Below are 55,461 nucleotides of genomic sequence, written 5' to 3'. Positions count from 1 at the left end.
AGCAACAACTGGGAGCTGACCGTCGGACCTGGCAATGGGGCAAGCTGCACAACTATCAATGGAGCAACAGCCGCGGCCAGACGATTCGCGGCCCATTGCAGGCCGGTGGCGACCACAACACCATCAACAGCGCCGCATACCGCTGGGGTCAGGACTTTGCCATCACCCACACGCCCACCCTGCGCTTTATCGTCGACTTCGCGCTGAGCGAACCCTTGATGGGCCTCAACAGCAGCGGCCAGTCCAGCAATCCGGTCAGCCCGAACTACGCCAACGGCATCAATGGCTGGCTCAGGGCCCAATACCTGAGTTTCCCGATACAGCCGCAGAACTTCGAGCGCAGCTACGGCCGGACCCGCCTGACCCTGACTCCCGGCAAGTAACGCACCACCGCAACCCCGCTTGTGCACCCTGTGCAAGCGGGCCGGCCGCACAACCTGAGCCTCGGGCCTCACGCCGCGGCCCTGCGCGCCAGGCAACACCCGCCCTGCACCGCCTTCTCATGCATTGCCACGCCGCACGCACGCTATTGATGCGCGATCAGAATCGCGCGCCATTTCAGCGCGCGAAGAGCATTGCGCGCGTATTGCCGAGCGCTTTTAAAACGCTTGTTCGGGAGTGTGGTTCGGAAATTGCTACTTTCATTAGGTCTTATGCGTTCCAGTAACAGTACTCATGCGCCACAAGCGCTCATATTGGTTTTTAGGGATTGAATAATGAAAAAAGCATTGCTGACCCTTTCTGCACTGGCTCTCTGCATGGCCGCCGGCTCCGCTCTGGCCAAGGAATACAAGGAATTGCGCTTTGGCGTCGATCCGTCCTACGCCCCATTTGAATCCAAAGCCGCCGACGGCAGCCTGGTGGGCTTCGACATCGACCTGGGCAACGCCATCTGCGCCGAGCTGAAGGTCAAGTGCAAATGGGTCGAAAGTGACTTCGACGGCATGATTCCCGGCCTGAAAGCCAACAAGTTCGACGGTGTGATCTCCTCCATGACCGTCACCCCGGCCCGCGAAAAAGTCATCGACTTTTCCAGCGAACTGTTCTCCGGCCCCACTTCCTTCGTGTTCAAAAAAGGCTCCGGCCTGAGCGCCGACACCGCCTCGCTCAAGGGCAAGACCGTCGGCTACGAGCAAGGCACCATTCAAGAGGCCTACGCCAAGGCGGTGCTGGACAAGGCGGGCGTGAAGACTCAGGCCTATCAAAACCAGGACCAGGTCTATGCCGACCTGACCTCCGGGCGCCTCGATGCTTCGATCCAGGACATGCTGCAAGCCGAATTGGGCTTCCTCAAATCGCCGCAAGGCGCTGACTACGAGGTCAGCCAGCCAGTGGACGATCCCCTGCTGCCATCCAAGAATGCAATAGGTATCTCAAAAGGTAACAAAGCGCTGAAAGCACTCTTGGATAAAGGTATCAAAGCGTTACACGATGATGGCACCTACGCCACCATCCAGAAAAAGCACTTCGGTGAGCTGAACCTCTACAGCGGTAAATAACCTGCCGGCGCCCATCCTTGATGGGCGCTTTTTTTATCGCCACAGGTCACTGATCAATGCTTGAAGAACTTCTAACAAACCTAGGACTTTCCGCTTTCAGCCTGAAGGGTTTCGGCCCGCTGCTGCTGGAAGGTACCTGGATGACCATCAAGTTATCGGTGTTGTCGCTCTTGGTCAGCGTTTTGCTCGGTCTGCTCGGCGCCAGCGCCAAACTCTCCAGCCTGGCCCTGCTGCGGGTGCCGGCCCAGCTCTACACCACCCTGATCCGCGGGGTGCCGGACCTGGTATTGATGCTGCTGATTTTCTACAGCCTGCAAACCTGGCTGACTTCCTTCACCGACTTCATGGAGTGGGACTACATCGAGATCAACCCCTTTAGCGCCGGGGTGATCACCCTAGGCTTCATTTATGGCGCCTATTTCACCGAAACCTTCCGGGGCGCGATCCTCGCCGTGCCCCGAGGCCAGGTCGAAGCTGCCACCGCCTACGGCCTCAAACGCGGCCAACGCTTTCGCTTCGTAGTCTTCCCACAGATGATGCGCTTCGCCCTGCCAGGCATCGGCAACAACTGGATGGTGATGCTCAAGGCCACGGCACTGGTGTCGATCATCGGCCTGGCCGACTTGGTCAAGGCGGCCCAGGACGCCGGTAAAAGCACCTACCAACTGTTCTACTTCCTGGTGCTGGCGGCGCTGATCTACCTGCTGATCACCAGCGCTTCCAACCTTGTCCTGCGCAAGCTGGAACGGCGTTACGCCGCAGGCGCCCGGGAGGCCGTGCGATGATCGAACTCCTACAGGAATACTGGCGTCCCTTCCTCTACAGCGACGGCTACCACATGACCGGGCTGGCCATGACGATGTGGTTGCTCAGCGCCTCGATCTGCATTGGCTTTCTGGTGTCGATCCCGCTGTCCATCGCCCGGGTATCGCCCAAGTGCTACATCCGCTGGCCGGTGCAGTTCTACACCTACCTGTTCCGCGGCACCCCGCTCTATATCCAACTGCTGATCTGCTACACCGGGATCTACAGCATCGCTGCGGTTCGTGAGCAACCGCTGCTGAACGCGTTCTTCCGTGACGCGATGAACTGCACCATCCTCACCTTCGCCCTCAATACCTGCGCCTACACCACGGAGATTTTCGCCGGGGCGATCCGCAGCATGGCCCACGGTGAAGTGGAAGCAGCCAAGGCGTACGGTTTGAGCGGCTGGAAACTCTATGCCTACGTGATCATGCCCTCGGCCCTGCGGCGCTCATTACCCTATTACAGCAATGAAGTGATCTTGATGCTGCACTCCACCACCGTGGCCTTCACGGCGACCGTCCCCGACATCCTGAAAATTGCCCGGGACGCCAATTCGGCGACGTTCCTGACCTTTCAGTCGTTCGGCATCGCCGCCGTCATCTACTTGTGCGTGACGTTCACCCTGGTGGGCCTGTTCCGCCTCGCTGAACGCCGCTGGCTGGCTTTCCTCGGGCCAACCCATTAGGACTTGTTGCAGGAAAATCGTCCATGCGCCATGAGATTCACGACCTGCTCGCCCCGTTACCGGGCACCGCGCGGCAGGTCCACAGCTTTCACTTCGGCCCCGCCGAGGCCGCCGGCAAGATTTACATCCAATCCTCCCTGCATGCCGATGAAATGCCCGGCATGCTGGTGGCCTGGCACCTCAAGCAACGTCTGGCGGAGCTGGAAGCCGCCGGACGCTTGCGCTACCAAATTGTCCTGGTGCCGGTGGCCAATCCGGTGGGCCTTGAACAGGTTCTGATGGACGTGCCCCTGGGCCGCTATCAATTGGAAAGTGCTCAGAACTTCAATCGCGGCTTCGTCGACCTCAGCGACGAAGTCGGCAACGCCATCGATGGCTTGCTGACCGACGATGCCCAGCACAACCTGGAACTGGTCCGCCGCCACTTGGCCGACGCCCTCACCCGCCAGCAGCCGGATACGCAATTGCAGTCTTTGCGCCTGACCCTGCAACGGCTGGCCTGTGACGCCGACATGGTGCTGGATCTGCACTGCGACTTCGAAGCCGTGGCCCACCTGTACACCACGCCCGAAGCATGGCCCCAAGTGGAGCCGCTGGCCCGCTACATCGGCGCCCAAGCCTGCCTGCTGGCCACCGATTCTGCAGCCTGGTCGTTCGACGAGTGCTTCAGCCTGCTGTGGTGGCAACTGCAACAACGCTTCGGCGAACACTTCAGCATTCCCACGGGCAGCTTTGCAGCTACCGTCGAGCTGCGAGGCCAGGGCGACGTCAATCACCGTCTGGCACGCCTCGATTGCCAGGCCATGCTGGACTACCTGACCCGTTTCGGTGCCATCGCCGCAGAGGCGCCGCCCTTGCCTGAACTACCCTTCCCGGCCACGCCGCTGGCGGGGGTCGAACCGGTAGCAACGCCGGTGGGCGGGCTGCTGGTGTTCTGCGTGCAGCCAGGGAACTACCTCGAAGCCGGACAATTGGTGGCTGAAATCATCGACCCGATCCACGACCGGGTCACCCCTATCCATTGCAACAACGCCGGGCTCCTGTATGCCCGCTCGCTGCGACGCATGGCCACCGCCGGCATGGTGATCGCCCATATCGCCGGCCGCGAAGCCTATCGCAGCGGTTATCTACTTTCGCCTTGAGGATGCATGTCCCATGTACAAACTGACCGTTGAAGGCCTGCACAAATGCTATGGCGACAATCAAGTGCTCAAAGGTGTGTCCCTCAAGGCCAAGACCGGCGACGTCATCAGCCTGATCGGCGCCAGTGGTTCAGGTAAAAGCACGTTCCTGCGCTGCATCAACTTTCTCGAAATCCCCGATGACGTCAGCATGACCCTGGATGGCCAGCCAATCCGCATGGTCAGCGACCGCCACGGCATGCATGTGGCCGATCCTGCCGAGCTGCAGCGGATTCGTACTCGCCTGGCAATGGTGTTCCAGCATTTCAACCTATGGAGCCACATGACGGTGCTGGAGAACATCACCATGGCCCCGCGCCGGGTATTGGGCGTTAGTGCCAAGGAAGCCGAAGAGCGGGCCCGACGTTACCTGGACAAGGTCGGACTGCCAGCCCGGGTGGCCGATCAGTACCCGGCGTTCTTGTCCGGCGGCCAGCAGCAACGGGTGGCCATCGCCCGGGCATTGGCCATGGAACCGGAAGTCATGCTGTTCGACGAACCCACCTCAGCCCTGGACCCGGAACTGGTGGGCGAGGTGCTCAAAGTGATTCAAGGCCTGGCAGAAGAAGGTCGGACCATGCTCATGGTGACCCACGAGATGAGTTTTGCGCGCAACGTATCAAGCCAGGTGCTTTTTCTGCACAAGGGCCTGGTGGAAGAACAAGGGGCTCCGGAAGAGGTGCTGGGCAACCCAAAAAGCGAGCGCCTGCAACAGTTCCTCAGCGGCAACCTGAAGTAGACGCGAATCATCCCGCCCGCTTGGCTTGGTCATGGCTCAGCGGGCGGCACCGTCCAATGGGTTGACGAACCTCAGGCAACAGGCGCGGGCGGCGGCTCGTCCGGCAGGGTCGGTTCGCCAGGTTCGCTGGGTTCAAGGGGTTGAGGGGAATCAGGGTCAGGCTGACCGGGAATGCCACCTGCCATGCTGATGGGAGGATGCGCCAACAGGCTCCAGGCCAGTACGCCAACCTGATTGGGTTCCAGCCTTGCCAACGTGGCGCTGATTCGCGGATCTATCTTCATGGGGGCGCTCCTGAGCGGTGCCCGGCACACCTTGCGCGTACCGGAAGGACACTCAATAGAGTGCCCGTCGGCTCAGGAATTCCCGCTGTTCGTCAGACAGACGAACTCAGGTACGTGGCAGGGTCACGCCGCGCTGGCCCTGATATTTACCACCGCGATCCTTGTAGGACACTTCGCATTCCTCGTCCGACTCCAGAAACAGCATCTGGGCCACGCCTTCGTTGGCGTAAATCTTCGCCGGCAAGGTGGTGGTGTTGGAGAACTCCAGAGTCACGTGGCCTTCCCACTCGGGTTCCAGCGGGGTCACGTTGACGATGATGCCGCAACGGGCATAGGTGCTCTTGCCCAGACAAATGGTCAGAACGTTACGCGGAATGCGGAAGTACTCGACGGTGCGGGCCAGTGCGAAAGAGTTCGGCGGAATGATGCAAACGTCGCTCTTGATGTCGACGAAACTCTTTTCATCGAAGTTCTTCGGATCGACGGTGGCCGAATTGATGTTGGTGAACACCTTGAACTCATCAGCGCAACGCACGTCGTAGCCGTAGCTCGACACACCGAAGGAGATCAGCCGATCCGGGCCTTCGCCACGCATCTGGCGCTCTACGAAGGGCTCGATCATGCCGTGCTCTTGCGCCATGCGGCGAATCCACTTGTCCGATTTGATGCTCATGGCGGGTGTCCTGAAATAACGAGGTGAAATAAAACGGTCCGGCATCTTACCGGGGCGCGGGGTCGGGTTCAAAGTCTGGGGTGTTTTTCTCGTGCCATCCCACGATTTTCAAGGCCTGGACGACGGATAACCCGCCGCCAGTCACGAAAACCGAGAAACCTTTGCACTGGCCATTGGCACGTTCAGTAAAAAGGGTTAAGGTGGCGCCACTGTGTTGCTTGTGTCACTGAGAATCTCTACACGATGTTGAATTTCGATCCAACCATCTCCAAGAATTTTTCCTGCTCTTTGCACTCAGTCTCGGCCAGGGCTTTTCCTGAGTCGCAGTTAACTTTGTCCAAGGAGATACACCATGTCTAATCGCCAAACCGGTACCGTTAAGTGGTTCAACGATGAAAAAGGCTTCGGCTTCATCACTCCACAATCCGGTGACGACCTGTTCGTACACTTCAAAGCTATCCAATCCGACGGCTTCAAAAGCCTGAAAGAAGGCCAACAGGTTTCTTTCATCGCTACCCGCGGTCAGAAAGGCATGCAAGCTGAGGAAGTTCAAGTTATCTAACTTGTACTGATCCAGTAAAAAACCCCGCCTTCAACAGCGGGGTTTTTTTGTGCCTGTCGTTTTTACGACCTGCCGCCAAGACGCATCCTCGCGAATGCGCTCGGCTCGCCCGTGGCTACCAGGTCACACCGAAGCCCACGGTATAACGGGTCTTGTCCAGATCGCTGTCCTCGGTACCGCGAATCAGATCTTTCTCCGCCTTGAGGTTGAGTGACGCCCAGTCCGTGACCTTGTAGCGCAGCCCCATCTCGGCATCTAACGCGTAATCGGCAACCCCGGAAAGCGGCCTGCCCACTTCGCCGTTGGTGAAGAACTCGACCCGCTTGCCAATCAGGTAGCGGTTGTAATCCCACTTCATGGCCAAGGAATAGAAGTTGTCCTTGCCGCCATCGGCGTACTCGTAATCCGTGCGGTTAAGCAGCGACCCCAAGGAGAACGCGCCCAGCTCATCGTCCCAGAGCTGGTAGCCGGGGCCCGTACCCACCACCCGTTGCCGCGCCAGTTCCTCGACCTTGTCGCGCTTGTAGGTCAGGCGCCCCTCCCAAAACCACTGTTCAGTGATAAAGCGGTCCAGGGCGTACTCGGCACTCCAGTTATCAGTGGTCACCACGTCATTTTGAAACTCGCGGTTGTACTCACCCTGAGCGTTATGGCGCCAGGCACCATGACGGGCCGAGGTCTTGAAGTCGATGTCATAGTCATCGGTGTCCTTCTCGGCGCGCTTGTAGTCCATGGCCACGTCGACACTCCCCTTCCAGATCATGTCCTCCACCAGCGGTTTGGGCTTCATGATCTGCTGGATGCTCGCCAGCTCCACCGTCTTGGGCGCGTCCCCATTGGCCAGGATCACCTTGCCATCCTCAGCCGGCTGCAGAGACTTGGCTTTCTCCCCCGCGTAAGCATCCTGCTTGACCAGCAGTTCCTGATCGCTTTCCAGGGTCTTGACCTGCTTCCAGTCAATGGCGATGGCACCACCATACTCGGTCTGGATCAGCAACTTGCCGCCATCGAATACTTTGATTTTGCCACTCAGGCGATCACCATTCTTCAGCCAGACGGTATCGGCCAAGATGGGCATGGAGGCGCCAAGCAGCGCAAAGCACAACAACGTTCTAGGCAACATAGGTATATAGAGGGCTCTAACCTGCGAAAAAAAGGCATTATTCCCGGGGAACATGCCTGAGTCAGCACTGACCGGGGCATTAAGAGTGAGTTCAATCTCCAAACGGCTTTCATGATCACAACCGACCAATGCCACCTCTTTATATGGACGCGCGAATGTGAACGAGCACAGCGACACGCTCCAAGACCCGGCGCAACTGCGACGTACGGCACTCTACCTGACCTTGGCCCAAGTGCCCGAAGGCAAGGTTGTCAGTTATGGCCAACTGGCAGAAATGGCCGGCCTGGGCCGGGCCGCTCGCTGGGTTGGACGCACCCTCAGCCAATTGCCCGCCGAAACCAGCCTGCCCTGGCACCGAGTGCTCGGTGCCGGCGGGCGTATCAGCCTGCCGGCCGGGAGCCCATCGGGAGACACGCAACGGGCAAGGCTGCGAGACGAAGGTGTTCTTATCCTGAACAATCGCGTGGATATTCAACGCCATGGCTGGCGCCCGGTAGAGCACAGCGGTTAGAGTGCGCGCTTTGTTTCCGTAATCTGAGGCAGACTTCAGCCCATGCCCCGTAAAACCTGGCGCGCCGCACTTGCCGCCTATGCCAGCCCCTCGACGCTCGTGCTGTTGCTGCTTGGTTTCGCCGCAGGCATGCCTTACATGCTGGTGTTCTCGACGCTTTCGGTGTGGTTGCGCGAAGCCGGTGTGGCCCGCGAAACCATCGGCTATGCCAGCCTGATTGGCCTGGCCTATGCCTTCAAATGGGTCTGGTCGCCCCTGCTCGACCAATGGCGCCTGCCACTGCTGGGCAAGCTCGGCCGCCGTCGCTCCTGGCTGGTGCTGGCGCAGACTCTGGTGATTCTCGGCCTGATCGGCATGGGCTTTTGCGACCCACAAAAGCACCTGTCCTGGCTGATCGCAATTGCCGTGATCGTGGCCTTCGCCTCCGCTACCCAAGACATCGCCATCGATGCCTATCGACTGGAAATCGCTGATGACAGCCGCCAGGCCGCCCTCGCGGCCAGCTATATGTCCGGTTATCGGATTGCGGTGCTGCTGGCCACTGCCGGAGCGCTGTTCTTCGCCGAAGGCTTTGGCTCGACCGGCTTCAGCTATAAACACTCAGCCTGGACCGGTACCTATGTACTGTTCGGGGTGCTGATGATCCCAGCCCTGATTACCACCTTGCTGATGCGCGAGCCGCCGGTACCGCTGCGCACCCAGCTGTCTGCCGGACGCTACAGCTTCGCGCATCAGTTGATTTCGGTATTTGTGCTGATCGTGCTGCTGGTGTCGGTTCCCGCCACCTTTACCCAGCTGTACAACACTGACTTCGCCAGCGTGATTTTCAACGGCGTGAGCCTGTTGGACCTGCTGCTGGAAGACCGGGCCTTCCTGCGGGCCATTCTCTACATCACCCTCAGCGCCTTGTGCCTGTCGGCCATGGGTCGCCGAGGCCTAGCGCCGGTGCTGACCCCGGTCAACGACTTCATTGTGCGCTATCGCTGGCAGGCTTTCCTGCTGCTCGGCCTGATTGCCACCTACCGCATGTCAGACACGGTCATGGGCGTAATGGCCAACGTGTTCTATATCGACCAGGGGTTCACCAAGGACCAGATAGCCGGGGTCAGCAAGATTTTCGGCCTGATCATGACGCTCCTCGGCGCTGGCATGGGCGGCCTGCTGATCGTCCGCTTTGGCATTTTGCCGATCCTGCTCATCGGTGGCGCCGCGTCCGCCGGGACCAACCTGCTGTTTCTCATGCTCGCCGACATGGGCCCGAACCTGAAAATGCTGATCGTCACCATTTCTCTGGACAACTTCAGCTCGGGAATGGCCACCTCAGCCTTCGTCGCCTACCTGTCAAGCCTGACCAATCTCAAATTCTCGGCCACCCAATACGCCCTGCTCAGTTCCATCATGCTGCTGCTGCCGCGCCTGATCGGCGGCTACTCCGGGGTCATGGTGGAAAAGTTCGGGTATCACAACTTCTTCCTCATCACCGCGATACTCGGGGTGCCGACGCTGCTCCTGATCGCCCTGCACTGGTTCCAGGAAAGCCGCCGCAACGACTCCAAAGGCGAGCCGCAAACCGCACCCAGCGGCTCCCCCCCTGACGAAGAACCCTAGAAAATCCGGGGGGTTGCACGCTTTGCCGCCCCCCCCGGCGCGCCCTCCAAGGGCAATCCTGTACGCCAGCGGAACTCGCCCGTACAATGCTCCGTCACTTCCAGTCTTCAGCAACCGACAACGGCCTACCATGCGTACCAGTCAATATTTGCTCGCCACACAGAAAGAAACGCCTTCCGACGCGGTCGTGATCAGCCATCAGCTGATGCTGCGCGCCGGCATGATCCGTAAACTGGCTTCCGGCCTGTACACCTGGCTGCCGATGGGCTTGCGGGTGATGCGCAAGGTTGAAGCCATCGTTCGCGAAGAAATGAACGCCGCGGGCGCGCTTGAAGTGTTGATGCCGAGCACTCAACCGGCTGAGCTGTGGCAGGAATCCGGCCGCTGGGAAGAATACGGCCCTGAGCTGCTGCGTTTCAAAGACCGTCACGGTCGCGACTTCTGCGCCGGCCCGACCCACGAAGAAGTGATCACCGATCTGGCGCGCAACGAGCTGAGCAGCTACAAGCAGTTGCCGTTGAACCTGTACCAGATCCAGACTAAATTCCGCGATGAAATCCGCCCTCGCTTCGGCCTGATGCGCGGCCGCGAGTTCATCATGAAGGACGCCTACTCCTTCCACGCCGACCTGGCATCCTTGCAAGTCACCTACGAGCGCATGCACCAGGCCTACTGCAACATCTTCACCCGCCTGGGCCTGAAGTTCCGCCCAGTCGAAGCAGATAACGGCTCCATCGGCGGTGCCGGCTCCCACGAATTCCATGTACTGGCCGAATCCGGCGAAGACGACATCGTCTTCAGCAACGGCTCCGAGTACGCGGCAAACATCGAGAAGGCCGAAGCGGTGCCGCGCGAAACCTCGCGCCCGGCCCCCGCCGAAGAAATGCGCCTAGTGGACACCCCCAACGCGAAAACCATCGCTCAGTTGGTGGAAGGCTACAACCTGCCGATCGAGAAGACCGTCAAGACCCTGGTGGTGCATGCCGAAGAAGCCGGCAAGCTGATCGCCCTGATCATTCGCGGCGACCACGAGCTCAACGAAATCAAGGCCGCCAACCAGCCTGGCGTCGCCAACCCGCTGGTCATGGCTTCCGAAACCGAGCTGCGCGACGCCATTGGCGCCGGTGCCGGCTCCCTGGGCCCGGTCAACCTGCCACTGCCGATCATCATCGACCGCTCGGTGGAGCTGATGAGCGACTTCGGTGTGGGCGCCAACATCGACGACAAGCACTACTTCGGCGTCAACTGGGAGCGCGACCTGCCGGTCCCAACCGTCGCCGACCTGCGCAACGTGGTGGCCGGCGATCCAAGCCCGGATGGCCAAGGCACCCTGGAGATCAAGCGCGGCATCGAAGTCGGGCACATCTTCCAGCTGGGCAACAAGTACAGCAAGGCGATGAAGTGCGAAGTGCTGGGCGAGAACGGCAAGCCGGTGACCCTGGAAATGGGCTGCTACGGCATTGGCGTGTCCCGCGTGGTGGCGGCGGCCATCGAGCAGAACAACGATGAAAACGGCATCATCTGGAGCGATACCCTGGCGCCGTTCCAGATCGCCCTGGTACCGCTGCGCTACGAAACCGAGCAGGTTCGCGAAGCCACCGACAAACTCTACGCAGAACTGACTGCCGCCGGTTTCGAAGTGCTGCTGGACGACCGCGACAAGAAAACCAGCCCAGGCATCAAGTTCGCGGACATGGAGCTGATCGGCATTCCTCACCGGATCGTGGTCAGTGACCGCGGCCTCGCCGAAGGCAACCTGGAATACAAGAGCCGCACCGAAGCCGAGGCGCAAGCACTGCCCGTGGCCGACGTGATCTCCTTCCTCCAAGCCCGTATCCGTCGCTGAAACCAGATAGAGAAGTCATGTTCAAGCGAAACACCTTAAGCCTCGGGGGCGCCGCCTTGTGCGGCGCCCTGCTGGTCAGCGGCTGCGCCAATCACATGTCACAACGCAGCGAGCATGAGGAACGGGTCGAGCGCAAACTGCTCGACCACAGCCTGCAGATTGATGTCGGTGAGCCTAAGGTGCTTGAGCTACCGCAACGCCGGGTACGCATCCACGAGCAGAAAACCTTCGAAGTCACCGAATTCGAGGTAACCCGCCACTACGACCGCTATACGCCTTACCAACCCTGGCGGGAGGTCTACGAGATCCCGCTGGGTGCGGTAGCGCTGGTAGCGGGCGTGGGCGCCAACGTGGTCAACGTGTTCGCCCTGGGCACCCTGCCGGACAGTGTCACCAAGGACTGGGTCAGCTATGGCGTGTCCGGGCTCAATCCGTTCATGAACATGCCGTCTCACGGCCGCGCCCAGCAAAACCTGGCGGCGATCGATGAGGTTCAGCACGACAAGCGCCTGGAGTACTTGAGCCTGCCCTGGAGCGAACGCCCGGTGCAGGTCAAGGCGGGCAAGCAAACCTACGAGCTGAGCACCGACCGCACCGGCGTGCTGCGACTCAATCTGCTGGATAACCCGTTCTCCGAACAGGATCTGAACCACATCGGCAAACTGCAGATCAGTGTCGAGGACGCTCAAGACGAAGTGCACTCCGATTCGTCCCTGAGCCTCAGCAGCAGCTTGCGCGACAAGCTCCTGGAAGCCCATGCCCTGATTTACGATGACCTTGAAGACGACGAAGTGAGCCAGTGGGTATACCGGGTCAAACGCCTGTCGGAACTGGGGCTGGAAGAAGAGGCCAGCGAACTGGAACAAAGCCTGATCGAGCTGACCCGCAATGATCCGGAACTGCAGAACGAGTTTCTCAAGTCCCTGACCAAGAACGCCGGCCGCCTGGTGGCCGACCCAGGCAGTAACTGACAGCCCGGGTAACGGGTTGAAGGATGATCGCCGCGATCCACACAGATCGCGGCACCCGGGCGCCTCAAAGACCTGCGGCTACAACCCTTTGAACAGCTCCAACTGTTCATGACCGCCACGCAAATCCTGCAGGCGCACACCGATCCCCAATAAGCGCACCGGCTTGCTACCACGCTTGAACGCCTGGGTCAGCAACTGTCGATAACTCTCCAGATCCCGCCCTGCCCCAGCCTGTTCCAAGGTAGTCTGAGTAAAGTCATGAAACTTCACTTTGACGAACGGTTTGCCCGGTCGGTAGCTGCTGTCGATACGCGCAATGCGCCCAGCCAGCGTCTCCATCAACTCCGGCAACTTCTCCAGGCAACTGTCGAGATCTGGAAGATCCACGTCGTAGGTGTTTTCCACGCTGATCGATTGTCGGCGACTGTCATTCTGCACAGGGCGCTCATCAATCCCCCGAGCCAACCCCCACAAGCGCTCACCAAAGCTACCGAACTCACGCACCAGCGCCAGCTTGCTCCAGTCCCGCAACTGCAGACAGTTGATAATCCCCAGGCGCCCCAGCTTGTCCGCCGTGACCTTGCCCACACCATGCAGCTTGCTCACCGGCAACTCGGAAACAAAGTCCTCCACCAGATCAGGGGTGATCACGAATAAGCCATTGGGCTTTTTCCAATCACTGGCGATCTTCGCCAGGAATTTGTTCGGAGCCACCCCCGCCGACACGGTGATGTGCAACTGATTGGATACTCGACGGCGAATGTCCTGGGCGATACGCGTGGCACTGCCGGCAAAACTCGGGCTGTCGGAGACATCCAGATAGGCCTCATCCAAGGACAGCGGCTCGATCAGGTCGGTGTAATCACGAAAGATCGTGTGAATCTCTTTAGACGCCTCGCGATAAGCCTCCATGCGCGGCTTGACGATGACCAGGTCGGGGCACAGGGTCTGCGCATGCCGTGACGACATCGCCGAGCGCACACCATAAGCGCGCGCCTCATAGTTGCAGGTGGCAATCACCCCCCGCCGATCCGCCGATCCACCCACCGCCAGCGGCTTGCCGGCCAGTTGCGGGTCATCACGCATTTCGATGGCTGCGTAGAAGCAATCACAGTCAATGTGGATGATTTTGCGCTGCATCATATAAAGGCAGAGATCATAGAAGGCAGAAGTCGAAATAAGAGCAGGCGGCAAGTATCCACCGACACCTGTATATAGCACCAGTACCCTGTGACGCGGAGTGGAAACAAACCTGGCTTGCGTACATGCACTGGCTCAATGAGCTGTGCCCCCGCAATAGCGCTGCACGCCACGTTCTACCTGGGCTCAAGCCTGATAAAAAGCCCCCCTCAAGACGCTAAGCGATTGAACCGGAAGCAATTTTTAAAATTTAGTCATTGACAGGATCAGCTGACGCTGTAGAATCCGCCCACACAGACGCGGGATGGAGCAGTCTGGTAGCTCGTCGGGCTCATAACCCGAAGGTCGTCGGTTCAAATCCGGCTCCCGCAACCAAACATCAAAAAAGGCTACTCGAAAGAGTGGCCTTTTTTGTGCGCGTCGATTTTATCCTGACAGGCCACGCCCACGGCGCAAGCAAAACGCCTTATCTGTCCATGACTTAACAGTCGAGCATGGCCATTCGACGTTTATTTGACCTGATTGTGCATTAACGGTTGACACTCAGTCGTCCGCCTGTAGAATGCCGCCACACAGACGCGGGATGGAGCAGTCTGGTAGCTCGTCGGGCTCATAACCCGAAGGTCGTCGGTTCAAATCCGGCTCCCGCAACCAAACATCAAAAAAGGCTACTCGAAAGAGTGGCCTTTTTTGTATCCGCTGAAAAACTGTCATAACAACGACCTACACAAGTATCGCGAACCGCTTGCAGCGCTTCGCCCCGTCAAGATGAGCGCTATGCTCTGTCTTAAGCCCTGTCTCTGCGCTGATCGCGCAGGCTCGTCGGGCAACGCTGAGACGCGTTAATATTTGAAACTATTTTTTTCCACAGGGATTGGTAACTTGGCTGGATACCCCCATCCTGTCGCGCACAATCCACGAGGTGATTGATGCGCGCCAACACGTCCGATTCACAAGACACTCCTACCGCTACAGCAACCCAACCCATTCCAGTCACTCGCTTGCGCTGGCTGGATCTGTTGAGCAAATACCGCCAGCCTATCGGCCTGGCTGTCACCCTACTGCTGTTTGCCATTGCCCTGATCGCTTGTCGACATTTGCTCAGCGAGCTGGACTTCTACGCACTGCACGATTCGATCCTTGCCGTGCCTCAGCCCGCCCTGCTTGGCGCCCTGGGCGCCACCATCGTCGGTTTCATCATTTTGCTGGGTTACGAGTGGTCCGCCAGTCGTTATGCCGGGGTCCAACTGCCCGGGCGAACCCTGGTCCTGGGCGGGTTCAGCGCCTTCGCCATCGGCAATGCCATCGGCCTGTCACTGTTGTCCGGCGGCTCAGTGCGCTACCGCTTATATGCACGCCACGGACTGGGGGCCGCCGATGTCGCCCACATGACCCTATTTGCCAGCCTCTCGCTGGGCTGCGCATTACCGCCCCTGGCCGCCCTCGCGACCCTGAGCAACCTGCCCGCCGCGTCGGCAGCCCTGCATCTGCCGCAAAGCCTGCTGGCGGGCATTGCCCTGGCGGTGCTGCTGCTGGGCGCGGTGCTGGCCGCCGGCATCTACCGCCGACGCCTGCCGGAACAGCCCCTGCGTGACAATCTACTGGTCCGGATCGGGCGCCGCACCCTGCGCCTGCCAGGTCGCCGCCTGACGTTCTTGCAACTGATCATCACCGCGCTGGACGTTGCCGCCGCCGCCACCGTGCTCTACCTGTTGCTGCCCGAGACCCCGCCGTTCGGCGCTTTCCTGCTGGTGTACCTGCTGGCCCTGGCGGCCGGCGTGCTCAGTCACGTGCCCGGTGGCGTCGGGGTGTTCGAGGCCATCCTACTGGCCGCCTTTGCCGACAAACTCGGTGCCGCGCCCCTGGCGGCGGCCCTGTTGCTGTATCGGCTGATCTACGTCGTGCTGCCGATGCTGGTGGCCTGCGTCCTGCTGCTGATCAACGAAGCCCAACGCCTGTTCCAGACCCGACAATCACTGCGGGCGGCCTCTGGGCTGGCAGCCCCGATTCTTGCCGTCCTGGTGTTTCTCTCCGGAGTGGTGCTGCTGTTCTCCGGTGCCACCCCGGAAATCGATACCCGTCTGCAACACCTGGGATTCCTGATCCCCCATCGCCTGGTGGACGCCTCGCACTTCGGTGCCAGCCTGATCGGCGTGCTGTGCCTGCTCCTGGCCCAAGGCCTGCGTCGGCGCCTGTCGGCAGCCTGGATGCTCACCACCGTGCTGTTGCTGGTGGGCGCGCTGCTGTCACTGCTCAAGGGCTTCGACTGGGAAGAAGCCTGCCTGATGACCTTGACCGCCAGCCTGCTGGCAGTCTTCCGGCGCGCCTTCTATCGCCCCAGCCGCCTGACCGAACTGCCGTTCTCGCCGCTGTACCTGGTGGCCAGCGTCTGCGTGCTCGGTGCGTCCGCTTGGCTGCTGTTGTTTGCCTACCAAGACGTTCCCTACAGTCACCAGCTGTGGTGGCAGTTCACCCTGGATGCCGATGCGCCAAGGGGGCTGCGCTCGCTGCTGGGGGCTGCGGTGTTGCTGCTGGTGGTGTCCCTGACCTGGTTGCTGCGCACCGCGCGCCCGGTGATCCTCCTGCCCACCCCTGAAGAGCTGGACAACGCCGCGAAGATCCTCATGGCCTCGTCCCAGCCCGATGGCGGCCTTGCGCTGACCGGTGACAAAGCGCTGCTGTTCCACCCCAACGCCGACGCCTTCCTCATGTACGCCCGCCGGGGCCGCAGCCTGGTGGCACTGTACGACCCCATCGGCCCGCCCCAGCAGCGCGCGGAAATGATCTGGCAATTCCGCGACCTGTGCGACGTGCACCACGCGCGCCCGGTGTTCTACCAGGTTCGCGCGGAAAACCTGCCCTACTACATGGACATTGGCCTGACCGCAATCAAGCTCGGCGAAGAAGCCCGAGTCGACCTCAAGCGCTTTGATCTGGAAGCCAAAGGCAAAGAGATGAAAGACCTGCGCTACACCTGGAACCGAGGCACCCGCGACGGCCTGTCGCTGGAGATCCACGAACCCGGCCAAGCGCCGATGGATGAGCTGAAGGTCATCTCCGATGCCTGGCTGAGCGGCAAGAACGTCCGCGAGAAAGGCTTCTCCCTGGGCCGCTTCAGCGACGAATACCTGAAGTACTTCCGCATCGCCATCATCCGTTTTGAAGGGCGCCCGGTGGCCTTCGCCAACCTGCTTGAGACCTACAGCCACGACCTGGCCAGCCTCGACCTGATGCGCGCGCACCCGGACGCGCCGAAACTGACCATGGAGTTCATGATGGTCGGCCTGATCCAGCATTATAAAAATCATGGATACGCCCGCTTCAGCCTGGGCATGGTGCCACTGTCCGGCCTGCAACCCCGGCGTGGCGCGCCGCTGACCCAACGCCTGGGCTCGATGGTGTTCCGCCGTGGCGAGCAACTGTATAACTTCCAAGGCTTGCGCCGCTTCAAAGACAAGTTCCAGCCGGACTGGGAACCCCGTTACATGGCCGTGCCGGCCGGGTTGGACCCGCTGGTGGCACTGGCCGACACCGCCGCCCTGATCGCAGGCGGCCTGACTGGATTGGTGAAACGCTGATGATTCAACGCTCTTGGCGGTATCTGCTGGCCACACTGATAGTGCTGGCTCTGATGGTGGGTGGCGGTTACTGGTGGTGGAATCGCCCCGCTCCCGAACCCACCCTGGAACAACTGACCCAGGCCGACGGCTCGATCCTGACCCGGGTCACCCCGGGTACCCAGGCCAAGGCCCGGGTGGTGGTGGCGGTGCCGCCCGACGCGATCCTGAGCGACAAACAACTGTTGGCCCTCAGCCGCAGTGGCGCGGCGCAGATCGTTCAGGTGGTCCTGCCCAAGGACGACTGCAAGCGGCAGGAACAAGCCCTGCAAAACGCCCTGCCCCAACTCGCTGGCCCCGCCACCCTGGTCAGCGGCATTGGTCCGGGCGCGGCCCTGGCCTGGCGCTGGATCGCCGGCCAGAACAACGACCAGGCCCAGGCCGTGTCGGTGGGCTTCACCCTCAACCCGGCCCCCGGCTGCACCGATCCACTGCCCAAGACCCTAACCCACGGCCACTGGCTGGTGGCCTGGAACGACAACCCGGATGACCAAAGCGCCGGTTTCGTGCGTGACACCCCCAACGCCACCACCAGCATCAGCGACTACGACATCCACCTGCCCCAGGTGCTGAACAACGAACTGCGCAAACTACTGGTGGGTTCGGACAACGGCGGCCTGAGCATCCCCGTGGTGGAAGTCCCGGCCGGCCAGGCCAAGGACACCGTGACTCTGTTCCTTTCTGGCGACGGTGGCTGGCGCGACCTGGACCGCGACGTGGCCGGCGAGATGGCCAAGATCGGCTACCCGGTGGTGGGCATCGACACCCTGCGCTACTACTGGCAGCACAAGACCCCGGAACAGAGCGCCATCGACCTCACCGAGCTGATGCAGCACTACCGTCAGAAGTGGGGCACCAAGCGCTTCGTGCTGACCGGCTACTCCTTCGGCGCCGACGTGCTGCCGGCGATCTACAACCGCCTGCCGGAAGCCGAACAGCAACGGGTCGACGCCATTATCCTGCTGGCCTTCGCCCGCACCGGCAGCTTCGAGATCGAAGTCGAAGGTTGGCTGGGCAACGCTGGCAAGGAAGCCGCCACCGGCCCGGAAATGGCCAAGCTGCCAGCGGCCAAGGTGGTGTGCATCTATGGCGTGGAAGAAGTCGACGAAAGCGGTTGCACCGACAAGACCGCGGTCGGTGAGGCGGTGAAGCTGCCAGGGGGCCATCACTTCGATGAGAACTATCCGGCACTGGCCAAGCGCCTGGTGACCATTATCGAAAAGCATCAGGGCAAGGATCAGACCACGGCTCAATAGCAAATTGAACCTCGCCCTATAAAAGCCCCCGCAACCTCAGGTGCGGGGGCTTTCATGCATCGATTACCTGGCCCTGAAAGACCGATAAAACGCCTTCGACCCGATACCCTTTAGTGACGAGGCTGTGTAGTTACGGATGACTCCTGCACAGCTTGTAGGCAAACTCCGAGAGTTGCGTAAGGGGGGCGTTTTGGGCACTTTGCTGCCTTGTTGGCCTTGGCTTCGACGGGCTAGGCTCCGGGTGTCGCTGAACATTCAGTGACCGGGCTTGGAAACCCGAAGAATCAGGGCAACTAGCACCCCGTTGTGATTGCGGGCAGATTTAGCGCCTGTAATCCATCAGTTATGGCGGCTGTGCGTGGGAGACCTTCGGGTCTGCCGGTTTCCTTGATTCCCGGTTTTCCAACCTGCGCACAGCTGCCACCCATTCGCTTGGAAACGAACGTGGTAGCTCCACCGGATCAAGGAGCATGACCATGAGCCAAACAAGTCCGCCTGCACCCCGTGAACTGAAAACCGTCGGCCTCACCCCTTTCATCTACCGTTCCGATCTGCCGCTGTTCCAAGTCAGCCCCGGCCTCCCCATCGGCGAAGCCCTGGCCCAAGCCTCCGACCTGCTGTCCCTGGCCAAGGCCTTTGCCGAGGACGCCGCCTACAGCCAGGACAGCGACCGTCACGCCTGGGCCGCGCACTACCTGACCGACATGGGCAAGGCGGTGGTGGACGATGTGCTGCAGGCGCTCGCCGCGTAAAGACCAAGGGCGATCTCGGGGCCGGTGGGCTCCGGGAGAAACCGTCCTGTCATCAGCATCGATGTCGATGGTCGGTCCGTTATCGCGAGCAAGCTCGCTCCTACAGGGTCCGTGAAACGAAAAAGCCCCCGCTGCCGCAAGGCAACGGGGGCTTTTGTCTGGCCAGGATTACATCTCGACCTGGGTGCCCAGTTCAATCACTCGGTTCACCGGCAGCTTGAAGAAGCGCAGGTTACCGTTGGCGTTCTTCAACATGAAGGCGAACAGCGCCTCGCGCCAGCGCGCCATGCCTTCAAGCTTGGAGGCGATCACCGTTTCGCGGCTGAGGAAGTAGGTGGTGCGCATCGGGCTGAAATCCAGCTCATCCAGGTGACACAACTTCAGGGCTTGCGGCACGTCCGGCTCGTCAATGAAACCAAAATGCAGGATCACCCGGAAGAAACCTTCACCGTAGGCGTCCACCTCGAAACGCCGCTGGGCGGGCACCCGGGGAATGTCCTCATAGACCACGGTCAACAGCACCACTTGCTCATGCAGCACCTGGTTGTGCAGCAGGTTGTGCAGCAAGGCGTGGGGCACGGCGTCCGGGCGCGCGGTGAGGAACACCGCCGTGCCCTGGACCCGATGCGGCGGCTGTACGCGAATGCTGCCGATAAAGATCGGCAGCGGCAGCCCGCCTTCGTCCAGGCGATCCACCAGCAGCTCCTTGCCGCGTTTCCAGGTGGTCATGAGGATGAACAGCACGATCCCCGCCAGCACCGGAAAGGCGCCGCCCTGAAGGATCTTTGGCATGTTGGCGGCGAAGAACAAGCCATCCACCAGCAGGAAACCCAGCAACACCGGCACGGCCAGCAGTGGCGGCCATTTCCACAGCAGCAGCATCACCGCGGCCACCAGGATGCTGGTGATCAGCATGGTCCCGGTGACCGCCACGCCGTAGGCCGAAGCCAGGGCGCCGGAGGACTCGAAGCCCAGCACCAGCAGGATCACGCCCACCATCAGCGACCAGTTCACTGCGCCGATGTAGATCTGGCCCTGTTCGGCGCTGGAGGTGTGCTGAATGTACATGCGCGGGATGTAGCCCAGCTGGATCGCCTGGCGGGTCAGGGAAAAGGCCCCGGAAATCACCGCCTGAGAAGCAATGACCGTGGACAGGGTCGCCAGCACCACCAGTGGGATCAGGGCCCAGCCCGGCGCCAGCAGGTAGAACGGGTTGCGCGCCGCGCCGGGGTTCTCCAGCAACAGCGCGCCCTGGCCGAAATAGTTCAGCACCAAGGCTGGCAACACCAGGGCGAACCACGCTCGGGCAATGGGCTTGCGACCAAAATGGCCCATGTCGGCGTACAGCGCTTCGGCACCGGTCAACGCCAGCACCACCGCGCCAAGAATCGCCACGCCCATACCCGGGTGGACGATAAAGAAACGCACGCCCCACACCGGATTCAGCGCCTGCAACACTTGCGGGTGCTGGAGGATGCCGTGAATCCCCAAGCCCCCAAGCACCAGAAACCACGTCACCATCACCGGACCGAACAACTTGCCGATGCGGTCGGTGCCGTGCTTCTGAATCAGGAATAACGCCACCAGCACCACCAGCGCCGCGGGCACCACCCAGTGCTCCAGACCGCTGAACGCCAACTCCAGCCCTTCCACCGCCGACAGCACCGAAATGGCCGGGGTGATCATGCTGTCGCCGTAAAACAACGCGGCGCCGATCAACCCGAGGATCACCAGCACCGACCGCAAACGCGGATAGCCGCCCGCGGCTCGGCGAGCCAGCGCGGTCAGGGCCATGATGCCGCCTTCGCCCTGGTTATCGGCCCGCAGGATGAACAATACGTACTTGATCGAGACGACCCAGATCAACGACCAGAAAATCAGCGCCAGGATGCCAAACACCCCATCGTGATTGACCTGAACACCGTAACCGCCGGAGAACACTTCCTTGAGGGTATAGAGCGGGCTAGTGCCGATATCGCCGTACACCACTCCCACTGCCGCCACCAGCATCCCCAGAGGCCTGGCCCCGGAGTGCTCGCCACCTGTCGCCTGACCACTTGCCTGACCCATCAATGACTCCTACGACCAAGACCGGGGCTTCTTATATAGAAAGCGCAAGCTTATACAAGCGCTATTCTCTAACGGTGTGCAGTTTACCCGGCCAGTTGGCGGTTTTTATTACCACTAAGGCACCAACTAAAGCCGCATGAAAACAAGTAGATATAACGCGTCCCAGCATAGTCCAGCACTCGGCGTATTTCCCCTGCATAAAGCTGGTCAAGCGCTTCGACCATCGCTAGAATTGCGCACTTTTTGATCAGAGGCGCAGCCAGCGCCCAACCGTCGCACTTGCCCCCCAAGTGGCTCGACACCCAATACCGAGGTTAGATATGTCCACCCCCTCCGCGCCGGCCAACCCGAAAGTCGGCTTTGTATCCCTGGGTTGCCCAAAAGCGCTGGTCGACTCCGAGCGCATCCTCACTCAACTGCGCATGGAAGGCTATGACGTGGTGTCCACCTACCAGGACGCCGATGTCGTGGTGGTCAACACCTGCGGTTTCATCGACTCGGCCAAGGCCGAATCCCTGGAAGTGATCGGCGAGGCCATCAAGGAAAACGGCAAGGTCATCGTCACCGGCTGCATGGGCGTGGAAGAAGGCAATATCCGTGACGTGCACCCCAGCGTGCTGGCCGTGACCGGCCCGCAGCAGTACGAGCAGGTGGTCAGCGCCGTGCACGAAGTGGTGCCGCCGAGACAAGACCACAATCCGCTGATCGACTTGGTGCCGCCACAAGGCATCAAGCTGACACCACGCCACTATGCCTACCTGAAGATTTCCGAAGGCTGTAACCACAGCTGCAGCTTCTGCATCATCCCGTCGATGCGCGGCAAGCTGGTCAGCCGCCCGGTGGGCGATGTGCTCGACGAGGCCCAGCGCCTGGTCAAGTCCGGGGTCAAGGAGTTGCTGGTGATCTCCCAGGACACCAGCGCCTACGGCGTGGATGTCAAGTACCGCACCGGCTTCTGGAACGGCGCGCCGGTGAAGACCCGCATGACCGAGCTCTGTGAAGCCCTGAGTACTCTGGGCGTCTGGGTGCGCCTGCACTACGTGTACCCGTACCCGCACGTGGACGAGCTGATCCCGCTGATGGCCGCCGGCAAGATCCTGCCGTACCTGGACATCCCGTTCCAGCACGCCAGCCCGAAAGTGCTCAAGGCCATGAAGCGTCCGGCCTTCGAAGACAAGACCCTGGCGCGGATCAAGGCCTGGCGCGAAATCTGCCCCGAGTTGATCATCCGCTCGACCTTTATCGTCGGCTTCCCTGGCGAAACCGAGGAAGACTTCCAGTACCTGCTCAACTGGCTGACCGAAGCCCAGCTGGACCGCGTCGGCTGCTTCCAGTACTCGCCGGTGGAAGGCGCTCCGGCCAACGACCTGGACCTGGACGTGGTCCCGGACGAGGTCAAGCAGGACCGTTGGGAACGCTTCATGGCGCACCAGCAGGCAATCAGTTCGGCGCGCCTGCAACAGCGCATCGGCAAGGAGATCGAAGTGCTGATCGACGAAGTCGACGAGCAAGGCGCGGTAGGTCGCTGCTTCTTCGATGCGCCGGAAATCGATGGCAATGTGTTCATCGACGGTGCCGGCGACCTGAAGCCGGGTGACAAGGTCTGGTGCCGGGTCACCGACGCCGACGAATACGACCTCTGGGCCGAAACCCTGTAAGGCGTAAAAAACCGCTACACCCCGCTCTCGCCACGAGATGCGGGGCTTTTTTCGGTCTATCGTTAGCCCCTGCCAATCACATCAGGGGCAAGCGGCATGCATCACCACTCGGTCATCCACACACCCAAACTCAGCGACTACCCGGAACTGGTCCGCGTCTGGGAAGACTCGGTGCGCGCCACCCACGACTTTCTCCCGGACAGCTATATAGAGCTGCTGAGAAACCTGGTTCTGACCCGCTACCTGGATTCGGTGATGCTGATCTGTACTCGGGATCAGCGGCAGCGCATCACCGGTTTCGCTGGCGTGGCAGCGGGCAAGATCGAGATGCTGTTCATCGACCCGGCCCATCGCGGCCAAGGCCTTGGCCGGCAACTGCTGCACTACGCGGTGGAATATTTGAACGCCTATCAGCTGGACGTCAACGAGCAGAATCCCCAGGCCCTGGGTTTCTACTTCAAGCAGGGTTTCGAAGTGGTCGGCCGCTCGGAGCAGGACGGCATGGGCCAGCCCTACCCACTACTGCACATGCGCCTGAAGCAGCCACAGCGACAAGCCCGACGCGGCTAAAAGCCACAGCGGGCAAATGGACCCGCGATTAACCGGCGCCAGGCAGGTACAATAGCTGCCCTCTTTTGTTACGGCCCCTGACATGACTGACCCGATTCGTCTCTCCAAACGCCTCATCGAACTGGTCGGCTGCTCCCGCCGGGAGGCTGAGCTGTTCATCGAGGGCGGCTGGGTCACCGTAGACGGCGAAGTCATCGACGAACCGCAGTTCAAGGTCGGCGCACAAACCGTCGTGCTCGACCCCGAGGCCAAGGCCACCGCGCCGGAGCCGGTGACCCTCCTGCTCAACGTGCCCGCCGGCCAGGATCTGGACAGCGCCCTGCAGTCCATCAGCGCCGACAGCCTGTCGCAGGAGCACCGCTACGGCAAACGTCCGCTGCGCGGGCACTTTCTGCGCCTAACCGCCAGTGAAGACCTGCAGCCCAACGCCAGCGGCCTGCTAGTGTTCACCCAGGACTGGAAAGTGCTGCGCAAGCTCACTGCGGACGCGGCCAAGATCGAGCAGGAATACGTGGTCGAGGTCGAAGGCGAAATGATCGACCATGGCCTCAACCGCCTGAACCACGGCCTGACCTACAAGGGCCGCGAGCTGCCGCCGGTGAAAGCCAGTTGGCAGAACGAAAACCGCCTGCGCTTCGCCATGAAGAACCCGCAGCCGGGCGTGATCGCCCTGTTTTGCCAAGCCGTTGGCCTCAAGGTCGTCGCCATCCGCCGCATCCGCGTTGGCGGCGTGTCCATCGGTAAAGTGCCGCTGGGCCAGTGGCGCTACCTGTCGGCCAAAGAGAAATTCTAAGCCACCCCCTTCAGACGCCGCGCCCTGGCGCGGCGCTCAACGCGCATTGATCAGGACTGTAACCATGATTCATAACGATGTACTGCGCAGCGTGCGCTACATGCTCGATATCAGCGACAAGAAGGTCATCGAAATCATCAAGCTCACCGGCTTCAAGGTCAGCCTGGACGACATCGTCAGCTACCTGAAGAAGGACGAGGAAGAAGGCTTCGTGCACTGCCCGGACGAAGTCATGGCGCACTTTCTCGACGGCCTGGTGATCTTCAAGCGCGGTAAGGATGAAAGCCGTCCGCCGCTGCCGATCGAACTGCCGGTGACCAACAACATCATCCTGAAGAAGCTGCGGGTGGCCTTCGAGCTCAAGGAAGACGACATGCACGCCGTGCTCAAGGCCGCCGACTTCCCGGTGTCCAAGCCTGAGCTGAGTGCACTGTTTCGCAAGTTCGGCCACACCAACTACCGCCCCTGCGGCGACCAGTTGCTGCGCAACTTCCTCAAGGGCCTGACCCTACGGGTTAGAGCTTAAGGCAGCTGCAAGCTTCAAGCTGCACGTTCAAAGCTTGTAGCTTGCGGCTTGTAGCTCAAAGCTTGAGGCTTGCCAAATGACCTACAGCGTTTCCCCCATCGGCTTCGTGCGCTCCTGCTTCAAGGAGAAGTTCGCCATCCCGCGCCAACCGCAACTGGCCCCGGCTGCTCGCGGCGTATTGGAGCTGGTGGCACCCTTCGATCAGGGTGATGCGGTGCAAGGGCTGGAGCAGGTCAGTCATGTCTGGCTGCTGTTCCTGTTTCACCAGGCCCTGGAGGACAAGCCGCGGCTCAAGGTGCGCCCGCCGCGCCTGGGTGGCAACAAGTCCATGGGGGTCTTTGCCACCCGCGCCACCCACAGACCCAACGGCATCGGCCAGTCGGTGGTCAAGCTGGATAAAGTCGAGGCCAACCGTCTGTGGATCTCCGGCATCGACCTGCTGGACGGCACGCCAATCCTCGATATCAAGCCCTACGTGCCTTACGCCGACATCATTCCTACAGCGAGTAATGACATCGCCAGTGCCGCGCCAGGGATTATTCCGGTGCAGTGGCAGGACATTGCCCTGCAACAGGCGCAGATCCATGCTCAGCGCCTTCAGGAGCCCCTGGTGGAGCTGATCGAGCAATGCCTGGCCCAGGATCCGCGCCCGGCCTATCAGGTGCCCACTGCCGAGCGGGAATACGGCGCGCAGTTCTGGGACCTGGACGTGCGCTGGCATTACCCCGAGCCGGGGCTGATCCGGGTGCTGGAAGTGGTCCCGGCGGGCTGAACCGCGGAAACGAAAAAGCCCGCGTTGCCTTGACAGGCAACGCGGGCTTTTTTGCGTTCGGGAGATCGTGCCCAATCAGCGCGAATGCGCTGCTTGGGCGGTCTTCGCGAGCAAGCTCGCTGCTACTTCTCGACGAAGGCGCGCTCGATCAGGTAGTCACCCGGTTCGCGCATGCGCGGCGAAACGGTCAGGCCGAAGCTGTTGAGCACTTCGCTGGTTTCTTCCAGCATGCTCGGGCTGCCACACAGCATGGCGCGGTCGTCCTGCGGGTTGATCGGTGGCAGACCGATGTCGCGGAACAGCTTGCCGCTGCGCATCAGGTCGGTGAGACGGCCTTCGTTCTCGAACGGCTCGCGGGTCACGGTGGGGTAGTAGATCAACTTTTCACGCAGCGCTTCGCCGAAGAACTCGTTCTGCGGCAGGTGCTCGGTGATGAATTCGCGGTAGGCGACTTCGTTGACGTAGCGGACGCCGTGGCACAGGATCACTTTTTCGAAACGCTCGTAGGTTTCCGGATCCTGGATCACGCTCATGAACGGCGCCAGGCCGGTGCCAGTGCTGAGCAGGTACAGGTGCTTGCCCGGCTTCAAGTCATCCAGTACCAGGGTACCGGTTGGCTTCTTGCTGATGATGATCTCGTCGCCTTCCTTCAGATGCTGCAGTTGGGAAGTCAACGGACCGTCTGGAACCTTGATGCTGAAGAATTCGAGATGCTCTTCCCAGTTCGGGCTGGCAATGGAATAGGCACGCATAAGCGGACGGCCATTGGGCTGTTGCAGGCCGATCATCACGAACTGACCGTTCTCGAAGCGCAGACCCGGATCACGGGTGCACTTGAAGCTGAACAGAGTGTCATTCCAGTGATGAACACTGAGGACACGCTCGTGGTTCATGTTGCTCATGTACGGGGGCTCCTAGAAATTGCCTGCGCTGACCATGAGCGCAATTGCACAGCATTCTAATGGCGGCGACAATATCTGTTAACTGGATTATTAAGATAAGGGTTATCGGTTATATCGATATGCGATTTACTCTCCGTCAACTGCAAGTCTTCGTCGCCGTCGCCCAGCAAGAGAGCGTTTCTCGTGCTGCCGGGCTTCTGGCCCTGTCGCAATCCGCGGCCAGCACCTCAATCACCGAACTTGAGCGCCAATCCAGCTGTCAGCTGTTTGATCGCGCCGGCAAGCGCCTGAGCCTCAACGCCCTGGGCAAACAGCTTTTGCCACAAGCGGTGGCCCTGCTGGACCAGGCCAAAGAGATCGAAGACCTGCTCAACGGCAAGTCCGGCTTCGGCTCGCTGTCGGTGGGCGCGACCCTGACCATCGGCAACTACCTGGCGACCCTGCTGATCGGCAGTTTCATGCAGGTACACCCGGAAAGCCAGGTGAAGCTCCATGTGCAAAACACTGCACATATCGTGCAGCAGGTGGCCCATTACGAAATTGATCTGGGTCTAATTGAAGGCGACTGCAGCCACCCGGACATCGAGGTACAAACGTGGGTCGAGGACGAACTGGTGGTGTTCTGCGCGCCCCAGCATCCGCTGGCCAAGCGCGGCCACGCCACCATGGAAGAACTGACCCATGAAGCCTGGATTCTGCGTGAACAAGGTTCTGGCACGCGCCTGACCTTCGATCAAGCCATGCGCCACCATCGCAGCGCGCTGAACATTCGCCTGGAACTGGAACACACCGAAGCCATTAAGCGCGCGGTGGAGTCGGGATTGGGGATTGGCTGCATCTCCCGGCTGGCCCTGCGCGATGCCTTTCGTCGCGGCAGCCTGGTGCCGGTGGAGACGCCGGGCCTGGACCTGGCCCGGCAGTTCTATTTCATCTGGCACAAACAGAAGTACCAGACTTCGGCCATGCGCGAATTTCTCGAACTGTGCCGCTCCTTTACCGCAGGGGTACGACGCAGCGATGAAATCGTCCTGCCGAGCATTCCCTAGGCTTCCTAGATAAGGATGACTGCCCAGACGATGCTGATCATGCTCAGGGCGACGAACTGCGCCGCGCTGCCCATGTCCTTGGCATTTTTCGACAAGGGGTGGCGATCGAGGGAGATCCGGTCGATCGCAGCTTCCACCGCCGAGTTGAGCAGCTCGACGATCAATGCCAGCAGGCACACGGCAATCAGCAGCGCGCGCTCGATCCGACTGACGCTGAGCAGAAAACTCAGGGGAATCAGGATCACATTGAGCAGCACCAACTGACGAAAAGCCGCCTCGCCAGTAAAGGCGGCACGCAAGCCATCGAACGAATAGCCGGCGGCGTTAAGGATACGTTTAAGACCGGTTTGACCCTTGAAAGGCGACATAAGCTGGGCAACTGAAGAAAAGAAGTGAGGAAGCTAGTTCAACCAAAGTCAAAAAAGCGTGAATAAGCAGCCGATCAATGGCTGGAAATTGACTCAAGTTGTTGCAAGAGCAAAGCCGCCTGGGTACGGGTGCGAACGCCGAGCTTACGGAAGATTGCCGTCACATGGGCCTTGATCGTGGCTTCGGAAACACTCAGTTCATAAGCGATCTGTTTATTCAGCAAGCCCTCACAGACCATGGTCAAGACTCGGAACTGCTGCGGCGTGAGACTTGCCAAGCCTTCACTGGCGGCCTTGGCTTCCGCCGAGACACTGACTTCCTCGAAGGCTTGCGGCGGCCACCAGACATCACCATCGAGCACACTGCGCACGGCATTTTGAATGACGTCCATGGAGCTGGACTTGGGAATAAAACCGCTGGCCCCGAACTCACGGGAGCGAACCATTACAGAGGCTTCTTCCTGCGCCGATACCATCACCACCGGAATTTGCGGGTATTGCCCGCGCAACAGCACCAGGCCGGAAAAACCATAAGCACCGGGCATGTTCAGGTCTAGCAGGACCAGGTCCCAGTCGGCTTTTTCAGTGAGGCGGGTTTCCAGTTCGGCGATGCTGGCCACTTCTACCAAACGCACGTCGGGCCCAAGGCCCAGCGTGACGGCTTGATGCAGTGCCGTGCGAAAAAGCGGATGGTCATCGGCAATCAGGATTTCGTATGTGGCCATTATTCAAATGATCCTGTTTTCATGGCAGGACTGATGCATTCAATCCTCACCAAAGCAACACAGGTGCTCGCCAGAATGCGACACCCCAAGAGCACGAACACTGCGAAAAGCCTGAGCCAAACGACGGTTCAAACAGCGCTGGCGCCCTAAACGGCGCCAAGCATGCCCAGCGAAGCCGGGGTGGTCAAGCTTGAAGCTTTGCGGCATCTTAGCGAGCTAACTAAATAAGAGAGCCATCATGCGAAGCCCAGCCTTGCGCGCCGATGTTCTGATGCTGATCACCGCTGTGATCTGGGGTTCGGCGTTTGTCGCGCAAACCTCGGGCATGGACCATATCGGCCCCTTCCTCTACTCCGGCCTGCGCTTCGCCCTTGGCTCGCTCTGTCTATTACCCCTGGTGCTGCGCAGAACAGCTGACCGGCAACCCGAACCCTTGCTCAATCGCGGTCTGCTGCTGGGCGGCGTGATCATGGGCCTGACCCTCGCTCTGGGAATCAACCTGCAGCAAGTCGGGCTGATGTTCACCAGCGTGACCAATGCGGGCTTCATTACCGGACTCTACGTCATTGTAGTGCCGTTGCTGGGCCTGTTAATTGGCCACAAGACGGGCCTGGGCACCTGGCTCGGCGCCATGCTGGCCGTAATGGGCATGTTTCTGCTCAGCGTTGGCGACCATTTTCAGGTCGCCTCGGGCGATTGGCTGCAACTGATTGGCGCCTTTGTCTGGGGCGCCCATGTCATTTTGGTGGGCGTATTCGCCAGCCGGCATGACCCGATTCGCCTGGCCTTCTTGCAATTTGCCACCTGCTCGGTGGTCAGCCTGATGCTGGCGCTTTGGCTAGAACCCATTCATTGGGACGCGATGATTGACGCAGGTCCGGCCATTGTATACGGCGGTGTGATCGCTGTCGGCATTGGCTACACCCTGCAAGTCATTGCCCAGAAGGATGCGATCGCCTCCCACGCAGCGATCATTCTGTCTCTTGAAGCGGTTTTCGCCGCCATCGCCGGGGCTTGGTTGCTCGACGAATCGTTGCAAACCCGCGGCTACTTTGGCTGTGCACTGATGCTCTGCGGCATGCTGGTGGCCCAGTTATGGCCACAGAAGCCCCAAATACTTGCCACCGCTACACAAAAGGCCTGAGCCGGGAATGCACCTCGTCGTGCGGATCGATGGCCTTCTGAAACTTGGCCGACAAGTAATGGGCGCTGAACACATCAAGGTAGGCATCCAGCACCTGGCTGGTCTGCTCGTCTCCCGCTAGCTCCAGGCACAGAGCCGCCACCTCAGCGGTGCAGAAGTGATCGTCGCGCTTGGAGCGGCGCAGCTTGTAACGCGAGAGTTTTTCGGGCGACAGGCTCAATACCGGCAAGTGCTCAAGGTAGGGGCTCTTGCGAAACATCTTGCGCGCTTCACTCCAGGTGGCGTCCAGCAGAATGAACAACGGACGCTTGCCTTCCTCCAACCTGACCTCGCTGACCACCCGCTCGGGGGCCACGAACTCCCCCGGAAACACGATATAGGGCTGCCACTGCGGATCGGCCAGCAAGACCAGCAATTGTGGATCCACCTCGGTGCGGGACCAGTGAAACGCCCAGGTATCAGCAATCACATCAGCGATCAACCAACCGGTATTACTCGGTTTGAGCGGCTCCACATCGTGCATCACCAAGCACATGGCCGACTCGGCGCTGACCTTGGGCCGCCAGGCACACAGGCAATGACTTGGAATCACTCGGCAACGCGGGCAGCGCTCAGCCCGTGAGCCCCGTGCGAAAAAGGGTTTGACCGCACGAGCCATGCGCAGATCACGTAGACGGGATACCGCATGGCTCATCGCTGATCACACCGGCAAAGGACAGGAATCGACACGAAAAAAACTCGAAAGGGTAAAAAGTCGGACAAGTTTATCAGAGCTATCTGTTCAAACCTGTACCGCCTTACTGGCACTCATCCTATAATTCGTCGCCACTGAACGCACAGTCGAGCGACAGGTCGAAGCATCAGTCATTGCATCAGGAGAGTTTCATGTTGCGCTTTACCATCCCTACCGTCGCCCTTCTGCTGGCCCTGCCCCTCGGTGCCCAGGCCGCATCTTTGCAAGAGTTCGAGCTGAGCAAAATGCTGGAGAAGGTCGCAGCGCAGAGCAATGTCGGCACTCCACGGGAAGTCAACGAGAACATTCTCGACCAGGGGTATACCGTTGAAGGCAAAGAGCTGATCAACCACCTCAGCGTTCAGGCTGGCCATGCCGAGCAAATGCGCGCTAATCCCAAAGCAGTCTATCTGCAACTGGGCGCCAGCGTTTGTCGCAATCCCAACTACCGCAAGTTGATGGCCAAGGGCGCGGTCATGCGCTACGAATTCACCGAAAACCGCACCAATCGACCAGTCGCCTCGGCACGGTTCAAGGAATCGGACTGCCCTGCACAGAGCGTGCAAAAGAAAAAGTGATCATGATCGGGCTGCGCGCCTCTGCTGATCGTCGGCGCGCAACTCAGCGACCAGGGCCTGCAGGTAACGCGATTGCCGCGCCTCACCCTTCAACCGCCGCAAGCACTCCTGCTCCAGACTCAAATGATTGGCTGCGGCAGCGGCCTGCAAGAGCTGATAAAGCTGCAAATCAATTTCCAGCACGACAGTGGTCATCCATCGCCTCCATGCCCTCGGCTCACGCCGACAAGAGCCCCGCACACCCTATCCCGGATGCACTCTTGAGCTCACGCTGTAATTGAGTAAATCAGAGCGGCAGACCCACGCTAGGCGTTCTGACGAGCGGTGTCGCGTCCAGGGCATTCAGCAACAAGCGGTTGCCAGCCAAGACTTGATGCGCCCATGATCAGCTCATGTCCAAAGGTTCCCATTGATTGCCCACGGGCGGTTCAGGAGGTCGTCCATCCTGTCTTGCAGTGCGAATATTTTCTTCAATAAAGGAAAGCAGAACCGCTCTGGATGATCGAACACCACACCGTGGATATCGGCGGTGATCGAGTCAGGCACGTTGCTCACGCGCTGAGCTGAGCCAGTAACGACACCGGCGGTGTCGTGGCACACTCGAATCTCTCGGCCGTGCACAAGGTTCTGTGCAGAAGGAGAAGTTGAATGCCTTACCAATCGAATGAACTGTTAACCCGTCATTTTCAAAACAACGGCGCCGACCTCGCAAAGCAGGTTGAGGAACAACTCCAACTGATCGCTCCCAACAGCCCAAACCTCCCCCTTTATCGCGACATGATGCTCACCGTTCTGCGCATGGCCGAAGACGACCTCAACCGCTGGAATGCCAAGATCAGCTTGCAAGCGCTACGGGAGCTGGAGCACGCCTTCCGAGTACTGGAGCAATTCAAGGGCCGGCGTAAAGTGACGGTTTTTGGCTCAGCCCGAACCCCCAGCGAACATCCCCTGTATGCCATGGCCAAAGAACTGGGAGCCGCCCTCGCCCGCTCCGATCTGATGGTGATCACCGGTGCCGGTGGCGGCATCATGGCCGCCGCCCATGACGGCGCAGGTCTAGAACACAGCCTAGGCTTCAATATCACCCTGCCCTTCGAGCAGCATGCCAACCCAACAGTGGGCGGCACAGAAAATCTGCTGTCGTTCCACTTTTTCTTCACCCGCAAGCTGTTCTTCGTCAAGGAAGCCGATGCCCTGGTGCTCTGCCCGGGTGGTTTTGGCACCCTCGATGAAGCCCTGGAAGTACTGACCCTGATTCAAACTGGCAAAAGCCCATTGGTACCAGTGGTGCTATTGGACGTACCGGGCGGGCAGTTCTGGCAAGGCGCCTTGGACTTCATCCATAACCAGTTGGAGGCCAATCGCTACATTCTGCCCAGTGACATGAAATTGGTACGTCTGGTGCACAGCGTTGAGGACGCAGTGAAAGAGATCCAGCAGTTTTATGCGAACTTCCACTCCAGCCGCTGGCTGAAGCAACAGTTCGTCATCCGAATGAACCACTGCCTGAATGAACAGGCGCTGGAACACATGCAGAGCGCATTCGCCGATCTATGCCTTAGCGGCCGATTTCAGCAAGATGCCTACAGTGGAGAGGAACACGATGAAAGCCAGTTCAGCCATTTGGCACGACTGTCATTCGCCTTCAACGCCCGAGACAACGGCCGTTTGCGCGAACTGATCGACTTCATCAACCTGCCAGAGAACGGATCCAGAGCTCAAGCCAAGCCCCCCCAACGCACCAGAGAAGCAAGCAAAGTCAACTGACAGCACCCGCTGCGTCATGCGACGGGTAGCGCCTCAGTCATCCATGTCCCGGCCGCTCAACAGGCGGCCGATCATGTCCATGGCATATCCGCGATAACTCAGAAAACGCCCTTGCTTGGCGCGCTCTCGAGCATCCACGGGAAACTGTCCAGAAAACTTTCGCAGCCAAACGTCTCGCAATTGCTCCTGCCAATCGATTCCGCACTCACGCAAGGCAAGATCAATGTCGCTACGTTGCAAGCCGCGCTGGCTGAGCTCCTCGCGAATACGCATCGGCCCATAGCCTGAACGAGCACGATAGGAAACGAAACTTTCGAGGTAGCGCGATTCGGACAGCAAGCCTTCTTCCGTCAAACGGTCGAGGGCGGCTTCAATCATTTCAGGAGGGGCGCCGCGCTGACGCAGTTTACGCGTCAGCTCGACTCGACCGTGCTCGCGTCGCGCGAGCAGGTCCATTGCAGCCCGCCGCACCGCGACGAGGGTATCGAGTACGGCGGTCATTGGATCAATCAGATATCAGCGTCGGCCATATCATCTTCGGTCTCTTTGACCGGATTGGCTTTGACGTCTGGCGAAGCAGTCAGCAGCTTGTCGCGAATCTGCTTCTCCAGCGCATTGCCGATCTCTGGGTTGTCATGCAGGAACTTGGCCGAGTTGGCCTTGCCCTGACCGATCTTGTTGCCCTGGTAGCTGTACCAGGCACCGGATTTCTCCAGGAAACCATGGAGCACGCCCAGATCGATGATTTCGCCGTTGAGGTAGATACCCTTGCCGTAAAGAATCTGGAACTCGGCCTGACGGAACGGCGGAGCCACCTTGTTCTTGACGATCTTGACTCGGGTTTCGCTACCGACCACCTCGTCACCTTCCTTCACCGCACCGGTACGACGGATATCCAGACGAACCGAAGCGTAGAACTTCAGCGCGTTACCACCGGTGGTGGTTTCCGGGCTGCCGAACATCACGCCGATCTTCATCCGGATCTGGTTGATGAAGATCACCAGGCAGTTGGCGTTCTTGATGTTACCGGTAATTTTACGCAGCGCCTGGGACATCAGGCGGGCTTGCAAGCCCACGTGCATGTCACCCATTTCGCCTTCAATTTCAGCCTTGGGTACCAGCGCCGCCACGGAGTCGACAATGATCACGTCTACCGCGTTGGAACGCACCAGCATGTCGGTGATTTCCAGGGCTTGCTCGCCGGTATCTGGCTGCGAAACCAGCAGATCATCAACATTGACACCCAGCTTGCCGGCGTATTCCGGATCCAGCGCGTGCTCGGCGTCGACGAAGGCACAAGTGGCACCGGCTTTCTGCGCCTGGGCAATGACCGACAGGGTCAGAGTGGTCTTACCGGACGACTCGGGACCGTAGATTTCAACGATACGGCCTTTTGGCAGACCGCCAATGCCCAGAGCGATGTCCAGACCCAGAGAGCCAGTGGAAATGGCCGGGATCGCCTGACGGTCGTGATCGCCCATACGCATGACGGCACCCTTGCCGAATTGACGTTCGATCTGACCCAGGGCCGCAGCCAAGGCTTTCTTCTTGTTGTCGTCCATTAAAGTCCTCACGTAATCAATAAGGCCTGACGGCCAACACCTGTATAAGTAGCCAGTATTATTCCACAGCGCTCAAGGATCGCCTACCCCTGATTTGCGATTTCTGCTGCGGCGTGTTGCAGCAACCCCTCTAGCGCGGCCTTCACCGTTTGTCGGCGAACCTCATCGCGATTACCGGGGAAGTGCCGGCACTCGGCGGTCAGCGTTTCTCCCGCGCCCCAGGCCAGCCACACCGTACCCACCGGCTTCTGCGCCGAACCACCATCCGGCCCGGCGATGCCGCTGACCGCCACCGCAAAATGCGCACGACTCTTGGCCTGCGCCCCCCGGACCATAGCCTCTACCACTTCACGACTGACCGCACCGACCGAACTGAACAAGTCGTCCGGCACATCCAGTTGCTGGGTTTTCTGACGGTTGGAATACGTCACATAACCGGCCTCGAACCAGGCCGAACTCCCTGGAATCCGGGTGATCGCCTCAGCAATCCCTCCACCGGTGCAGGATTCCGCCGTGGTGACGTGGGCATTCAGCACCTGCAGACGCCGGCCAAGTTCAGCGGCAAGCTGGGTCATTTCTTTCACAATCCTCTCCTGTTGGGGCTGGCGTGTGCTTACCGTACACCAGGAAAGCAGGCTTGCAAGTGACAAGCCGTCAGGAAACCCAACGGCTCTGGATCAAGATGTTAGGCGATGCCCATTCAGGAAAGTCCGAGCTGCCTGATAGGAACTGCGCCAGCAAGAAAGCTTGCGCTGCTCGTACATCTGCCAAAGCCCATCGGCCTGAACCAAGGGCAGGGCGAAAATACCTGTACTTGCTCACAGGCTCTGCCAGCGTGTTTGCCGCAGAAGACGATTCGAGCTCGATAGCGCCTGCCACGGGCGGCAAGTCGCTTGCACTCAGCACATCTGTATTCTTTAAACATCGGCAAGCCCATTTGCTTCCCCCCCCGCCCGCCCATACAGAACGCGACAGTGATCCATTTTCAAACACGCCTGGAGGGCCGTCAGTGCAACCCCGGAGCCCCCTGCAGCAACGCCTGAGACTCCCGCACCCACTGCTGCAACGCCTTCAATTGTTCGGTGTTGGCGTGGCATTGGTTGTAGTTGTCGACGACGCTGGCGGCGACGGTAGAGAGTGCAAGGCCCGAGGCGGCGCCATCAGCGACGCTGGGGCCTCTGGCCAGAGGCAGGTTGGCGGCGCCGGCGTCGTGCACCCGGACAAAACCACCAGGCACAACGCAAGCATCATCCGCCGCTTTAGATACATAAATAGGAACCTCCTTGATAAGGCTGACGCCCGCCTCACGGACCTTGACGATGCGATCGACGTACTCGACCACCACCTTCTCCTTGACCCTGCCCAAGGCCCGGCCTTGCTCGAAGGATTGCTGCAGCCGAGCCTCGTCCAGGCGCTGGTATTTACTGCGTTCGCTGCCGGCACCGCTGACAAATCCCAGGGCATAGAGCGCCCCAAGCGCCACGGCGACGGCGACGGCGACGGCGACGGCCAGCCAACTGCGAATAATCATCACGCCCCCTCTCACTTTTATGGAATGAATAGAACGACTACAAAAACCCTGTAGCCGCTGCTGAGCCTTGGCGAAGCTGCGACTGAGTCGACAACCCACGCCCCATGGCGCGACCGCCATCACCACGACCGCTTCGCGCTCGTACACAGCCTGCGGCAGCGGCTACAGAAAGAGTCGCCCTCCACACCTAGACCTGAGGCAGGCACAGCACCGCCCGCGCCCTGGCCCAGAGTTGCAGGCGATCCTGCAAACCGTTCAAACCGCCATTGATACGGCGAGTGATGCTGTTGAACTCATCACGATCGGCCAGGGCATTGAGCCCGCCGCGCTCCCAGAACCAGGCCGCCGACTCGGCGGCCCATTGCGGCTGCTCCAGCAGCTGCGGCAATTCCAACAAACGCTCATCGCCAAACAGCCCGAGGCTGCACTGGCGATAGTTGCTGCGCCCGGTGATCTGGATCAGCCCGCGCCCGCGGTACCGCTGGCCGTCGCCGTCGGCCTCTGGAGTGTTGCCCAGGCGTGCGGCGAGCGTGCCGGTGTCGTACTTGCTCAGGTATTGATCACTGCCCAGCTCGCGCACGTATTGCAGTTGCCCGGATTCGTGACCGATCTGGGCGAGAAAGGCTGCCTGGCGCTTCGGTGTATCGATCTGCCGATGAGCCATGGCGGTGTTGAGTGGAGTAACAAAAACGCCCGCTTGGCGGCGGGCGTTGGGGAGGATCTGCAGCAGCTGCTGCGTTGTAATCGGCATCAGAAAAACCTCATTAATCAGAAAAGAAAACGCCCCGAAAGTGCGGGGCGCTTACTGGGGGTCACCTGGCTGCCGTGGCCAGTCAATCGTCCCTGGGTAGCCCTGCTGCTCAGGCACACGATTGACAGCAACGCGGTACTGCCTCCACGCTTTGAGGCTCGCCAACTCAGTCGCGGTGGCCTCATCGAGGTCTATTGCATCTTGTAGCGGGGCAATGCGAAGAGTTGCAATTGACAACAGTTGGTCGCACTTCATTTTTGCCACCGCTGCCATTTCTTCATCTGTTGGAGGGAGCGGATCAACAAGCGCGGGCCGACCATCCGCCCCGCGAGCAATCAGCTTTCCCGATGCCTGACCGGACAACAAGGCCGCATGTTCTTCTGCTGTTATCTCAACAGCGTCATCTGGAATGGCTCCACCATGAATTTCTTCTGAGTAGAACCCTGACGTACTTGCAGCAAAGAAAATACTCATATCCCCTCCTAAATTACCAACCGATTGCGATATAAGTTACTGGTTTGTTAGCTGAACCACCGTTGTAAACCTTACAAACCGCCGAGAAGCCCTCCTTAACTTTATAGGTTACAGTCAGACCTATTTCATTCAAGCCGGGAGCCGGTGATTCAACGATCGGTAATACAGCCACGCAAACATTTGGGAACGCCATTGTGAAACTCGTGAATCGAGCGTCAGCGCCCAAACTCCCTGTTGCCCCCCATTGAATAGTCAGCCCCGTATCACCACACCGCCACCATGAAGGTGTGAGAACATTTCTAGGAAGTTGCGCGCTTTGCAAATAGGCCGCAGGATTAAAGTTACCGGCATGCCATGCGACGTTCCCGAAAAAATATGGGATCTTCGCGGCGGCATCTAGCTGAAGTGGAAAGACAGTCTCCCCCCCACGCTCCGCAAAGATGCGAAGAACGCTACCGACAAGATCAAGGTTGGCAGTACAGCTGGGGGTCTTCCAAGAAATTTCAGGCGAGTCATCAGTCCCGTTATTGAGAGCGAGCCGCCCCGATAGTATGCCCCCTGCCCTCGGGAGTAAGTTTGCGACATCTGTCTTTGTTGCCCCGTCCGTGATGCTGTACCCGGCAAGCGTAGTGGACTTATCTGCTTTTTTGCTAAAGTCTTCTTTTGTAACTCCGCTCTCAGCAACAATTTTAGAAATTGCTTTGTATAGCTGATCATTACTTAGTTCATCAGGCGCTATTGATGCCGCCTTTAGAACGTTAAGAATTTCAGAAGTAACCGCATTTCCCCAGCTCGCCGGAATCAACGAGCCAACTTGCCCAGTTGTAGTGTTCTCGTCAACAAACTTGCCGTTGACCAACCCCACGTTGGGCACACTCTTCGGATAATCCATTTACACACATCCCCCATAATTAATAAATTCCAGCGCATGCGCCGGGGCGCTGCGGCGAATGACGCACTCCAGGGCGCCGCTCGGGTTGACCCCGAAGCGCTCACCCCAATAGCTGGCCCCAAAGCGCCGCCCCAGACGGCGCCGCGGGCCCGTGTTGAGCGTCCACATGAACTGTGCAGCCCAGGTGCCGAAGTGGGCTGCGCCAAAGCGGGAGCGGCCAAACCGCGGAGCCCGGCGCTCCGTGATGGTGGCTTCGGGATAACCGAGGCGCACCGCGATCTCGATGAAGTAGCCACAGGATTGCCCGCCGACTGCCGTCAGCCGTTGGCGCACTGCCAGACGGCGGTCCTCAAATACCGGTTCAAGCCCGATGCAGGGATCTGGCAGCCCCATGACGCGCTCCCAGTCAGGCACCAGCTCATTCACGCCGCCGGCATCCATCTCATTCAGCAAGGCGAAGGCCCGGGCTTCGATGCGCGCCAGCTCCTGCGACAAGCCTGTCAGCACCAAGGCCAACTCAGGGACGCGCTCAGGCTCCCAAGCCGGCCCCGCAGGAAGCAGCGCCCTCAACTGGTTCTGATACTGATCCGCTGTTCTTAAGCCAGCCATATGCAGCCCCCATAGATCAGAAGCTCGTTGGGTTTTGCTGCTACATCAGTAACCGGCGCCACCAGTTGGTGGTCCCATTCACCAGCTGCCCCGCTGATGGCCTCGGCGATGTGAGTCAGCAAAAGAGCCTCACCCAGCGCTGCCTCACGCGCATGCAGGTCACGCAACTGCGCCTCAACGGCCGCCCGAACCGCAGAGGTATCCGGGTTCAGCCGGATGCTGTACACCACCGATTTGCGCGTGGGGGCCAAGACATACACCTCAGCGGTTACTGGTCGCCGCGGTTCGATGTACTGCTTAACCTGGGCCAGCTGTTCAACCGTTGGCATCGGATCGGCATCGTCATCGCGCATGACGAACAGGCCCACAGTGCCCGGCCCCAGGTAATTGCGCCGGGACCAGGCGCGGGTGATCCCCGGGCATTCCATCGCCCAGGTTTCGTAGTCGTCCGCCGAGCCGCCGTGGGGAATGATCCGGTAGGAACGGATCACCCGGGAGCGCAGGGATTCGAGGCTTTCCCGGGCCACGCCACCGGTCAGGCCCGGGGCCAGGACGGTGAACGCGTTGCCGATGCCTTGCACCGGCTGCACCGCAGTCAATTCCAGGCCCGCATCGGCATTCCCCAGGGTCCCGCCATCGACCGCCTGGATCGTGGTGCTGTTGAGCCCCGCAATGGTGGTGCGGGCGGCAGTCACCTTGTAGCTGCGACCGTCGCTGCTCTGCAGCAGGGTGTCGACATCCAGCACGGCACCAGCCGCGGCGTTGAAGCTGACGCTGCCGTGGGCCGCCTGGGCTGCCTTGCGCGGCTGGTTCAGACGCAGCGCGGCGATACGTTCCAGGGTCGACTCATCGGCCTTGTCCGGGAGGATCTGCTCGGCGATCCAATCCAGGTAGCCGTACAGGCCAAAGGCGGCACCGCTGAGGGTGCGGGCCAGCACTTGGGCATCGGACTGGCGCAGCGAGTCGCTGGCCAGGTCGCTTTGGGTGCGCTGAATCAGCACCGGCAGCGAAGGGGTTTCAAACGGCATAGGTCACCTGCCAACTGTGAGTGGGGTTGAGGTCCAGGCGTTCGCCATCGGCCAGGATCAGCACCGTGCGCAGGTTCAGACGCTGGGCGTCGAGGCGCTCGGTGATGATCTCCACGGCGTTGCAGTGGCCATCGTCGATCAGCCACTGCAAGGCCTCGCGGGCATAGAACTCGGCGTCGAGCTGGGTCTGCCGGCTGAGCTTGACCCGGCGCAGCAGCCACAGCCGCGAGCCGATGCGGTCGTCGGCCACCGTGGGAAAGCTGTCGCCCCACCAGCCGTAGCGCTGGTCATCGTCTAGGGCGTCGTCATCAGCAGCCCGGCGCCAGGTGAACAGGCTGATTTCCACGGCCCGGGTCAGGGCGTTCTTCAGGTCATAGGTGGCAAACATGCTTAACCTCCCACCGGCGCGCCGGTCTGCCCCGGGCCGGGTTGCACGCCGCTGTGGACGTGGTTGATCTGGCTGATGCCGGCGGCGACCTGATCGCCCTGGGAGACGATCTTGCCGCTCATGCTCAGGGTCGGGCTGTCGATGTTGACGCCGCTGCTGGCGCGGATATTCAGGGTCGCGGTGTCGATGTCGATGACCCGCCCGCGCTTGAAGTGGATCTTGTCGCCCTCGTCGGTGTAGATCGCCACTTCGCCGGCGGCCAGGGCCTTGAGGCGATAGCGCCGGTCGGCCACCACCAGCACCACCGCGTGGGAACGGTCGCCCCCCAGAAAGGTGGCGATGCCCTCGGCGCCGGCCAGGGGATTGCTGGTGAACCCGTAAGGCTCGAAATGCTCCATGTCGTCGTTGACCTCGCCGGCGGTGAGGCGCATTTGCAGCGATTGCAGTTTGTTGGCCGAGTTGGCGAGCACCACGGTGCCCCGCGCCAACAGGCGTGTCAGTAGGCTCATGCTGAGTTCCTTGGGGATAGGCGCCGGCATGCCGGCAAACAGGTGTTCGGCGTTGCCTGTGAGGACGCTTTCGCCGGCAAGCCGGCTGCTGCGGATAGACGCGGGGATCAGGCTTTCGCGGGGGCCGGATTGGCGTCGAAGGTCTGCGGCGGCGCCACCTGCAAGGTGGTGATCGAGCCCTGCTCGGACAGCGACCAGGTGACCTTGGAGATCAGCATGTCCTGGTCAAAATCCAGCACCGGATCGATCACACGCACCAGGGTGTTGTGTCGCCACAAGTCGCCATTACTCTGGCGCCAGCCCTGTACCTGATAGGTGGTGGTCAGGGCCTTGCCGGTGCGGGTGCCGCGCTCCCAGTCAGCGCGCTGCTGAGCCAGTTCCGCACTCAGTTGCGCCGCCTCGCTGATCACCGTCACCCGTTTGCGTGAAGCACTGGCATCGCTGGACTGGCCGGATACTTCGCTGACTGCTGCACCGCTGCTCTGGTCGCTACCCTTGTGCTGGCCGATCACCCGGTACTCGGAAAACACCGCGGAAAAATCCATGGCGGCGTTGGCCGAGAGAATGTTCTTGCCCAGCTCCAGGGCATCGCTGGCGCGCCCACCACTGCCCGGCGCCGCCAGCAGGAGGTAACCGTCAGCGTCGTCGGTGGAAAATACTCGGTACAGGGTCAGCAAACGGTCGATGGAGGCGAACACCGTCTCCCCCGGCACGATGCTGTGGGTGTGCAGCTTGCTGGTTGGAGCGATCTCGCTGCGCACCCCGACCCCATAGGAGCCGGCCAGGGCGCGGACGATGCTCAGCACGTCCTGCTGGCGCCACTGACTCGGCCGGTTGATGGCCGCGCAATCCACCAGATCCTGGGTCAAGGAACTGCCCTGGACGCTCAGGCTGATCTGCTGGCCGTCATAACTGATCGGCGCCTTGTAGACATGCCCGGTGAGCACCAGGTCGCAACCGATGCGCACCTGGCAGCGAGCGCCCGGGCGGATGCGCACCTGCGCATCCTGCCCCGGCCATTGCCAGGTGATGTTGAGGCTGAAGGTACGGAACTGACGCTCCAGGTCGGCACTGATCTCGACGCTTTTCCAGCCGCTGTAATCCAGTCCGTCCACCGTTAGGGTGACGATATTTGCCAATTCGTCCATGAGTCACTCCCGAGCGATTTGCAGATCAGCCGGCGGCAGGAAGCCCGGATGAGCCACCCGGTTGCGCTGCACCACTTCGCCGACCCGCGTCGCATCGGCAAACCGCTGATAGGCCAGCACCAGCGCCGGCAGGCTGCTCTTGGGGCTGAGGCTGACCAGCCGCACCCCAGAGGACGCCACCGCATTGAGGTGCCCCTGCACCTGCTGACGCAGGGTGTTGAGCGCCTGGTAATGCACCGCATCGGCCTTGAGCGCGGCTTGCCAGATCAGCTCATTGAACTGATCGCGCAGCGCCAGCACATCGTCGGCCACCGGCACTTCCAGGCGCTGCACCGGCCGGCTGGCCTGCTGCGCCAGGGGCGGCGTGTTCTTGAGCTTCACCACGGGCGTGGCCACCGGTAACGCCGACACCAGCCGGGCGATCTGCACCAGCAGCGCATCCTGCACCAGGTTGGCCACCGCCTCGGCCGCCGCCGTGGTGTCCTTGCCGGTGGTCAGCTTCGGCGCATCGATGCGCCGGGCCGCCTCCACCTGCTGGGAAATATCGGCGAGCATCTGCCGATAGCCGGTACGGGCAAAGTCCTTGAGCCCGCGTACATCGTCCAGCAACCCCTTGAACTCCGTGCTCAGCTCCTTGGGTATTTCCTTGACCGCTTTGACCAGGGTGTTGAGATCGCCATAGAACTCGATCAACGGCTTGAACTCGTGCTCGATGACCTGATACACGTCCGCCAGCCCCTGGCGCAAAGACGCCACGCCGATCCGTGCCTGCTTGATCAGGTTGGTGGCAAATTCGAACCGCAGCACCGCCGCCCCCAGCAAGGTATCGCTGGCCACCAGCACCTGCTGCTGGGTATTGACCACCGCCGAGGGAAAGCGCAACGGCTGGTCCGGATAGAACTTCAGGCTGAAAGTCACCAGACCGCCGTCCTGGCGGCTCTGGGTCATCTCGCATTCGCCGACCTTGACCTGCATCCGCCCAAGCCAGGGGTGCACCAGCTCGCCGCTGCCCTCCTCCAGGGCCTTGAGCAGCTTGTCGCGCTGCTCCAGGCAATCGGCGCCGACGATAAAGGCCGTCAGATCGTGGATTTTCGCCTGCTGGCCAAGGCCCTCGAAAAACGGCTGGTCGCGCTGCGGGTACTCGTGCAACTGACCTTTCTGGCCCACCGGGGTTTTCGCCTGATCGACCCAGAACGGCACGCCGCGAAAGGATGCGGGCAACAAACGATCACGCCAGTTATCCGCCATTGGAACCTCCTAGGGAAAGTGAGCGATAGCCCAGGGTCGAAGCCACGTTCAGGCCTGGTTGATTGGTCTTGGCCTGTTCCGCACGCAGGCCTGCCGGGGCGTTTTCGAAACGCACGGTCAACCCGCCTTCGAGTTGCGTGCGATTGTTGGCAGCGTTCTGCTGGATCAGGGCACTGGAGTTCTGGGTCAGCGAACTGCCCTGGGTTGCGGCAAAGGGTGATGCCAGTCCGCCTTTACCCTCGGCGTTGATTTGCCTTTGCGCCTCGGTAAAGCCTTCGACCTTGCCGGTGACCGTGGCAATCAGCCCTCCGAAACCGCCCTCGAACAGCTCCTTGATCGGCACCATCAACTCTTGAAGCTTGCTCCACAGCCCGGAAAACCAATCGGCGATGGGGGCCCAATTGGTCATGATCAGCTCCATCGGCGACCAGTCGAACAGGGCTTCAATGGCCTTCCTGATCGAGTCGATACCCGGTTGCAACTCGGCCCAGATCGAACTGAAAAAGCCCGTAACCGCGCCCCAGTTGTTGTAAAGAATCACCAGCGGAGAGAAGTCGAATAGCGTTTGCAGGACCTTCTTGATCGCATCGATACCCGGTTGCAGCGCCGCCCAGATCGAGCTGAAGAAGCTGCTGACAGCCCCCCAGTTGTTGTAAAGCAACACGGACGGAGAAAAGTCGAACAGCGTCTGGAACACCGTTTTGATCGCCTGGACGCCCGTTTGCAACGCTCCCCAGATCGACGCGAAGAAGCCGGTGACCGCGCCCCAGCTCTTGGTGATCATGTCCATCGGCACCCAGTCGAACAGGCCTTTTAGAAAGGCCATCGCCGGTACCGTCAAGGCCTTGAGCGACTCCCAGATGGATGCGAACAGGCCCGTCAACCCAGCCCAGTTATCGATGATCAGTCCCAGAGGTGACCAGGAAAACACCTCTTTGAGGAAGCCGACGACCGAAGCCGTCATCGCCTTGATACTGTCCCAAAGCCCGGCAAAGAACGCCGTGATGGTCCCCCAGTTGCCGATCAGCATGCCCAAGGGCGTCCAGCTGAACAGGGTTTTCAGCCCTTCCAACGCCTGCGCCGCAAGATTCTTTACGCCCTCCCAGAGACTGACAAAAAAGGCCGAGATCGGCCCCCAGTTGGCAATGATCACACCGGCCGCCAGGGCAATGCCCATGGCAATCAGCATCACCGGATTGGCCTTGGCCACGGTGCCCATCAGGTCGAGCACCTGGGTCGCACCGGTCACGGCGGTTTGCATCGCCGAAAAGGCAATGGCACCCATCGCCAGCCCCTCAACCAGCTTGGGGTTGTCGTCGAGCAGCGTCCCCACGCTGTTGAGCATGGGCTCCAGACCGACCACCAGTGCCCCCACCGCCGGCGCCAGCGCAGCATCAATGGCCGAGGACACCTTGGCCATGGACTGACTGAATACATTCATGCCTTTGGCTGCATCGGCCGACGCGCTGGAATCGCCAACCTCGGCCAGCTTACCCTTGAACGCGTCGCAGGCCTTGATCCCGTCGAGAAACGGGGTGATCAAGCTGCCGCCCTTGAACAGACCACTGATGTCCAGCTTGCCCAGCCCGGTCTGCTCAAGGTTTTTCTTGAAAGAGTCGACCTTGCCTTGAAGGGCGACGAGTTTGGGTGACAGTTCGTCGATGCCGGTCAACAGCACCGACTTCTTCTCTACGGTTTGTGTGTCTGCCATCACTGCACCTGCTGCATCGCATTGATCCGTTGCGCGTGCTCCAGGGATTCCCGGAGCACATCCAGTGGCCTGGCCATCATCTGTTCGGGGTCGACCTTCCAGAACCAGGCCAGGTCATAGGCGACAGCGATCAGGTCGGCGATGGCTGCGATGCCGCACTCATGAAAAAACTCGCCACCGCCCAGCTCAGCGCGTTGAGGTCCACCAGGTCCAGCTGGTTCACCGAAGACGGTGGAATGCCGGCGCAGACCGCGATGTATTTGGCCGCGACGTCCATGTCGAGGCTGACTTCTTCGCTCTTGTCGATCTTGTACGGCAGCGCCTTGATCGCCCGCACTTCCTGCACCGTCGGGCGGCGCAGGGTGAGTTCGCTCAGGGGCTCGCCGTGGGCCTCGATGGGCACCTGCAGCTTCACGGCATTGCTCATTGCCAGGTCCCCTTCTGCCCTTCGAAGTTCAGCTCGATGCTGGCGTCGTCGCCCTTGGCAATAGGCTCGTCCACCAGGTAGGCGCCAGCCAGCACGTAGACCTTGCCGTTGGCGAACTCGCAGGTGACGGTCATGTCGGAACCGGCAATCATCTGCTTGAGCGGAAAGTCCGGGGTGTGCAGCGCGGTGACTTTGAACGACGGGGTGAGGTCGGTTTCCTTGTAGAAACCCGGAACCACGGTTTCCCGCTTGACGGCCATCAGCGGTGCTTCGCAGCCGCCGCTGATGGTCAGTTGAGCGCCGTCCACTTTGACGTAGCAGGTGCCCGCAATCAGTTGACCCATGATGTTTCTCCCAAAAAATAAGCCCGCTCAAGGCGGGCTGAAAAAGCGCAGTGATGCAGGTCCGGCTCAGGCCGCGGCGTCGTACTGCAGACGGAATTGGTTGAGCAGCGCAAACACCCGCAGGCCGTTGATGTAGTCCGGCGGGAACAGCACGTTGACCCGGCTCGGGTCCTGCACGTCGCGCTCGACGATCAGGTGCTCGGCGAACAGCTCGGCGTTCTCCACATGGCCTTCCAGCTCCAGCTTGGCGTACTGGGCGATCAGCTCACCGCGAATGGTGCTCGGGGTGACGATCGGCTGGCCGGCGCCGAAGCGGGTGCCGTCAGAGGCCAGCTTGTGGCGCCCGTACTTACTGGTGATCACGCTTTGCAGGCGACGCACGATGAACGCCGACTGGTGCATGGTTTCGCTGTCCAGGTAGGAGTTGTCGGCCTGGCCGTAGGCGTTCTTCTGGTAGGTGGTGATCGCCCGCTGAATGCGCATATAGCCGCCTTCGTAGTAGGCGGTGGCGATGCCGTAACTGAGCAGCGACTGGCGCTCGGTGAGGGTAAAGCGTTCGCTGGCCGGGGCCGGATCGACCCCCGGCAGGCTGCCGCTCTGCGTCGGACGGCTGGCGTCGGCGGAGATGAACACCGAGGTCCGCGCCGCTAGGGCTGCGGCCTGTACCCACACCGGTTGGGGAACGCCGGTTTCCAGGGCCTGGATGGTGATGTGCTGATCGTTGCGCGCCTGACCGGCCGCCACCAGGGTGCCAACAGTGCCGCGCTTGGCACTGTAGACATGGCCGAACAGCTGCTTGGCCCAGGACCAGCGGCCGGTGTTGTCGTCCATCACCGCTTGCCAGGCATTGAGGCTGGCGGTGTCGGTCCAGGGCATGCAGATGAACTCGAACGGCTCGTCGCCCAGGGCCGCCAGGGCCGCGACCTGATCCGGCACGCCGGTGCCGCCGGCCATCTTGCCCAGCACCGGGGTCAGGCCGGCCGGGGTTTCTTCGCCATTGCTCTTGCCCAGGCGATTGAGTTGCAGGCTGATGTCGTTGCCGCTGTCGCCGGTCCACTTGGCACTCAGGGTCAGCGTGCCGTCGACCGCTGCCGCAGTTACCGGCAGGTCCACCGCCGCGTTGACCTTCAGCGCCAGGGCGCTGGCCGCCTGAGCGGCGCTGGCGCCACTGACGATGGAGGCCTGCACCCGCACCCCGCCAACGTACAGATTGAGCAGGCCGGCGGCGCTGGCGCTACCGGTGAGCTTCAACTCGGCCTTGGCCACGCTGCCTTCAGTGCTGTGCAGCGGCAGGCACCAGATCTCGCCCACCGGGTCGGTCTTGCGCCAGGTTTCATACATCGAGGCGAGCATCGAACCTTGCCCGCCGATGCTCTTGGCCAGGGCCACGCTGGACACCAGCACCAGCTTGCCGAGGTCATCGCCGGTCTGGTTGTCATTGACTTGGGCGACGATCAGACGGCGCATGGCCGAAGACGCGCTATTGGCCACCGAGTTGTCCATCTCGGCGTAGAACAGCGGAACACGGATGTCCGCCGGGATATTGCTGAAACCGATCGCCATTATTTGGCTCCTTGAGATTTCGCCGCTTTCACGGCCTTGCTAGTGATATCGCCATCGGCCAGACGCCGGCGCCACCAGGCGTTGTCCGGCACTTCACGGCCAGAGGCCGGCAGCAGATCGCCTGCTTCCGGGTCCGGTACGGCGCGGCCGGCGACCGGCAGCACAGTGATGCGTTTGCTCATTGCTTCAGCTCTCCTGAAAAAGTCAGCTCCAGGCGCCCATCGGGGCCTGGTTTCTTCAAATTGGGGTCCGCCGGATCGATGGCATCGACCCGCACCGTGACCCCGGTCAAGGACGGCAAACCGTCGAGTTCACGTTCATGCCAGGTTTCCGCCGGCTGGCTGGGCAAGTTGCGGCCCAGCTGGAACTCGGCGAAGAAGCGCAGGCGGTAGAGCAGACGGGTGGCGTCGAACGACACCCGTTCACCGCCGTCGTATTGGATCGGGTTGTACTCGGCGCCGGGCTTGAAGCCGACTAGGGCGCGCCAGACTTCGGCGCGCAGGTCGTGCAGCGGATTCAGCGCTTTTGTAGGGTCGGTGGCGCCAAGTGCCAGAACCACTTCAAATCGATCGCGGATGGTCTGGCGAATGATGTTTTGTCCGGCGCTGGCACTGGCCAGATCATTGACTGGCGCCAGATAGGCCACCGGGGTTGATGCACCAGCGGCGGTTGCGGCATCGCTGCCAACAACAATGTGCCCGGCAAGGCTCGGGCACTGTGCTTGTAGCTGATCGAGAACAGCCATGAGTTTCATCGCAAGACTCCAGGAACGGGATTCATCAAGGCAGCGGCGAGGCCGGTCGATTGGGGGCATGAAAAAACCCGTCGCGACGGGTTTTGCAGAAACCGCCGGCAATCGCTGCCCCAGGTTGACGGCGGGATCTGTGGCCGAACGCAGCCGATCCGCCCCGTCACTCCCGCCCCGCCGGCAATAGCTCAGCACCGGCCTTGAGCCCGGCCTGCAGCGCGGTCCAGAACTCGGCATTTTCATAGCCCATGGCCCAGACGCTGGTGCCACCCAGGCCCAGCTTGGCGACCAGTGCGGTCTTGGTCTTGATGCTCGCGGCGTCGTCGTACCAGAGCACCGGTTGTGCGCGCTCCGGGGTCCACTCCACGCCGTCGGCAAAGGTCCGGACCGGCCCCCAGGAGGCGTAAGGAGTGGCCGAGGCGGCGTCCCGGTGGGTGACGGCGCGGTGCTCGGCAATGACTTCCTGATAAGCCGACCAGTGCACTCGATTGCCAATGCTGTAGTCCTGACCGTAGGCCGGCAGCCCGGCCAGGACCTTGCTCGGCGCAACTTGCGACACGGCGTAGCTGAGCAGCGCCTGCTGCCAGTCGGCACCGGACCCGGGGCCGGGCCAGACTTCGTCGTGGAAACCGCCGCTGCTCCAGCCGGGGCCGACCTGGTCGTAGGTCATGGCCTGGAAGTAATCCACCGCCGCGCCCAGGGCCTTGTAGTCGTAGCCTTGCAAGTACTCGGGCTCGCGGTCGCTGGACTTGGGCGGGACGCTGATGATCAGTTTCTTGCCGCTGGCATGCAGGGCGTCGCCCAGGGCTTTGACATAGGCGGAAAAAGCCTTGGCATTCCTCGGTTCGACCTGTTCGAAATCCAGGTTGATCCCGGCAAAACCACCCTCTTTGACCAGCCTCAGCAGTTGCTTGATGCTGCTGGCACTCAAGGCCTGGTCGTTGACGATGGAGTGGGAAATCGCCGGGTCGAAATCAGCAATGCCCTCGTTGTAGTCGGAGACGGTGGGGTACAGCGGCAGGGACTTGGACTGGGCGAAGCGAATGATGTTTTCGCTGGTTGGGGTCATGCCCTCCTGGTGCAACTGGCCAGTGACGGTCAGCCCGTAAACGCTGCCCAAGCCCACCGCGGACAGGTTGCCGTGGAACGCTTGCAGGTTGCTGTAGGACGCTTCGACCTGGCCGTCGGTATAGGCCAGCACAAAGGGCCCGGCATGGGCTGCGGCGGCCAACAGCAAGCTGCAGCTAGCGATCAATGTTTGCAACAAAAAGCGGATGCCTCGCTTCGAGGCCGGGTTGCTGATGCCTGGGTTCATGAAAACTCCTGCGAATTTTTTGCATGCGTGGGAAGGAATAGAACGCTGGATCGGAGCGATCCGAATGAGTCGGCCGCGCGGAGATTCGCGGTGCCGTTGAAGGGTTAAAGCTGCACCACCCTGAGTGGCTGCTTGGCGTTTTTTTTCTGAGCCTTGGCTTTGGCCTTGCCTTGTTTGCCGCCGTTGCACTCCACCGTGGTGACCCACCCGGACGGGTTGAACAACTGCTCCACCGAGTCCACCAGGTACTCGCCATCCAGGCCGGCCTTGAAACCCTGGGCATTGATCAGCCGCTCGGCAAACAGATCGGTGCGTCCTGGCATTTCCAGGCGCACCCCCGCGCTGCCGCGGTTGAACGCCGCCAAGCGAGCCTTGGCCGCTTGCTCGGCGGCGGACTGGTTCGGGTACAGGTGACGATCGGTGTGCACCGCCGGCACGCTGTCCGGCGCGGCGCTGTTGCCCAAGTCGATGATCCTGAGCGTGCCGGTCTTTTTGTCCTGATGTTTGGTCTGCACCGCCTTGTGGGTGCTGGTATCACTCAGGCGGAACAGATAACGACTGACGTCGCCACGCGTGACGGTAACGATGCCCAGGGCCTTGCCACTGGCACTCAGCCCAGCCTGGCGAGGCAGGACCAGCAACGTGCCTTCGGCCACCTTGGCGGTGCAGTCGTACTGCCGGGCCAGGCGGGTGATGAAGTTGAAGTCGGACTCGTTGAGCTGGTCGATCCGCGGCACCTTGGTCGCCACCGGACAAACCGGCTGCCAGCCGTTGCGGGCCGCCAGGTCACGAACAATCTGCGCCAGCGCCACGTTCTCCCAACTGCCGCTGCGGATGCTCTTGCCGCTGCCGCGCATGTCGCTGGCCTTGCCGCGGATCTCGATGGCGTCCGGCGGTCCATTGACCACCACTTCATCGACGGTGTAACGCCCCAGACGACTCAGCGCCTGGCCGGCATAGCCGAGGAAGATTTCAATCTGGGCACCGCGCCTGGGCAAGGCCACCGCGCCATCACGGTCATCGATATGCAACTCGAAGTCGTCCGATTCCATCCCGGGTTTGTCCGAGGTGCGCAGCTTCAGCAGCCGATCGTTGATCTGCGCCGTGATATCGCGACCGTCGGCCAGGATACGAAAGACCGGGGTCATGGCCTGTGCTCCAGAAAATGAAGACCCCGCACGCAGCGGGGTCTGTTGAGTGGATGCAAGCTCAGTCCCATAACTGAACCTTCGCCTCGGTCCGAATCGGCAGGTCCGGTAGCAGGATCAGTAGCCCCGCGCGCAAGGGTTGCGGTTCGTCGGCCAGGCCCTGGTTGGCGTCCAGCACCGCCTCGACACTGCCATTGAGGTGCCCGTAGTAGCGATGACACAGGGTGTCGAGCCGATCACCATCAGAGGTTCTGCAGGTCGTTGCCATAGCTCAAAAACTCCAGTGAAAACCCTTGTTTGCGGGGAATGCCGCCCGCCAGCAGGTGGCTCTGTTCCTCGTCGATGCTGGTGAGGCACCAGGTGCCCAGCACTTCGCCGTAGCCCGTGGTCAGGCTCAGGGGCTGCAGGCGCCGGCCAATGCTGCGCAGCGCCTGCAACTGCCCCAACCCGCCCTTGAACCCGGGAAAGATCGCGCCCTTGAGGGAGATCTTGTCGCCACCCTGCCCCACCGCCTGCTGCGCGATGCTGCGGCTCAGGCGCTCCTGGGCCGCCCAGCGAAAGCCGGTTTGCCGGCGCAGCTCATCGAAGGCCGCGGTGTCGAGGTTGAAGTAGAACGGCTCGGCCGCGGCCGCCAGGGGCTGCAGGATCAGCAGGTGCGGGAAAGGTTTCACCGCCTCCGCCGCCGGGGTGTCCTGGGGCGCCAGCGCGCCGGAAGGAAAGATATTGCCCAAGGCCGGGCTGATCTGCCCGCCGATGCGATTGATCGCCGCGCCGGCCTTGGCCACCTGCTCCTGCAAGGCGCCAAGACGCTGCTGCATCTGCCCTGCCACGGTCACGGCCTGACTGTACTTGGCCGCGACTTCACCCACCGCCGACTGCGCCGCGCCGATGCTGCGCATCGTGCGTTGCAGCTTGGCGCCCAGCACCGGGCCGACCCAGGGCAGATTTTCCAACTCCGAGGCGGCGCCGGTGATGTCGCTGATGGCGCCGTTCATCGGCCCCAGCATTTCATCGGCGCTGCGCCGCCCCGCCTCCGCTGCCGTCACCAGGGACGCGAGCCCCGATTGCAGCTGTTCCATGTAGGCCATGGCGCCTCCTTAAACGTGTGCCGCGTCGAACAACTGACGACTGGCCGCCTGACGGCTGTATTCGTCGAACTGAAAGCGCAGGTAGGGCTCCAGCTCCCGGGCCAGTTGCGCGGGATCTCTGACATCGCCCTGCACCGAGATCGACAGGTTGGGCGCGAAGCTCAATTGTTGCTCGATCGCCGGGGGCGTCGCCGATTTGAACGGCTCCGGAGGATTGCTCAGCGCAAGGCTCGACGCCGACGGCGCTGGACTGGCCAGCGAACGCGCCGCTTGCCCCATCAGCGGGGAGGGCTGGCTCGGTTGGAAGGATCTGGCGATCTCGCCCATGACCGGCGGGATGTTTTGCCCGGCGTTGCGCATCATCAGCGGCCCGGCCGCGGGCATGCTCTTGAGCGACTCGTCGGAGCCGAACAGTTTTTTGCCCAAGGCCCCACCGGCGGCCGAGCCGCCCCAGGCGCCCAGGCTGCTCAAGGTGAAGCCAATCAGGCCGCCGGCGATAGTCCCTATCCCCGGCACCACGGAGCCAATGGCCGCACCGGCAGCCGCAGCCGCCGCAGCACCCGCCAGAACACCGACCGCCTCCCCATACCCTTCGGCTTTTTCATCGCGGGTCGTCGCGTTCTGGTAGGTGTCCAGAGCCTTCGCCCCCGCCTCTACCACGGAAAAAACACCACCGCCTTTAATCAAGCGGCCCATGACGGCTCTCCCTGACCTGTTGGGCACCGCCGCGCCGGCACCCGACGCGGGGCCCGTAGGGGCCGGGGCACGGCGAGTCGAAGGTCTGCCGTCTGATCGCTTGCCGCCCCTGGCCTTTTTACCGCCCCGTCGGCCCTTGCGGCTCAAACCATCGGTATCACAGCACAGCGCCCGAGGGTTGGTGACAAAAACCCGCTGTACCCCTCCCTGGCTCGCCGTCACCGCCCCCTTACCGTTACCGAGCACAGGTTTGCCCGCGCTGAGCACAGAGTTCATACGCTTCAGCGCCCACAACCCCAGCCCCAGCGCCACCAGCCTCTGCACAACAGACGGCACTGCATCGCTCAACTGGGTCAAGCCTTGCGTCAAGCCGATGATGCCCCGAGCGGCAAGGTCAGTCGTCGGATGGATCGCATCGCCCACCGAGCGCATGCTGTCGTCAATCGCACCAGCGGCCTCGCTCCATAATTGCGAGGACGTCTCGCGCCGTTCGGCCAGGTTCTTGTCGAGAATGCCGGCGGCGGGTTTCTGAGACGTCAACTGCCGATACAACGCGCTGTTCTGTAAATACCCCGCCAGTGCAGCCTTGGTGTTCATGTCGACAAACAGGTTGCCGGTATGCAGGGACTGCTCCAGAGCATCAAGCATGGCTTGAGCCTTGAGCGGGTCCACCTCGTTGTTGATCTTGGCCGTTGCCTCGGCAATGTCCCCAGCCCGCGTCGGGTTAATGGCTTCGATGTAACGCTGGGCCAAGGCAAAGCTCGCCTCCAGCGTCGACATCCCCTTGAACAAACCGGTATTCAAGGATTTTTGATAATCAATCCCGACGTCTCTGTAAGCATTCGCCATCGCCGGTGAGCGCATGTTGCTAATCCAGCTTTGAAGCGTATTCGCCGCCTGATCGGCATTACCCGTACCGTGGGTTTGAACCTGCAGCATCGCCCCCAACTGGTTGACCGACTCGAGCCCGGTAATACCGGCGTTATTCAGGGCGTTGAGCAAGGTCGGAAACCACCGGGTCATGTCGGCGGCGTCAAAGTTGCCGGCATGGCTTTGTTGGGCGATCCTTTCCAGCGCCTGCCGCATCACCGAGAACTCGGTGATGCCCGCCTTGTTCTGCAAGGCGACGATGGTCTTGGCGGTCTCCTCAGCGCCCGCGCCCTGCCCGACAGCAAACTTGGCTGCAAGCGGCGCGTATGCCAAGGCCTGATCCAACTTCACACCACCACCAAGCAGTTGGCCCACCAGTTGAGCCACCTGGTTGCGCTCCATTCCTGTGTCTCGCGAGACCTGGATGACAGTGCTGCTTATCTGCTTTTCCTGCGGCGTGTTGGCTATATCGGACTTGATCGCGATGTCGCGGATGATCTTCTGATAATCGGCGCTGATCTGCACAGGAATGACCACGGGCTTGATCCCTTCCAGCGCTTGACCAATCTGCACATCCAGATTGGCCCGTCCGCGCTCACTCGACGCCGGCCCCTTGCCGCTCAGGTCGACACCTTTGGCCACGGCGGCCAGCGCCTGATACCCCAAACGCAGTTGGTTAACCTGTACCTCTTGAGCCTTGAGGCTCGCCAGATTGCCCTCCAGCCGGGTCAGCAACAACCTGGCGCCGGCCTCGCTGCTACGGTGCATGTCGCTCCACTGCTCACGCAGCAGTGAGGTCTTGCCAATGATGTTTTTCCACACCACGGCGCTTTTACTCTGATCACGCCATTTGCCGATCTGGCGTTCGACGGTGTACAAGACAGCGCCCATCATCGGAATGACGACACCTCCAAACACCCGATTCACTGCTGGTTTGCTCGCCATCTGCTACTCCTGATCCTTGGGTGACGGGCTCAATCCGTGAGCCACCAGACCATGTCGGAAAACCTCATGGTCATGATTTCCTCGGCGGCGAAATGCAGCTCGCGAGCGAGCCGTTTCGCCGCCACCTTCATCACCGCCGGATCAAAGCTCGTCGTCTTGCACCAGGCGAAAATAGCCGGCCTGCAGGCGCTGATAGTCCTTGAGTGCCATGCTCTCCAGGTCCTTGGTGCTGATTTGCGCGAGGCTGGCAAACAGCATCAGCTCGCGCTGTTCATCGTCACCAACGCCGGCCGCACTGGCGGCGCGCACATCACGCACCGTCGGCGCTCGCAGGGTGAGCCGGTCGCAGACCACGCCGTTCATCTCCACCGGCTTGCTCAGCGCCAGCACCACGCTGTCGCTGCTCAGGGTCATCCAGGACGGAATCTTGTCGATTGTTTGAGACATGAGGTGTCTTCCTTACAGGCCCAGGGCCGAACGTTGCGCGGCGAGCTGGTCGACGCCGTTGATCACACGCTTCATGCCCAGGGCATCAATCTCGTAGATCAGGCGACCGTCGACTTCCAGCTTGTAGTAGGTCAGGGCCACGTTGTGCTTGATCTCGGCCTTGTCGCCGGACTTCCAGTCGCCCATGTCGACCTCTTTGAGCAGGCCGCGCAGGGTGACGATCACCGGGGTGACCTTGCCCTTGAGGCCCTTGAAGGCGCCACGGAACACACCGTTGAAGCCGCTGCCATCGGCCAGGCCGAACATCTTCAGCGACTCGCGGCGCACGCCGGTGGTGGTGAAGCCGGCCTCTTGTTTCTCCATGCCCATGTCCAGCTCCACCGGCACATCCATGCCACCGACGCGGTGTTCCTCGGTCTTGAGGGTCAACTTAGGCAGGGTCAGGCTCGGCACGTCGCCTTGAAAGCTGATGCCATCGACGAACAGGTTCATGTTCGCCAGGGTTTCGGGAATCATTGCCATTGCTGCGGCTCCTTAAGCGGCTTGGTCGAGGACTTCGGTCAACCACTGGTTGGTGACCTCGACCCGGAAGTTGGGGTTTTCGGCGGGCGGTACGTCGGTGAAGCGGATGTTCCAGTACACCTTGCCCTGCTCCAACTGGCTGGCGGTGTTGAGCTCGGTGTCGGCGTAGACCTCGAAATTGATGATCGCGCCCTGGTTCTTCAGATCACGCATGAACGCCTGCAGGCCCTCGGTCACATCCTTGACGTAGGTCGCGGTGATCGAGCGGTCCACGGCCCATTTGTGGCCGAAGAGGATGGCGTCCATGACGATGTCCATGGTCCGCACCCGGGTGACGAAGGCCCATTTCGGATCGCTGGACAGCGTGCGGTTGCCCCACAGGCGGAAGCCCGCATCACGAATGATGGTGGTGATGTTGGCGTTGTTCAGCAGGTTGGCGCGGCAGGTTTCATCGCCGTCGAGGAACTCGATCGGCCGCGTGGTACCGGTGATGCCGACGAACTCCTTGTTCGACGGCGAGGCCCAGAAGCCGTACTCGTTGTCGGTCCAGGCAAACAGACCGGCAACCCAGGCCGAGGCCGGCGCATCGAG

60 protein-coding genes and 2 tRNA genes (2 of these 62 cut by a window edge) are annotated in these 55,461 nt (G+C 61.1%); 25 read left to right on the top strand and 37 right to left on the bottom strand.

Annotated features, from left to right (window positions below):
• The 6 genes from PLD_RS21635 to PLD_RS21610 form a co-directional block, all read left to right on the top strand.
• On the top strand, positions 1-383 hold the 3' portion of the coding sequence (locus tag PLD_RS21635; RefSeq protein WP_159896310.1) for a penicillin acylase family protein. Its footprint begins 2,059 nt before the window's first position; the window shows 383 of its 2,442 coding nt (coding positions 2,060-2,442); its start codon lies beyond the left edge, outside the window; the stop codon is at positions 381-383.
• Positions 384-716: 333 nt separating this feature from the next.
• Positions 717-1,499 carry a transporter substrate-binding domain-containing protein gene (locus PLD_RS21630; protein ID WP_159896308.1) on the top strand — a complete coding sequence of 261 codons (783 nt, stop codon included), beginning with the start codon at positions 717-719 and terminating at the stop codon, positions 1,497-1,499.
• A 56-nt stretch (positions 1,500-1,555) separates the two neighbouring features.
• Complete coding sequence (locus PLD_RS21625) at positions 1,556-2,284, top strand: ABC transporter permease (RefSeq protein ID WP_159896306.1); 729 nt, start codon at positions 1,556-1,558, stop codon at positions 2,282-2,284.
• On the top strand, positions 2,281-2,991 hold the full coding sequence (locus PLD_RS21620; RefSeq protein ID WP_159896304.1) for an ABC transporter permease: 711 nt from the start codon (positions 2,281-2,283) through the stop codon (positions 2,989-2,991). Before PLD_RS21625 ends, PLD_RS21620 begins: the two co-directional genes overlap by 4 nt.
• 23 nt (positions 2,992-3,014) lie before the next feature.
• Positions 3,015-4,133 carry a succinylglutamate desuccinylase/aspartoacylase family protein gene (locus PLD_RS21615; RefSeq protein ID WP_159896302.1) on the top strand — a complete coding sequence of 373 codons (1,119 nt, stop codon included), beginning with the start codon at positions 3,015-3,017 and terminating at the stop codon, positions 4,131-4,133.
• A 13-nt stretch (positions 4,134-4,146) separates the two neighbouring features.
• On the top strand, positions 4,147-4,911 hold the full coding sequence (locus PLD_RS21610) for an ABC transporter ATP-binding protein (RefSeq protein ID WP_159896300.1): 765 nt from the start codon (positions 4,147-4,149) through the stop codon (positions 4,909-4,911).
• Positions 4,912-4,982: 71 nt separating this feature from the next.
• Here the strand turns inward: PLD_RS21610 and PLD_RS21605 are convergent, their stop codons facing one another.
• Positions 4,983-5,195, bottom strand: coding sequence for a hypothetical protein (locus tag PLD_RS21605; RefSeq protein ID WP_159896298.1), 213 nt, complete (start codon positions 5,193-5,195; stop codon positions 4,983-4,985).
• A gap of 106 nt (positions 5,196-5,301) precedes the next feature.
• A complete protein-coding gene (gene dcd, locus PLD_RS21600) occupies positions 5,302-5,868 on the bottom strand; it encodes a dCTP deaminase (RefSeq protein WP_016965530.1) in 567 nt (188 codons plus the stop codon).
• A gap of 352 nt (positions 5,869-6,220) precedes the next feature.
• On the opposite strand from dcd, the gene PLD_RS21595 reads away from it, so the two are divergent.
• Positions 6,221-6,430: a cold-shock protein gene (locus tag PLD_RS21595; RefSeq protein WP_002554837.1), complete on the top strand. Its 210-nt coding sequence runs from the start codon at positions 6,221-6,223 to the stop codon at positions 6,428-6,430.
• Positions 6,431-6,545: 115 nt separating this feature from the next.
• On the opposite strand, the gene PLD_RS21590 is transcribed toward PLD_RS21595, so the two are convergent.
• On the bottom strand, positions 6,546-7,553 hold the full coding sequence (locus tag PLD_RS21590) for a DUF481 domain-containing protein (protein ID WP_159896296.1): 1,008 nt from the start codon (positions 7,551-7,553) through the stop codon (positions 6,546-6,548).
• Between the two features lie 157 nt (positions 7,554-7,710).
• Here PLD_RS21590 and PLD_RS21585 point away from each other — a divergent pair, with 157 nt between their 5' ends.
• The 4 genes from PLD_RS21585 to PLD_RS21570 all read left to right on the top strand — a co-directional run bounded on the left by PLD_RS21585 (position 7,711) and on the right by PLD_RS21570 (position 12,489).
• Entirely contained in the window at positions 7,711-8,064 is a 354-nt protein-coding gene (locus PLD_RS21585; protein ID WP_159896294.1) for an MGMT family protein, read from the top strand.
• Positions 8,065-8,106: 42 nt separating this feature from the next.
• On the top strand, positions 8,107-9,672 hold the full coding sequence (locus tag PLD_RS21580) for an AmpG family muropeptide MFS transporter (protein WP_159896292.1): 1,566 nt from the start codon (positions 8,107-8,109) through the stop codon (positions 9,670-9,672).
• Between the two features lie 130 nt (positions 9,673-9,802).
• Positions 9,803-11,518: a proline--tRNA ligase gene (locus PLD_RS21575; protein WP_159896290.1), complete on the top strand. Its 1,716-nt coding sequence runs from the start codon at positions 9,803-9,805 to the stop codon at positions 11,516-11,518.
• A gap of 17 nt (positions 11,519-11,535) precedes the next feature.
• Positions 11,536-12,489: a hypothetical protein gene (locus PLD_RS21570; protein WP_159896288.1), complete on the top strand. Its 954-nt coding sequence runs from the start codon at positions 11,536-11,538 to the stop codon at positions 12,487-12,489.
• A 78-nt stretch (positions 12,490-12,567) separates the two neighbouring features.
• On the opposite strand, the gene dinB is transcribed toward PLD_RS21570, so the two are convergent.
• A complete protein-coding gene (gene dinB / locus PLD_RS21565) occupies positions 12,568-13,632 on the bottom strand; it encodes a DNA polymerase IV (RefSeq protein ID WP_159896286.1) in 1,065 nt (354 codons plus the stop codon).
• 295 nt (positions 13,633-13,927) lie between these two features.
• Here dinB and PLD_RS21560 point away from each other — a divergent pair.
• The 5 genes from PLD_RS21560 to PLD_RS21540 all read left to right on the top strand — a co-directional run bounded on the left by PLD_RS21560 (position 13,928) and on the right by PLD_RS21540 (position 19,254).
• Positions 13,928-14,004: transfer RNA gene (locus PLD_RS21560), tRNA-Met, on the top strand.
• A gap of 202 nt (positions 14,005-14,206) precedes the next feature.
• Positions 14,207-14,283, top strand: a tRNA-Met gene (locus PLD_RS21555).
• 275 nt (positions 14,284-14,558) lie between these two features.
• Positions 14,559-17,207, top strand: coding sequence for a bifunctional lysylphosphatidylglycerol flippase/synthetase MprF (mprF, locus tag PLD_RS21550; protein WP_159896284.1), 2,649 nt, complete (start codon positions 14,559-14,561; stop codon positions 17,205-17,207).
• The gene (locus PLD_RS21545; RefSeq protein WP_159896282.1) at positions 17,207-18,502 is read left to right on the top strand and encodes a virulence factor family protein; all 1,296 of its coding nucleotides are present in this window, start codon (positions 17,207-17,209) and stop codon (positions 18,500-18,502) included. The genes mprF and PLD_RS21545 overlap by 1 nt, the downstream gene beginning before the upstream one ends.
• Positions 18,503-18,978: 476 nt before the next feature.
• Positions 18,979-19,254 carry a DUF3077 domain-containing protein gene (locus PLD_RS21540; protein ID WP_159896280.1) on the top strand — a complete coding sequence of 92 codons (276 nt, stop codon included), beginning with the start codon at positions 18,979-18,981 and terminating at the stop codon, positions 19,252-19,254.
• Between the two features lie 168 nt (positions 19,255-19,422).
• Here the strand turns inward: PLD_RS21540 and PLD_RS21535 are convergent, their stop codons facing one another.
• The gene (locus tag PLD_RS21535; RefSeq protein ID WP_159896278.1) at positions 19,423-21,324 is read right to left on the bottom strand and encodes a potassium transporter Kup; all 1,902 of its coding nucleotides are present in this window, start codon (positions 21,322-21,324) and stop codon (positions 19,423-19,425) included.
• 320 nt (positions 21,325-21,644) lie between these two features.
• On the opposite strand from PLD_RS21535, the gene rimO reads away from it, so the two are divergent.
• The 5 genes from rimO (at position 21,645) to tsaA (ending at position 25,643) form a co-directional block, all read left to right on the top strand.
• A complete protein-coding gene (gene rimO, locus PLD_RS21530) occupies positions 21,645-22,982 on the top strand; it encodes a 30S ribosomal protein S12 methylthiotransferase RimO (RefSeq protein WP_159896276.1) in 1,338 nt (445 codons plus the stop codon).
• Between the two features lie 96 nt (positions 22,983-23,078).
• Positions 23,079-23,552 (top strand): GNAT family N-acetyltransferase, encoded by a 474-nt coding sequence (locus PLD_RS21525; RefSeq protein WP_159896274.1) that lies wholly within the window; start codon positions 23,079-23,081, stop codon positions 23,550-23,552.
• Positions 23,553-23,634: 82 nt separating this feature from the next.
• Positions 23,635-24,345 (top strand): rRNA pseudouridine synthase, encoded by a 711-nt coding sequence (locus tag PLD_RS21520; protein ID WP_159896272.1) that lies wholly within the window; start codon positions 23,635-23,637, stop codon positions 24,343-24,345.
• 64 nt (positions 24,346-24,409) lie between these two features.
• Positions 24,410-24,871 (top strand): DUF1456 family protein, encoded by a 462-nt coding sequence (locus tag PLD_RS21515; RefSeq protein WP_159896271.1) that lies wholly within the window; start codon positions 24,410-24,412, stop codon positions 24,869-24,871.
• A 76-nt stretch (positions 24,872-24,947) separates the two neighbouring features.
• Positions 24,948-25,643, top strand: coding sequence for a tRNA (N6-threonylcarbamoyladenosine(37)-N6)-methyltransferase TrmO (tsaA, locus tag PLD_RS21510; protein WP_159896269.1), 696 nt, complete (start codon positions 24,948-24,950; stop codon positions 25,641-25,643).
• Between the two features lie 122 nt (positions 25,644-25,765).
• Here tsaA and fpr read toward each other — a convergent pair whose 3' ends face one another.
• Positions 25,766-26,545 (bottom strand): ferredoxin-NADP reductase, encoded by a 780-nt coding sequence (gene fpr / locus PLD_RS21505; RefSeq protein WP_016966062.1) that lies wholly within the window; start codon positions 26,543-26,545, stop codon positions 25,766-25,768.
• Positions 26,546-26,664: 119 nt separating this feature from the next.
• Between fpr and PLD_RS21500 the strand changes: the two genes are divergently transcribed.
• Positions 26,665-27,591 (top strand): LysR family transcriptional regulator, encoded by a 927-nt coding sequence (locus PLD_RS21500; protein ID WP_159896267.1) that lies wholly within the window; start codon positions 26,665-26,667, stop codon positions 27,589-27,591.
• Positions 27,592-27,596: 5 nt separating this feature from the next.
• Here the strand turns inward: PLD_RS21500 and PLD_RS21495 are convergent, their stop codons facing one another.
• Together PLD_RS21495 and erdR are read right to left on the bottom strand one after the other, a co-directional pair.
• Positions 27,597-27,959, bottom strand: coding sequence for a diacylglycerol kinase (locus PLD_RS21495; protein WP_159896265.1), 363 nt, complete (start codon positions 27,957-27,959; stop codon positions 27,597-27,599).
• Positions 27,960-28,033: 74 nt separating this feature from the next.
• A complete protein-coding gene (gene erdR / locus PLD_RS21490) occupies positions 28,034-28,684 on the bottom strand; it encodes a response regulator transcription factor ErdR (protein WP_159896263.1) in 651 nt (216 codons plus the stop codon).
• 238 nt (positions 28,685-28,922) lie between these two features.
• Between erdR and PLD_RS21485 the strand changes: the two genes are divergently transcribed.
• Complete coding sequence (locus PLD_RS21485) at positions 28,923-29,828, top strand: DMT family transporter (protein ID WP_159896261.1); 906 nt, start codon at positions 28,923-28,925, stop codon at positions 29,826-29,828.
• Here the strand turns inward: PLD_RS21485 and PLD_RS21480 are convergent.
• Positions 29,812-30,522 (bottom strand): tRNA-uridine aminocarboxypropyltransferase, encoded by a 711-nt coding sequence (locus tag PLD_RS21480; RefSeq protein WP_159896259.1) that lies wholly within the window; start codon positions 30,520-30,522, stop codon positions 29,812-29,814. The genes PLD_RS21485 and PLD_RS21480 overlap by 17 nt on opposite strands.
• 191 nt (positions 30,523-30,713) lie before the next feature.
• Between PLD_RS21480 and PLD_RS21475 the strand changes: the two genes are divergently transcribed.
• Positions 30,714-31,139 carry a PA3611 family quorum-sensing-regulated virulence factor gene (locus PLD_RS21475; protein ID WP_159896257.1) on the top strand — a complete coding sequence of 142 codons (426 nt, stop codon included), beginning with the start codon at positions 30,714-30,716 and terminating at the stop codon, positions 31,137-31,139.
• Here the strand turns inward: PLD_RS21475 and PLD_RS21470 are convergent, their stop codons facing one another.
• Positions 31,140-31,334: a hypothetical protein gene (locus PLD_RS21470; RefSeq protein WP_159896255.1), complete on the bottom strand. Its 195-nt coding sequence runs from the start codon at positions 31,332-31,334 to the stop codon at positions 31,140-31,142. It abuts the gene before it with no gap.
• A gap of 453 nt (positions 31,335-31,787) precedes the next feature.
• On the opposite strand from PLD_RS21470, the gene PLD_RS21465 reads away from it, so the two are divergent.
• On the top strand, positions 31,788-32,906 hold the full coding sequence (locus PLD_RS21465) for a TIGR00730 family Rossman fold protein (RefSeq protein WP_159896253.1): 1,119 nt from the start codon (positions 31,788-31,790) through the stop codon (positions 32,904-32,906).
• 33 nt (positions 32,907-32,939) lie between these two features.
• On the opposite strand, the gene recX is transcribed toward PLD_RS21465, so the two are convergent.
• From recX to PLD_RS21330, 27 genes are all read right to left on the bottom strand, one after another.
• Positions 32,940-33,407: a recombination regulator RecX gene (recX, locus tag PLD_RS21460; protein WP_159896251.1), complete on the bottom strand. Its 468-nt coding sequence runs from the start codon at positions 33,405-33,407 to the stop codon at positions 32,940-32,942.
• A gap of 8 nt (positions 33,408-33,415) precedes the next feature.
• Positions 33,416-34,468, bottom strand: a complete 1,053-nt coding sequence (gene recA / locus PLD_RS21455; protein WP_159896249.1) for a recombinase RecA — start codon at positions 34,466-34,468, stop codon at positions 33,416-33,418.
• A gap of 83 nt (positions 34,469-34,551) precedes the next feature.
• Entirely contained in the window at positions 34,552-35,052 is a 501-nt protein-coding gene (locus PLD_RS21450) for a CinA family protein (protein WP_159896247.1), read from the bottom strand.
• A 422-nt stretch (positions 35,053-35,474) separates the two neighbouring features.
• Positions 35,475-35,999, bottom strand: a complete 525-nt coding sequence (locus PLD_RS21445) for a hypothetical protein (protein ID WP_159896245.1) — start codon at positions 35,997-35,999, stop codon at positions 35,475-35,477.
• Positions 36,000-36,186: 187 nt separating this feature from the next.
• Positions 36,187-36,750: a glycoside hydrolase family 19 protein gene (locus PLD_RS21440; RefSeq protein ID WP_159896243.1), complete on the bottom strand. Its 564-nt coding sequence runs from the start codon at positions 36,748-36,750 to the stop codon at positions 36,187-36,189.
• Between the two features lie 51 nt (positions 36,751-36,801).
• Entirely contained in the window at positions 36,802-37,224 is a 423-nt protein-coding gene (locus PLD_RS21435; protein ID WP_159896241.1) for a tail fiber assembly protein, read from the bottom strand.
• Positions 37,225-37,237: 13 nt separating this feature from the next.
• Positions 37,238-38,116 carry a hypothetical protein gene (locus PLD_RS30770; protein ID WP_256674710.1) on the bottom strand — a complete coding sequence of 293 codons (879 nt, stop codon included), beginning with the start codon at positions 38,114-38,116 and terminating at the stop codon, positions 37,238-37,240.
• Positions 38,117-38,725 (bottom strand): YmfQ family protein, encoded by a 609-nt coding sequence (locus PLD_RS21425; RefSeq protein ID WP_159896239.1) that lies wholly within the window; start codon positions 38,723-38,725, stop codon positions 38,117-38,119. It abuts the gene before it with no gap.
• The gene (locus PLD_RS21420) at positions 38,713-39,753 is read right to left on the bottom strand and encodes a baseplate J/gp47 family protein (protein WP_159896237.1); all 1,041 of its coding nucleotides are present in this window, start codon (positions 39,751-39,753) and stop codon (positions 38,713-38,715) included. Before PLD_RS21420 ends, PLD_RS21425 begins: the two co-directional genes overlap by 13 nt.
• Positions 39,743-40,141, bottom strand: coding sequence for a phage GP46 family protein (locus PLD_RS21415; protein WP_159896235.1), 399 nt, complete (start codon positions 40,139-40,141; stop codon positions 39,743-39,745). The genes PLD_RS21420 and PLD_RS21415 overlap by 11 nt, the downstream gene beginning before the upstream one ends.
• A 2-nt stretch (positions 40,142-40,143) precedes the next feature.
• Complete coding sequence (locus PLD_RS21410; protein WP_159896233.1) at positions 40,144-40,650, bottom strand: phage baseplate assembly protein V; 507 nt, start codon at positions 40,648-40,650, stop codon at positions 40,144-40,146.
• 107 nt (positions 40,651-40,757) lie between these two features.
• Positions 40,758-41,798, bottom strand: coding sequence for a phage baseplate assembly protein (locus PLD_RS21405; RefSeq protein ID WP_159896231.1), 1,041 nt, complete (start codon positions 41,796-41,798; stop codon positions 40,758-40,760).
• Positions 41,799-41,801: 3 nt separating this feature from the next.
• Positions 41,802-43,046, bottom strand: coding sequence for a DNA circularization protein (locus PLD_RS21400; RefSeq protein WP_159896229.1), 1,245 nt, complete (start codon positions 43,044-43,046; stop codon positions 41,802-41,804).
• Positions 43,036-44,757: a phage tail protein gene (locus tag PLD_RS21395; protein WP_159896227.1), complete on the bottom strand. Its 1,722-nt coding sequence runs from the start codon at positions 44,755-44,757 to the stop codon at positions 43,036-43,038. Before PLD_RS21395 ends, PLD_RS21400 begins: the two co-directional genes overlap by 11 nt.
• Before the next feature lie 130 nt (positions 44,758-44,887).
• On the bottom strand, positions 44,888-45,184 hold the full coding sequence (locus PLD_RS21390; protein WP_159896225.1) for a phage tail assembly protein: 297 nt from the start codon (positions 45,182-45,184) through the stop codon (positions 44,888-44,890).
• Entirely contained in the window at positions 45,181-45,528 is a 348-nt protein-coding gene (locus tag PLD_RS21385) for a phage tail tube protein (RefSeq protein WP_159896223.1), read from the bottom strand. The genes PLD_RS21390 and PLD_RS21385 overlap by 4 nt, the downstream gene beginning before the upstream one ends.
• Positions 45,529-45,594: 66 nt before the next feature.
• Positions 45,595-47,091 (bottom strand): phage tail sheath subtilisin-like domain-containing protein, encoded by a 1,497-nt coding sequence (locus PLD_RS21380; RefSeq protein ID WP_159896221.1) that lies wholly within the window; start codon positions 47,089-47,091, stop codon positions 45,595-45,597.
• On the bottom strand, positions 47,091-47,273 hold the full coding sequence (locus PLD_RS21375; RefSeq protein ID WP_047302105.1) for a DUF2635 domain-containing protein: 183 nt from the start codon (positions 47,271-47,273) through the stop codon (positions 47,091-47,093). Before PLD_RS21375 ends, PLD_RS21380 begins: the two co-directional genes overlap by 1 nt.
• Positions 47,270-47,845 (bottom strand): hypothetical protein, encoded by a 576-nt coding sequence (locus PLD_RS21370; RefSeq protein ID WP_159896219.1) that lies wholly within the window; start codon positions 47,843-47,845, stop codon positions 47,270-47,272. The genes PLD_RS21375 and PLD_RS21370 overlap by 4 nt, the downstream gene beginning before the upstream one ends.
• A 157-nt stretch (positions 47,846-48,002) precedes the next feature.
• Positions 48,003-49,154 carry a glycosyl hydrolase family 18 protein gene (locus tag PLD_RS21365; RefSeq protein WP_159896217.1) on the bottom strand — a complete coding sequence of 384 codons (1,152 nt, stop codon included), beginning with the start codon at positions 49,152-49,154 and terminating at the stop codon, positions 48,003-48,005.
• 104 nt (positions 49,155-49,258) lie between these two features.
• Positions 49,259-50,302, bottom strand: coding sequence for a phage late control D family protein (locus PLD_RS21360; RefSeq protein ID WP_159896215.1), 1,044 nt, complete (start codon positions 50,300-50,302; stop codon positions 49,259-49,261).
• Positions 50,303-50,363: 61 nt separating this feature from the next.
• Complete coding sequence (locus tag PLD_RS21355) at positions 50,364-50,570, bottom strand: tail protein X (RefSeq protein ID WP_159896213.1); 207 nt, start codon at positions 50,568-50,570, stop codon at positions 50,364-50,366.
• A complete protein-coding gene (locus PLD_RS21350) occupies positions 50,545-51,390 on the bottom strand; it encodes a phage tail protein (protein WP_159896211.1) in 846 nt (281 codons plus the stop codon). The genes PLD_RS21355 and PLD_RS21350 overlap by 26 nt, the downstream gene beginning before the upstream one ends.
• Before the next feature lie 9 nt (positions 51,391-51,399).
• On the bottom strand, positions 51,400-53,901 hold the full coding sequence (locus tag PLD_RS21345) for a phage tail tape measure protein (protein WP_159896209.1): 2,502 nt from the start codon (positions 53,899-53,901) through the stop codon (positions 51,400-51,402).
• Positions 53,902-54,042: 141 nt separating this feature from the next.
• Positions 54,043-54,348 carry a phage tail assembly protein gene (locus PLD_RS21340; RefSeq protein ID WP_159896207.1) on the bottom strand — a complete coding sequence of 102 codons (306 nt, stop codon included), beginning with the start codon at positions 54,346-54,348 and terminating at the stop codon, positions 54,043-54,045.
• 12 nt (positions 54,349-54,360) lie between these two features.
• A complete protein-coding gene (locus tag PLD_RS21335) occupies positions 54,361-54,870 on the bottom strand; it encodes a phage major tail tube protein (protein WP_016965333.1) in 510 nt (169 codons plus the stop codon).
• 12 nt (positions 54,871-54,882) lie between these two features.
• Positions 54,883-55,461, bottom strand: the 3' portion of a protein-coding gene (locus PLD_RS21330) for a phage tail sheath family protein (RefSeq protein ID WP_159896205.1). 588 nt of this gene lie beyond the right edge of the window; only the last 579 of its 1,167 coding nucleotides appear in the window; the start codon falls outside the window, past its right edge — the gene reads right to left on this strand; it ends in the stop codon at positions 54,883-54,885.

This window comes from Pseudomonas sp. LD120 (assembly GCF_009861525.1).
In the GTDB taxonomy this organism is placed as follows: Bacteria; Pseudomonadota; Gammaproteobacteria; order Pseudomonadales; family Pseudomonadaceae; genus Aquipseudomonas.
This window is presented reverse-complemented; position numbering and strand designations above follow the sequence as displayed.

Coding starts and splice junctions, on each gene's coding strand:
- PLD_RS21630 (WP_159896308.1), top strand. CDS start 717: ATGAAAAAAGCATTGCTGACCCTTTCTGCACTGGCTCTCTGCATGGCC.
- PLD_RS21625 (WP_159896306.1), top strand. CDS start 1,556: ATGCTTGAAGAACTTCTAACAAACCTAGGACTTTCCGCTTTCAGCCTG.
- PLD_RS21620 (WP_159896304.1), top strand. CDS start 2,281: ATGATCGAACTCCTACAGGAATACTGGCGTCCCTTCCTCTACAGCGAC.
- PLD_RS21615 (WP_159896302.1), top strand. CDS start 3,015: ATGCGCCATGAGATTCACGACCTGCTCGCCCCGTTACCGGGCACCGCG.
- PLD_RS21610 (WP_159896300.1), top strand. CDS start 4,147: ATGTACAAACTGACCGTTGAAGGCCTGCACAAATGCTATGGCGACAAT.
- PLD_RS21605 (WP_159896298.1), bottom strand. CDS start 5,195: ATGAAGATAGATCCGCGAATCAGCGCCACGTTGGCAAGGCTGGAACCC.
- dcd (WP_016965530.1), bottom strand. CDS start 5,868: ATGAGCATCAAATCGGACAAGTGGATTCGCCGCATGGCGCAAGAGCAC.
- PLD_RS21595 (WP_002554837.1), top strand. CDS start 6,221: ATGTCTAATCGCCAAACCGGTACCGTTAAGTGGTTCAACGATGAAAAA.
- PLD_RS21590 (WP_159896296.1), bottom strand. CDS start 7,553: ATGTTGCCTAGAACGTTGTTGTGCTTTGCGCTGCTTGGCGCCTCCATG.
- PLD_RS21580 (WP_159896292.1), top strand. CDS start 8,107: ATGCCCCGTAAAACCTGGCGCGCCGCACTTGCCGCCTATGCCAGCCCC.
- PLD_RS21575 (WP_159896290.1), top strand. CDS start 9,803: ATGCGTACCAGTCAATATTTGCTCGCCACACAGAAAGAAACGCCTTCC.
- PLD_RS21570 (WP_159896288.1), top strand. CDS start 11,536: ATGTTCAAGCGAAACACCTTAAGCCTCGGGGGCGCCGCCTTGTGCGGC.
- dinB (WP_159896286.1), bottom strand. CDS start 13,632: ATGATGCAGCGCAAAATCATCCACATTGACTGTGATTGCTTCTACGCA.
- mprF (WP_159896284.1), top strand. CDS start 14,559: ATGCGCGCCAACACGTCCGATTCACAAGACACTCCTACCGCTACAGCA.
- PLD_RS21545 (WP_159896282.1), top strand. CDS start 17,207: ATGATTCAACGCTCTTGGCGGTATCTGCTGGCCACACTGATAGTGCTG.
- PLD_RS21540 (WP_159896280.1), top strand. CDS start 18,979: ATGAGCCAAACAAGTCCGCCTGCACCCCGTGAACTGAAAACCGTCGGC.
- PLD_RS21535 (WP_159896278.1), bottom strand. CDS start 21,324: ATGGGTCAGGCAAGTGGTCAGGCGACAGGTGGCGAGCACTCCGGGGCC.
- rimO (WP_159896276.1), top strand. CDS start 21,645: ATGTCCACCCCCTCCGCGCCGGCCAACCCGAAAGTCGGCTTTGTATCC.
- PLD_RS21525 (WP_159896274.1), top strand. CDS start 23,079: ATGCATCACCACTCGGTCATCCACACACCCAAACTCAGCGACTACCCG.
- PLD_RS21520 (WP_159896272.1), top strand. CDS start 23,635: ATGACTGACCCGATTCGTCTCTCCAAACGCCTCATCGAACTGGTCGGC.
- PLD_RS21515 (WP_159896271.1), top strand. CDS start 24,410: ATGATTCATAACGATGTACTGCGCAGCGTGCGCTACATGCTCGATATC.
- tsaA (WP_159896269.1), top strand. CDS start 24,948: ATGACCTACAGCGTTTCCCCCATCGGCTTCGTGCGCTCCTGCTTCAAG.
- fpr (WP_016966062.1), bottom strand. CDS start 26,545: ATGAGCAACATGAACCACGAGCGTGTCCTCAGTGTTCATCACTGGAAT.
- PLD_RS21500 (WP_159896267.1), top strand. CDS start 26,665: ATGCGATTTACTCTCCGTCAACTGCAAGTCTTCGTCGCCGTCGCCCAG.
- PLD_RS21495 (WP_159896265.1), bottom strand. CDS start 27,959: ATGTCGCCTTTCAAGGGTCAAACCGGTCTTAAACGTATCCTTAACGCC.
- erdR (WP_159896263.1), bottom strand. CDS start 28,684: ATGGCCACATACGAAATCCTGATTGCCGATGACCATCCGCTTTTTCGC.
- PLD_RS21485 (WP_159896261.1), top strand. CDS start 28,923: ATGCGAAGCCCAGCCTTGCGCGCCGATGTTCTGATGCTGATCACCGCT.
- PLD_RS21480 (WP_159896259.1), bottom strand. CDS start 30,522: ATGAGCCATGCGGTATCCCGTCTACGTGATCTGCGCATGGCTCGTGCG.
- PLD_RS21475 (WP_159896257.1), top strand. CDS start 30,714: ATGTTGCGCTTTACCATCCCTACCGTCGCCCTTCTGCTGGCCCTGCCC.
- PLD_RS21470 (WP_159896255.1), bottom strand. CDS start 31,334: ATGACCACTGTCGTGCTGGAAATTGATTTGCAGCTTTATCAGCTCTTG.
- PLD_RS21465 (WP_159896253.1), top strand. CDS start 31,788: ATGCCTTACCAATCGAATGAACTGTTAACCCGTCATTTTCAAAACAAC.
- recX (WP_159896251.1), bottom strand. CDS start 33,407: ATGACCGCCGTACTCGATACCCTCGTCGCGGTGCGGCGGGCTGCAATG.
- recA (WP_159896249.1), bottom strand. CDS start 34,468: ATGGACGACAACAAGAAGAAAGCCTTGGCTGCGGCCCTGGGTCAGATC.
- PLD_RS21445 (WP_159896245.1), bottom strand. CDS start 35,999: ATGATTATTCGCAGTTGGCTGGCCGTCGCCGTCGCCGTCGCCGTCGCC.
- PLD_RS21440 (WP_159896243.1), bottom strand. CDS start 36,750: ATGCCGATTACAACGCAGCAGCTGCTGCAGATCCTCCCCAACGCCCGC.
- PLD_RS21435 (WP_159896241.1), bottom strand. CDS start 37,224: ATGAGTATTTTCTTTGCTGCAAGTACGTCAGGGTTCTACTCAGAAGAA.
- PLD_RS30770 (WP_256674710.1), bottom strand. CDS start 38,116: ATGGATTATCCGAAGAGTGTGCCCAACGTGGGGTTGGTCAACGGCAAG.
- PLD_RS21425 (WP_159896239.1), bottom strand. CDS start 38,725: ATGGCTGGCTTAAGAACAGCGGATCAGTATCAGAACCAGTTGAGGGCG.
- PLD_RS21420 (WP_159896237.1), bottom strand. CDS start 39,753: ATGCCGTTTGAAACCCCTTCGCTGCCGGTGCTGATTCAGCGCACCCAA.
- PLD_RS21415 (WP_159896235.1), bottom strand. CDS start 40,141: ATGTTTGCCACCTATGACCTGAAGAACGCCCTGACCCGGGCCGTGGAA.
- PLD_RS21410 (WP_159896233.1), bottom strand. CDS start 40,650: ATGAGCCTACTGACACGCCTGTTGGCGCGGGGCACCGTGGTGCTCGCC.
- PLD_RS21405 (WP_159896231.1), bottom strand. CDS start 41,798: ATGGACGAATTGGCAAATATCGTCACCCTAACGGTGGACGGACTGGAT.
- PLD_RS21400 (WP_159896229.1), bottom strand. CDS start 43,046: ATGGCGGATAACTGGCGTGATCGTTTGTTGCCCGCATCCTTTCGCGGC.
- PLD_RS21395 (WP_159896227.1), bottom strand. CDS start 44,757: ATGGCAGACACACAAACCGTAGAGAAGAAGTCGGTGCTGTTGACCGGC.
- PLD_RS21390 (WP_159896225.1), bottom strand. CDS start 45,184: ATGAGCAATGCCGTGAAGCTGCAGGTGCCCATCGAGGCCCACGGCGAG.
- PLD_RS21385 (WP_159896223.1), bottom strand. CDS start 45,528: ATGGGTCAACTGATTGCGGGCACCTGCTACGTCAAAGTGGACGGCGCT.
- PLD_RS21380 (WP_159896221.1), bottom strand. CDS start 47,091: ATGGCGATCGGTTTCAGCAATATCCCGGCGGACATCCGTGTTCCGCTG.
- PLD_RS21375 (WP_047302105.1), bottom strand. CDS start 47,273: ATGAGCAAACGCATCACTGTGCTGCCGGTCGCCGGCCGCGCCGTACCG.
- PLD_RS21370 (WP_159896219.1), bottom strand. CDS start 47,845: ATGAAACTCATGGCTGTTCTCGATCAGCTACAAGCACAGTGCCCGAGC.
- PLD_RS21365 (WP_159896217.1), bottom strand. CDS start 49,154: ATGAACCCAGGCATCAGCAACCCGGCCTCGAAGCGAGGCATCCGCTTT.
- PLD_RS21360 (WP_159896215.1), bottom strand. CDS start 50,302: ATGACCCCGGTCTTTCGTATCCTGGCCGACGGTCGCGATATCACGGCG.
- PLD_RS21355 (WP_159896213.1), bottom strand. CDS start 50,570: ATGGCAACGACCTGCAGAACCTCTGATGGTGATCGGCTCGACACCCTG.
- PLD_RS21350 (WP_159896211.1), bottom strand. CDS start 51,390: ATGGCCTACATGGAACAGCTGCAATCGGGGCTCGCGTCCCTGGTGACG.
- PLD_RS21345 (WP_159896209.1), bottom strand. CDS start 53,901: ATGGCGAGCAAACCAGCAGTGAATCGGGTGTTTGGAGGTGTCGTCATT.
- PLD_RS21340 (WP_159896207.1), bottom strand. CDS start 54,348: ATGTCTCAAACAATCGACAAGATTCCGTCCTGGATGACCCTGAGCAGC.
- PLD_RS21335 (WP_016965333.1), bottom strand. CDS start 54,870: ATGGCAATGATTCCCGAAACCCTGGCGAACATGAACCTGTTCGTCGAT.